This is a genomic window from Trinickia sp. Y13 (assembly GCF_029522115.1).
GTDB lineage: Bacteria > Pseudomonadota > Gammaproteobacteria > Burkholderiales > Burkholderiaceae > Trinickia.
In genome coordinates, this window is the sequence record NZ_JAKWFK010000002.1 from 227,814 (window position 1) to 285,484 (window position 57,671).

Here is a 57,671-nt window from a genome sequence, read left to right on the forward strand (position 1 = left end):
GGATCTGCTCGGCATGCACGATCGTCGAGAGCCGGTGTGCAATGACGAGCGTCGTGCGCCCGCGCGCAATTTGATCGAGCTCATGCTGGATCGCGCGCTCCGAGCGCGAATCGAGCGCGGAAGTGGCTTCGTCGAAGACGAGAATCGGCGGGCTCTTGAGCAAGGTGCGAGCAATTGCGACGCGCTGCTTCTCGCCGCCCGAAAGCTTGAGCCCACGTTCGCCCACGGGCGTTTCGTACCCCTTGGGCAAGCTTTCGATGAACTCGTGAATGTGCGCCGCGCGCGCCGCCGCGATCACTTCGTCGCGCGATGCCGTCGGGCGCCCGTAAGCGATGTTGTAGTAGATGGTGTCGTTGAACAGCACGGTGTCTTGCGGCACGATGCCGATCGACGCGCGCAGCGAATCTTGCGTCACGTCGCGCACATCCTGGCCGTCGATCGTAATCGCTCCGCCGCCCGCTCGGTCCAGGTCGTAGAAGCGAAACAGGAGCCGCGCCAGTGTCGATTTGCCGGATCCGCTCGGGCCGACGACGGCCGTCGTGGTCCCCGCCGGAATCGAGAACGTCACATCGTCGAGAATGATGCGCGTGCTCTCATAGCCGAAGCGCACGTGTTCGAACCGCACTTCGCCGCCGCGCACGACGAGCGGCGGCGCGCCGGGCGCATCGGGCACCTCGCGTGCCGCGCCAAGCAGCGAGAACATGCGGTCCATGTCCGTGAGGCTTTGCTTCAGCTCGCGGTAGACGACGCCCAGGAAATTGAGCGGGATATACAACTGCAGCATGAACGTGTTGATGAGCACGAGATCGCCCAGCGTGAGCTGTCCGGCCATGACGCCCTGCGTCGCGCGCCACAAGATGAAAACGAGCGCCGTGCCGATGATCGTTTGCTGGCCGAAGTTGAGCAGCGATAGCGAGTTTTGCGATTTGATCGCCGCGGCGCGGTAGCGCTGCAAGTTTTCGTCGTAGCGCCGCGTCTCCCATTCTTCATTGCCGAAGTATTTGACCGTCTCGTAGTTCAGGAGCGAATCGATCGCGCGCGAGTTGGCGCGCGAATCGAGCTCGTTCATCGTCCGGCGGAAATGCGTGCGCCATTCCGTGACTTTGACGGTGAACACGATATACACCGCCAACGCGATGAACGCGACGATCGCGTAGTACGCCTCGTATTTGACGATGAAAAAACCAAGCACGAGCCCAACTTCCACGAGCGTGGGCAAGATGCTGTAGAGCGAGTAGGAGATCAGTTGCGAAATGCCGCGCGTGCCGCGCTCGATATCGCGCGACATGCCGCCCGTCTGGCGCTCGAGATGGAAGCGCAGCGAGAGCGAATGCAAATGGCGGAAGACCTTGAGCGCCAATTGGCGTACGGCGCTTTCCGTCACCTTCGAAAAAAGGATCTCCCGAAGCTCGGTGAACAGCGACGTCGAGAGCCGCACGAGCGCATAGGCGACGACGAGCAGGCCGATGCCGCCGGCGAGCACGATCGCCGGTTCGTGCTGCGCGCGCCCCAGCGCGGTCAATTGGCGCATCGACGCGAGTCCATCGACGATGCGCTTCAACACGATCGGCACGCCGAGGTTCGCGACCTTCGCGCCGATCAGGCACGAAAGCGCGAACGCGACGCGCCACCTATACGCCGCGAGATACGGCAGCAGGGAACGGATCGTTTGCCAATCGCGGCGTTGGCTGCCCGCGGCGGGTGGCGGCGAAGGTTCGGACGAAGGGCTATGGCGATGCATGATGTGGACTGGAGCGAAGCCGCAAGGCGGCGGAACGAGCATCGGTCGATCGGCGGCCGAGGCAGCCAATGCGGGGCGCTGATGCCGCCGCCGCACTCTCTATGCGTTTTGCCCGTACAATTTCGCTGCTCGGGCTAGCGACCGTATTGTGGCAGGCTCGGCCCATTGTTGCAGAACCGGTACGCTCAATGACTATCTCGACCCCACTGCTTCCGCAAAAGACCTGCGCCTTGCGCGTCGTGCCTCAGCCCTCCGACGCCAACGTCCACGGCGACGTGTTCGGCGGCTGGATCATGGCGCAAGTCGACATCGCGGGCTCCATTCCCGCTAGCCGCCGCGCCAACGGCCGCGTCGCCACCGTCGCCGTCAATTCGTTCGTCTTCAAGCAACCCGTGTTCGTCGGCGATCTGCTCAGCTTCTACGCGGATATCGTCAAAACGGGCACGACCTCGATCACCATTTCGGTGGAAGTGTTCGCGCAGCGTATGAGCTTGGACGAGGAACTCGTCAAGGTCACCGAGGCCACGCTGACTTACGTCGCGACCGACGCCGATCGCCGCCCGCGCAAATTGCCCGAATTGAAGTAACCGCGCCGCAGCCCGCGACGCTCCGGCGGCGTGCGTCAGACCGCAATCGCGCGGCGTTCGGCGCGCGTGCGCTGCAGGAGCGCGGGGATTGCGTCGTGCGGCATCGGTCTCGCGAAGAAATAGCCTTGCATTTCATTGCAAGCGCGCTCTTTCAAGAAATCGAGCTGCGCGGCCGTCTCGACGCCTTCGGCGATCACCTGCAACTGTAGCGAATGCGCGAGCGCGATGATCGCCGACGTAATGGTTTCGTCGTCGCTCGATGCGCCGATATCCGACACGAACGAGCGGTCGATCTTCAACCGGTCGACGGGGAAGCGCTTCAAGTAGCTCAGGCTCGAATAGCCGGTGCCGAAGTCGTCGATGGCAAGGCCGATCCCCAACGCGTGCAGCTCGTTGAGCATCGTCACGGCCTCTTCGGCATTGTGCATGATCGTGCTTTCAGTTAATTCGAGTTCGAGGTACTGCGGCTCGAGGCCGGTTTCTTCGAGGATCGCCATGACGAGCTTGGCGATGTCGCCCTGCTGAAATTGCCGCGCCGACAAATTCACCGACACCCGGGCAGGCGGCAAACCGTCGTCCTGCCAGGCTCTGTTCTGCCGGCACGCCTCGCGCAGCACCCATTCGGACAACGGGCCGATGAGGCCGCTTTCTTCGGCCACGGGTATGAACGCCGAGGGCGGCACCAGCCCCACTTCGGGGTCGTGCCAGCGCACGAGCGCTTCCATGCCCACGATTTGCCCCGTTTCGATGTCGACTTGCGGCTGGTAGTGCAGCAAGAACTCGCCGTCGCGCAGCGCGCGCCGTAGCCGCCGCTCGAGATTGAGCCGCGCGCCCACGCTGGTGTTCATTTCCGGCTGGTAGAACTGGAACGTGTTGCGCCCCATGTCCTTCGCGCGGTACATCGCGAGATCGGATTTCTTCAACAGCGTTTCGACGTCTTCGCCATCCTGCGGGTACAGGCTCGCGCCCATGCTGCAGCCGACGTATAACTCCGTGCCGTCGAGCCAGACCGGCTCGGAGATCGTCGCGCGCACACGCTCCATCCATCCGATCAGCGTCTGCTCGGCGACGGCATCGGTCAGCACGATCACAAACTCGTCGCCGCCGTGGCGCGCAACCGTATCGCTCGGCCGCGCGCTGCGAGCGAGCCGCTCCGCAACGACGCCGAGCAGCCGGTCGCCGACGCTATGGCCAAGGCTGTCGTTGACGTTCTTGAAGCCGTCCAGATCGATGAAGACGACGGCGAGCGGTTTGCGGCGCGCGATGGCCTGATCGAGCCGCTCGCGCAGCAGATTGCGGTTCGGCAAGCGCGTGAGGTTATCGTAGTTCGCTTGGTATTCGAGCTGCTCCTGATAGCGGATGAGATCGGTGACGTCGTTGATCACGCCGATATGGTGCGTCGTGTTTCCGTCGGGGTTCGGCACCGGCGCGATGAACAGTTGATTCCAGAACAGCACACCGTCTTTACGATAGTTGCGCAGCACGGCGCTGACTTCCTTGTTCGCGGCCAGGCCTTCGCGAATGGCAACGAGCCCCTCCTGGTCGTGGTCGTCACGCTGCAGGAAACGGCAATCCTGCCCGATCACCTCCGCGGGATCGTAGCCGGTGATGCGCTTGAACGCCGGATTGGCATATTCGACGACATGGCCGCTTTCGGCGGCGGCCGTGATCAGAATCGCGTTGACGCTCGCATCGAGCGCGCGGCTTTGCAAGCGCAGTGCCAAGTCGGAGCGCTTGCGATCGGTCACGTCGGTATAGGAGCCGAGCACGCCGATGACCGTGCCGTCCCCATTGGTCAGCGGAAGCTTGCTCGTGATGCCCGCGCGATGCACGCCGTCGATGAGCACCTCGAACTCGTGGTTCATCTTGGGCACGCCGGTCGCGATGACTTCCTCATCGGCCTTGCGCAATGCATCGGCCAACTCGCCCCAAGGCATGTCACGGTCGGTTTTACCGATCACTTGCTCGGTGTATGCCAACCCGGCGTCGCGCGCGAACGCCATATTGCAGCCGAGGTAGCGCGAATCGCGGTCTTTCCAGAAGATGCGCTGAGGAATATTGTCGATGACCGTTTCGAGCATCTGGTTCGACCGCTGAGCCTCGGCCTCGGCCTTGATCTGCTCGGTAACGTCGTCGGCCAGCACGAACGTCGCGGGGCGGCCCATGAAGGTCAATGCGTGATTCGTGATGTCGGCGCTCAACTGCGTGCCGTCGTTGCGCCGATGCCGCCATACGCCTGCCGCCACCCGGCCACGCCGCGGCGACGCCTGCTCGCGCGCGAGGTGCGATTCGAGCCGCGCGAGTTCGTCGGGCGCGGACAACTGGCGAATCGTCATACCTAGAAATTCGCTTTCGCTGTAACCGTACTGCTCGACCGCCGCGGCGTTGACCGCGAGGAAGCCCAGCGTTTCGCGGTCGTACACCCACATCGGCACCGGATGCGCGTCAAACAGCTCCCGAAAGCGCTCGTCGCTGCGGCGCATGGCGCGCGCCACCCGAATCTTCGCGCGCGCGGCGCTTTCCCTGACGCCGAACGTGTAGATGAGCATGCCGCAACCGGCCGCCATCGTCACGATGAGCAGCAGCGTGGTAAGCCGCGTCGAATGGGCGGAAGCCGCGAGCGATGACTTGAGCGCCGCGTCTTGATGCCAGCGCAGCTTGGCGAGCGCCGCATCCACCAGATCGAGCGTCGCGCCGGCGCGCACGTAGGCGGGCGCCGCCCAAGCGCGCGCATCGGAGCCGTCGTCAGGGCTTTGGCGCGCGCCCACACTGTGCTGAGCCGCCCGCGCGAATGCCGCCCGGGTCTCGCGCTCCACGCCGTCCGCAAGGTCGAACAACACCCGCAGATCGCCGCGCACGGCCGTGTCGTCGGCCAGCGCCGCCCGCAATTGCGCCTCGTCGCGCTCGAGCGTCGCCTCGCGCTCTCGCTCGAGGGCATCGCCGATCGGCGCACCGGACTGCGCGAAACGGCCAAGCGCAGCCAGCCCGGCGCCAAGCGCCGTGCGATAGTCGTCGAGCTCGTGCTTGACGCTCATCGAGCGCATCGTGCGCAGTTCGGTAGCGCGCTCGCTGCGAATCTGCCCGTAGGCCACGAACACATTTGCGCCTATCGCAGCTGCGGCGACCGCGACGTTAATCAGCAGCCGTTTCGATACAAAGGAACTCATGGATTCCGAACGCCGGTCGTATCGAGCGCCGTGCCTTGATGCGAAATACCGGCGGGAAGCGCTCAGGGAGGGGCGGCGCGGCTGGGTAGCCTCCAAAACTGCGAACCTGCTCGGCCCTTCGATGTGGGACCGACGCGGGCCTTTGCGCGCCAACTTATGAATAACGGCAGGGTTGAGCGGCGGGTTGAGGGTCGTCGCAGAAAAAATTCGTTCGTAGCTTGCAAATCGCTTCGACGCCCGGCAGAGGTGGCGGCACGGCGTGCCGGGAGCTTACTCCATCAGCCCGAACTCGCGCATGGCCGGCACGAAATCATGGCTCGGTTCGCTTTTGCGGGTCAGTTTCGCCAGAACATACCGTTTAAAGGGGTCAAGACGCCCCCAGCGTTCGATGGTTGGGGCCGGAGCGCCGACGAGACGGCTGTGTTGCACGACACCATCGGGAATCGCGTCGGCCTTGCGCCAGACCGGCTCGGCGTCAGGCGTGAACCAATCGGGCTCGATGTTGGCGTGCGTGCGCATCATCTCGAACAGGGCATGATCGAAGTTCGGCTCGATCGCCGCGTCCTCTTCAACGGGAAAGCGGGCGAGCAAGGTGCGATCGGCATGCGGCAGCAGTTGCCATTGCGCGAGCGATATACGAAGACCGAAGCGGTCGAGGTTGAAGCGCACCGACATCGGCATATACGTGAGATCCTCCGACGATACGAGCTCGAAATCGAACAGCAGCGGCGTTTCATGCAATCCCATGGCAGAGTCCTTTGCGCGCTTGCGCCGGGTGAAGCGGGCACGCGGCGCCCGCTTCGGGTATTTTAGAAGGTCTGTACGAGACTGACCGAGGAACGACCTTGAACGACCCGTTGGAAAACGCCGAGGAGTGCGGCGCCATCGAGCAAGCAGTGCGCAGGCATCGTGACGGCCACGTCGAGGCGGCGCACGACCACGTCGGCCAGGAATGGCCCATAGCGCTCGTTTTCAACGGCATCTCGCACGCCGTGATGATGTGCACGCCGCGCGATCTGGAAGCATTCGCCGCCGGTTTTGCGGTTTCGGAAGGCATCGTCGAGCGCGCAAGCGATATTCGCGACATCGAGGTCACGTTCCATCGCGAAGGCGTAGCGACGCCGTATGCGCAAGTCGAATTGACGATTGCGCAGCAGGCGTTCGCCGCACTGAAAGCGCGCCGGCGGGCGCTGGCCGGCCGCACCGGCTGCGGGGTATGCGGCATCGAAAGCATCGAGCTGCTCGATCTGGCTCCCGAGCGCGTGCCCGATACCGGTTTCCTCGAGCGGCTCGCGCCCGGCGCGATTGCGCGCGCGGCGAACGAACTGCCGCTGCATCAAGCGCTCACGCGCATGACGGGCGGCCTGCATGCCGCCGCCTGGTGCGACGCCAGCGGTGCGATCGCTTTCGCGTTCGAGGATGTCGGGCGCCACAATGCGCTCGACAAGTTGATCGGCCGCCTCGTGCGCGATCGGCTCGACGCGACGAACGGCTTCGTCTTCCTATCGAGCCGCGCAAGCTACGAACTCGTGCGCAAGGCGGCGCGCGTCGGCATCCCGATGGTGGCGACGATATCGGCGCCGTCCTCGCTTGCGATCGCACTTGCGCGAGAAGCGGGAATTCGGCTCGTCAGCTTTTGCAGAGAGTCGAGCTACGTCGAGTACGACGCTTCGTAGGGCTGGCGCGGGCCTTTCGAAGAGCGGTCACGTCGATGCGGCGCGGCACGCCTAATCGAACTGCCGGAAATCCGGCTTGCGCTTTTGAAAGAACGCCATCATGGCTTCGCGCGCCTCGGGCGCCAGCAGCATCTTGCCGAAGTGCACGACTTCTTCCTTCATGCGCTCGGCGATCTCCTGCCCCTGTGCCCGCTTCATCAGCATCTTCGTCACACGCAGCGACGATGCCGGCAATGCAGCGAGCTTGACCGCTTGCGCGTGGGCGAACGCATCGACTTCGCGGGCCGGCAGCAAGCGATTGACGATGCCCATGCGATGCGCTTCCTGCGCATCGAACGCTTCACCGAGCAACAGCTTTTCCGCGGCCAGCGGGTAGCCGGCGATGCGCGGCAGAAGCAGGCTCGAGGCCGCTTCGGGGCACAACCCCAATTGCGAGAACGGTAACGAGAACGTCGCGGAATCGGCTGCATACACGAGATCGCAATGGAGCAGCAAGGTCGTGCCGATGCCCACCGCCACGCCGGCAACCGACGCGACGATCGGCTTCTCGGCGCCGCTGATGCGCCGCAAAAATTGCAGCACGGGCGCATCTTCGCTTCCGGGCGGCGATTTCATGAAGTCTTCGAGGTCATTGCCCGCACTGAACGCGCCCTCGCCCCCGCGAATCAAAATCGCCCGCACCGCCGCGTCTTCTTGCGCATCGGCCAGCGCGTCGGCCATGCTCTGGTACATGGCCGACGTGATCGCATTCTTCTTTTCCGGCCGGTTCAAAGCGACCGTCAGCACGCCTTCGGCACTGCGCTCAATCACGATGTCCATCGTCTCTCTCCATAAAAAACGGTTCGCGGCCCCGAAGCATCGACGCTCCGAAGCGCACGAACCGTCATGACCGGGTCGCGGTGTCGATCAGAGCCGCTCGATGATGCCCGCGGCGCCCATGCCGGTGCCGACGCACATCGTCACCATGCCGTACTTCAGGTTGCGGCGGCGCAGCCCGTGCACGACGGTCGCAGCGCGAATCGCACCCGTCGCGCCGAGCGGATGGCCTAGCGCAATTGCGCCGCCAAGCGGATTGACCTTCGCCGGGTCGAGTCCGAGCTCGCGAATCACCGCCAAAGACTGTGCGGCAAACGCTTCGTTGAGCTCGATCCAATCCAGGTCGTCCTGCGTGAGACCCGCGGCTTTCAACGCCGCCGGGATCGCTTCCTTCGGCCCAATGCCCATCACCTCGGGCGGCACGCCGCGCACGGCGAAACTCACGAAGCGCGCGAGCGGCGTCAGGTTGAATTGCTTCAGGATCTTTTCGGATACGACGATGAGCGCGCCCGCGCCGTCCGACGTTTGCGAGCTATTGCCCGCCGTGACCGATCCCTTGTTCGCGAACACCGCACGCAGCTTCGCCAACCCTTCGAGCGTGGTATCGGGACGCGGGCCTTCGTCGAGCGCGATCTCGCGCGTCTTCGTCTTCACTTCGCCCGTCGCCAAGTCGGGCACGCGCTCGACGATCGCGTACGGGGCAATCTCGTCCTTGAACTCGCCCGATTGCTGCCCGGCAATCGCCCTCTGATGCGATTCGAGCGAGAAGCGATCCTGATCTTCGCGGCTCACCTTCCAGCGCTCGGCCACGCGCTCGGCCGTCAGGCCCATGCCGTAGGCGATGCCGAAGTTCTCGTTCGTGTCGAAGATATGCGGCGACATCGACGGCGTATTGCCCATCATCGGCACCATGCTCATCGATTCGCAGCCGCCTGCGATCATCGCCTCGGCCTCGCCGACGCGAATGCGATCGGCCGCCATGGCAAGCGCCGTCACGCCCGAGGCGCAAAAGCGATTGACCGTGACGCCGCCGACCGACTGCGGCAAACCCGCGAGCAATGCGCCGATCCGCGCGACGTTGAGCCCTTGCTCGGCTTCCGGAATCGCACAGCCGACGATGGCGTCTTCGATCACCTTCGTATCGAGTCCGGGCACTTGGGCAACGGCCGACTTGATTGCGTGGACGAGCAGCTCGTCCGGCCGCGTGTTCTTGAACGCGCCGCGCGGCGCCTTGCCGATCGGAGTGCGGCTAGCGGCGACGATGTATGCGTCTTGCACTTGTTTGCTCATTTGCAGCTCCTGCCGAATTAGTTGCGCACCGGCTTGCCGGTCTGCAGCATGCCCATGATTCGCTCTTGCGTCTTTTGCGTGCCCAGCAGATCGACGAAGGCGCGACGCTCGAGCGCGAGCAGCCATTCTTCGTCGACGAGACTGCCTGCTTCGACGTCGCCGCCGCACACCGCTTCGGCGATACGCGAGGCGATCAAGAAGTCGTGCGCGCTGATGAAGTTGCCGTCACGCATGTTCACGAGTTGGGCTTTGATGGTCGATATTGCCGAACGCCCGGCCACGGGAATCTGCTTGGCCGGCAACGGCGGACGGTAGCCCGCCGCGGCAAGCGCGCGCGCTTCCTTCTTCGCCGTATCGAGCAATTCGAAGACGTTGAAGACGATAGTGTCCGACGGCTTCAGGTAGCCCATGGCGCGCGCTTCGAGCGCCGAGCCCGACACCTTGGCCATCGCCGCGTTCTCGAACGACTTCGAGAGGAACTTGAGCAATTCGCCGTTCGATGCGCCGACGCTCGCAGCCGCATCGGCGGCGCGCAGCGCGGCTTCCTTCAGCCCGCCGCCCGCCGGCACGAGACCGACGCCGACTTCGACGAGGCCGACATAGCTTTCGATATGCGCGACGCGCTTGGCGCTCTGGAGCATCAACTCGCAGCCGCCGCCGAGGGCGATGCCGGAGACCGCCGCAACGACGGGCACGTTCGCATACTTCACGCGCAGCATGCCTTGCTGGAATTTCTTGACGAACGGCTCGATGCCTTTGGCGCCGCCCATCATGAACGCGGGCATCGCCTCTTCCAAGTTCGCGCCGGCCGAGAACGGGCCGCCCGGCGTGCCGAGCTTGAGCGAGCTCGGCTGCCACACGACCACGCCCTTGTACGATTGCTCCGCGAGTTCGATCGCTTGCGCGAGGCCATCGAGCACGCCCGGGCCGATCGTGTTCATCTTCGTCTTGAACGAGACGATGACGACATCGTCTTCGCCGGCTCGGTCATCGACCCACGCGCGGACCGAATCGTTCTCGAACAGCGTCTTGCCGTAGCGCTTAGGATCGACGCCCGTCTCGCCCACGAGCGGCGCGCGAAATACTTGCTTACGATAGACGGGCAGCGTCGAACGCGGCTCGAATGTGTTCGATGCCGGCGACCACGAGCCTTCGTCGGTATGCACGCCGCCGCGTTCCGCGACCGCGCTCTCGAATACCCACCCGGGCAGCGGCGCATTGGCGAGCGCCTTGCCCGCCGCGATGTCCTCTTGCACCCACTGCGCCACTTGTTTCCAACCCGCGGCTTGCCAGCCTTCGAACGGACCTTCGTTCCAACCGAAGCCCCAGCGGATGGCGAGGTCGACGTCGCGCGCGTTATCGGCGATCGACGCCAAATGCACGGCGATGTAGTGGAACACGTCGCGGAAGATCGACCAGAGGAATTGCGCTTGCGGGTGCTCCGATTCGCGCAACAACTTCAGGCGCTCGGCGGAAGGACGCTTCAAGATGCGCCCGACCAATTCGTCGGCCTTCGCGCCGCCTTCGACGTACTCGCCCGTCTTCGCGTCGAGCACTTTGATGGTCTTGCCTTCTTTCTTGTAGAAACCCGCGCCGCTCTTCTGGCCGAGCGCGCCCTTGGCGACGAGCGCGGCCAGCACGGCCGGCGTCTCGTAGACGGGCAAGAAAGGATCGTCGGGCAGGTTGTCCTGCATCGTCTTGATGACGTGGGCCATCGTATCGAGGCCCACGACGTCGGCCGTACGGAACGTGGCCGACTTTGCGCGACCCAAGCGCGAACCCGTCAAGTCGTCGACTTCGTCGAAGCGCAAACCGAACTTGGCCGCTTCCGCGACGACCGCGAGAATCGAAAACACGCCGACGCGGTTGGCGATGAAATTGGGCGTGTCCTTGGCGCGCACGACGCCCTTGCCCACGACGCTCGTCAGGAACGATTCGAGATCGTCGAGGATCTGCGCCCGCGTGTGCGAAGTCGGGATCAGTTCGACCAGATGCATGTAGCGCGGCGGATTGAAGAAATGCACGCCGCAAAAGCGCGACTTCAATTCGTCGGAGAATCCATCGGACAGCTTGGTGATCGACAAGCCGGACGTGTTGCTCGCGAAGATCGCATGCGGCGCGAGATGCGGCGCGACCTTCTTGTACAGATCATGCTTCCAGTCCATGCGCTCGGCGATCGCTTCGATGACGAGATCGCACTCGGCGAGCTTGGCGATGTCGTCCTCGTAGTTCGCCGGCTCGACATAGCGGGCGTCGTCCTTGACGCCGAAAGGCGCGGGCGACAGCTTCTTCAGGTTCTCGATCGCCTTCAACGCGATCGCGTTCTTCGGGCCTTCCTTGGCCGGAAGATCGAACAGCAGCACCGGCACCTTGGCGTTGATCAGGTGCGCGGCGATCTGCGCGCCCATCACGCCGGCGCCGAGCACGGCCACCTTGCGAATGATCAGATTGCTCACGTCTATCCTCCTTCGGAGTCATGCATGTTCGCAGGCTCGGTGCGTACGTCGCACAGCGCCGAGCCGCGGTAAATCCGGTTGAGCGTGGCGCGCCGTCTCGTGCGCGCCGCGCGGCTTTGCATTGCGCAGACTTAGAACAGCGCTTCGTCGACTTCCATCAAAGTCTTGGAGCCTGCACGCGCCTCACGGATGGTCTTGGCCGTCTCGGGCAGCAGCTTGGCGAAGTAGAAACGCGCCGTGGCGAGCTTCGATTTGTAGAACGGATCGCCCGACGCTTCTTTGTCGAGCGCGATGCGCGCCATGCGCGCCCAGAAGTACGAGAACACGAGGTGGCCGACCGTGCGCAAGTACGGCACGGCCGCCGCGCCCACTTCGTCCTGGTTCTGCATCGCCTTCATGCCGATTTCCATCGTGAGTTTTTGCACCTTGTCGCCGATGTCGGCGAGCGGGTTGATGAACTCCTGCATCTCCGGCTTGACGCCTTCGGCTTCGACGAAATCGGTCACGAGCTTGCCGAACTTGCGCAGCTTGGCGCCCATATCGCCCAAGACCTTGCGGCCGAGCAAGTCGAGCGATTGCACCGCGTTCGTGCCTTCGTAGATCATGTTGATGCGGGCATCGCGCACATACTGCTCCATGCCCCATTCCTTGATGAAGCCATGACCGCCGAAGATCTGCATCGCGTGATTCGTGCATTCGAACGCGTTGTCCGACAGGAACGCCTTCAAGATCGGCGTGAGCAGCGCAACGAGATCGGCCGCTTCTTTGCGCACGGCTTCGTCACCGTGCGAGAGTTCCTTGTCGATCTGGACGGCGGACCAGTACGAGAACGCGCGCGCGCCCTCGGCATAGGCCTTTTGCGTGAGCAGCATGCGGCGCACGTCTGGATGCACGATGATCGGATCGGCGGGCTTGTCCGGCGCCTTCGGCCCCGTGAGCGAGCGCATCTGCAGACGCTCTTTCGCGTAGACCAACGAGTTTTGGTAGGCCACTTCCGTCAAGCCCAGGCTTTGCATGCCCACGCCCAAACGCGCCGCGTTCATCATCACGAACATCGCCTGCAGGCCACGGTTCGGTTCGCCGACGAGCCAGCCTTTCGCGTTGTCGAGGTTGATCACGCAGGTGGCGTTCGCATGAATGCCCATCTTATGCTCGATCGAGCCGCACTTCACGCCGTTGCGCTCGCCCGGCTCGCCCGCTTCGTTCGGCACGAACTTGGGGACGATGAACAGCGAGATGCCTTTCGTGCCGGGAGGCGCATCGGGCAGGCGTGCGAGCACGAGGTGGACGATGTTCTCGGCCAGGTCGTGTTCGCCGCTCGAGATGAAGATTTTGGTGCCGGTGATGAGGTAGGAACCATCACCGTTCGATTCTGCCTTCGTGCGCAAAATGCCGAGGTCGGTGCCGCAGTGCGGTTCGGTCAAGCACATCGTGCCGGTCCACTCGCCCGCCACGAGCTTGGGCAGATAGACTTTCTGCTGCTCGGGCGTGCCGTGCGCATGTAAGCACTCGTAGGCGCCGTGCGACAGGCCCGGATACATCGTCCACGCTTGGTTGGCCGAGTTCAGCATTTCGTAAAGCGCGTTGTTCACGAATGCGGGCAGCCCCTGGCCGCCGTATTCCGGATCGCAGCCGAGCGCAGGCCACCCCGCTTCGACGTATTGGCGGTAAGCCTCCTTGAAGCCCTTGGGCGTGGTCACCACACCGTCGCCCGCGTACGTGCAGCCTTCCTGGTCGCCGCTTTGATTGAGCGGGAACAGCACCTGCGCGCAGAACTTGCCGGCTTCTTCGAGCACCTGGTTGATCGTGTCGACATCCAGATCGGCATGCTTGGGCATGCCCTTCACTTCGTCTTCGACGTTCAGCAGTTCGTGCAGCACGAATTGCATGTCGCGCAGCGGCGCGGCGTACTGACCCATGACTTCCTCCAAAGGTTTCCAACGATGAGATCGAGCGGCCTGCCAGGTCGATGCGCCGAACATGACCTCGCAACTACCGGCGGCTCTCGCTCTGATACGAAACAATCGTTTTTTCCAACGCGGCCCACGTGAGGCGCTCGGCATCGGGCAGATGCAGAAAGCGCGCGTCGTGATGCAGGCCGAGCGTGAAGCTATACAGTTCGAACAACATCAAATCCGGATCGGTGTCCGAGCGCAAATGTGCTTCTTCGACAGCTTGCGAAATGGCGCGCAGCAACGCCGCCCGCCAAGTCGATACGCTCAGCACCAGTTGCTCGCGAACCGGGTTGTCGCCACGGTCGTCGTATTCGACCGCGCCGCTGATGTAGATGCACCCCGTCGTGACTTCCTGGATGCGCCGCTCCATCCAGCGGCCGAGCATCGCGCGCAAGCGCGGCAAGCCGCGCGGCTCGCGCAGGCTCGGGAAAAACACCTCCTCCTCGAAACGGCGGTGGTATTCCCGAACGACCTCCACCTGCAGATCCTCGCGCGAGCCGAAATGCGCGAAGACGCCGCTCTTGCTCATCTGCATCCGCTCGGCGAGCAAGCCGATCGTCAAGCCTTCGAGCCCGTCCCGGCTCGCTAAATCGAGCGCTGCGTCTAGAATTGCAGCTCGCGTTTGTTCACCTTTTCGCATAGCGTCTCTATACCGTTCTTATAGCTGTGCAACCAAAAAATCGAACGGCCGTACTATTATTGAGCGCGACCGTCCTTGAAACAAGGACTTTATTAGAAACCGGAATCTAACCTGACGGGGCGACAACCCACGTAGGGACGGATCGGCCTAGTCGTAACCGCCGACGGTCAACAGCTTCATCACCGCCCGATACAGCGCATAGGCGAACCAATTGGTCAGCCGCTCGGGCAACGTCCGAGCGGCGTAGCACACCGCATCGATCGGGCGCGCTTCGTCGAACGCCGTCAGTATCGCTTCGCGCAACTGCGCAATTTCCGGATGCTCGATCAGCACGACGTTCGCTTCATTGTTGAGCACGAGGCTCAGCGCGTCGAGGTTCGAGGATCCGACCGTCGCCCAGTCCGAATCGACGACGGCCACTTTGCCGTGCAACATCGTCTTCTCGTACTCGCCGATCTGCACGCCTGCTTTCAGAAGAACGCGGTAGAGATACGGCACGGCCCAGTCGAGCGCGGCGAATTCCTTGCGGCCCACGAGCAGGCGCACGGCTACGCCACGCCGCGCCGCACGCACGAGCGCGCGACGCAGCTTGCGGCCCGGCATGAAATACGGGTTCGCGAGCAGAACTTCATGCCGAGCTCGTCCAATGGCGACGAGATACGCCTTCTCGATTGCGCGCCGATTCACGAAGTTATCGCGCGCGACGAACGCCACGCTCGGCGCTTTCAGTGCGCGCCGGGCCGCGCGAGCAGCCGATTCCTTCCTCGCGTCGCTCTCGCGTGACATCGCCTTCGTCAACGGCACGAGCGCGCGCGACATCGATTCCGCGTAAGGGCGATGCCCGAGCGTCAAGCGCCGCCACTGCGCATCCAGCGCCGCGCGCACGTCTGCGACCACGGGCCCCGTCAACTCGACGGCGAAATCCCAGCGAGGATGCTCGAGACGGCCGCTCGTGGCCGCGAAGTCGTCCACGACGTTGATGCCGCCGCAGAACGCCACGCGCTCGTCGACGAGCGCGAGCTTGCGATGTGTGCGCGACAGGCCGAAGCGCCCAAACAGGCCCAGCAAACCGGGGTTGTAGATGCGATGCTCGACGCCGGCCGCGACCCACTCGTCGAATAGCGCGAGCCGGCCCGTGCCCAAGCCGTCGGTGATCACGCGCACCCGCACGCCGCGCAGCGCCGCGCGCACGAGCGCGTCGGACACCGGGCGGCCGGCCTCGTCATCGCAAAAGATATAGGTTTCGATCGAGACGCTGACGCGGGCGGCATCGACGTGCGCAATCAACGCGGCAAAGTAGTCGGCACCGCTTGCGAAGAGCCGCACCCCATTGCCGGCCGTGAAATGAAGCCGCGAGGCGCGGCGTCGCGATACGAGCGCCCGACCGATGCGCGCGAGGCGGCGCGCGCCCCGGTGGCTCATGCGCCTTCGGGCCGCTGCACAGCGCCCGCGAGCGACGCGCCCGCGTGGAGGCGCCGCGGCAGTTGCAAGATGGCGTCGCGGTTCGACGACGAGAAACAGCGCACCGCGGCTTGCTCGTACGGCAGCCAGAGGTGCGCCGTGTGCTCCCGCGGCGCGAGCGTGACTTCCAGCCGGTGCGGGACTTCGAGCCCGAACCAGTGTTCGACATTGCGCGTGACGCCTTCGGCATAGCGATGACGCCAGACCGGATAGATCTCGTATTCGATCTGCTCGCCCCAATCGACGAGCGCGTCGGCGCTCACGAGGGCGCTTCCCACGACGATGCCGGTTTCTTCCGCCACCTCGCGCGCAGCGGTTTCTTCGAGCGGTTCATCGATACGATCTTTCGAGCCCGTCACCGACTGCCAAAAGCCGGGCCGGTCGGCGCGCTCGATGATCAGCACGTCGAGCGCGGGCGTGTAGATGACGACGAGGACGGACTCCGGAATTTTCGGCGGCTTGAGCATGGTGTCGGATGGGTGCGCGTTTGCCCGTCAGCATAGCGCGTGAGACAGATGTATGCGATACACGCGGTGCGGCGACGCGTCGATGAGGCCCGCCGGGCGCGCAATGAGCAGAGCAATGCCGCCCTGCGTCGGTAAGCGATCACGGTAGACGCGGCCGCTCCCACACCCGGTAACGAAAACACCCCGTAAATCGGAGGCTATCCAATATACGGGGTGCTCACGTCGAAAACCGCCTTTCGGGCAGCGACCGGCAGGCGGTCGTCAGGCCTTCGGCTGCTCCGGCTGACGCAGGCGGATATGCAACTCGCGCAATTGACGCTCGTCCACCGCGCTCGGCGCCTGCGTGAGCAGACACTGCGCGCGCTGCGTCTTCGGGAAGGCGATGACGTCGCGAATCGAATCGGCGCCGGCCATCATCGTGACGATGCGATCGAGACCAAATGCGATGCCGCCATGCGGCGGCGCGCCGTATTGGAGCGCATCGAGCAGGAAGCCGAATTTGGCCCGCGCTTCCTCGGCGCTGATCTTCAGTGCGCGGAAGACCTTGCTCTGCACCTCTTCGCGGTGGATCCGCACCGAGCCGCCGCCGATTTCCCAGCCGTTGAGGACCATGTCGTAAGCCTTGGCGAGGCAGCGACCCGGATCCGATTCGAGGAATTCCAGGTGTTCGTCCTTCGGGCTCGTGAACGGATGGTGAGCCGCCACGTAGCGCGCCTCTTCCTCGTCGTACTCGAACATCGGGAAGTCGACGACCCAAAGCGGCTTCCAGCCGGCTTCCACGAGCCCATTCGCCTTGCCGAATTCGGAATGGCCGATCTTCAGGCGCAGCGCACCGAGACTGTCGTTGACCACCTTCGCGCGATCGGCCGCGAAGAAAATGATGTCGCCGTCTTGCGCGCCCGTGCGCTCGAGGATGGCCGCGATCGCCGCGTCATGCAGGTTTTTCACGATCGGGCTTTGCAAGCCGTCGCGGCCCTTCGCCACCTCGTTGACCTTGATCCACGCCAGGCCCTTCGCACCGTAGATGCGCACGAATTCGGTGTAGCCGTCGATATCGCCGCGCGAGAGCTCGCCGCCCTTGGGCACCCGCAGCCCCGCCACACGGCCGTCCTTCGTGTTGGCCGGCGCGCTGAACACCTTGAAGTCGACATCCTTCATCGCATCGGTGAGCTCGGTGAACTCGAGCTTCACGCGCAGGTCGGGTTTGTCCGAGCCGAAACGCGCCATCGCTTCGGAGTACTGCATGACCGGGAACGGCGCGTCGAGCGCGATGCCGATCGTCTCCGAAAAGACGTGGCGAATCATCTGCTCGAACAGATCGCGAATCTCCTGCTCGCCGAGGAACGAAGTTTCGCAGTCGATCTGGGTGAATTCGGGCTGACGATCGGCGCGCAGATCTTCGTCGCGAAAGCACTTCACGATCTGGTAGTAACGATCGAAGTTCGCGACCATCAAGAGCTGTTTGAACAACTGCGGCGATTGCGGCAACGCGAAGAATTGCCCGGCGTTCACACGCGAGGGCACGAGATAATCGCGTGCGCCTTCGGGTGTGCTCTTCGTGAGCATCGGCGTTTCGATGTCGATGAAGCCTTGCGCGTCCAGATATTTGCGCACTTCCATCGCGACGCGATAGCGCAAACGCAGGTTGTTCTGCATTTGCGGACGGCGCAGGTCGAGCACGCGGTGCGTGAGGCGCGTCGTTTCCGAGAGGTTGTCGTCGTCGAGTTGGAACGGCGGCGTGATCGATGCGTTGAGCACCGTCAACTCATGGCAAAGCACTTCGATCTTGCCGCTCTTCAACCCGGCATTGGTCGTGCCTTCCGGACGGTTGCGCACGACGCCCGCCACGCGCACGCAAAACTCGTTGCGCACGCCTTCGGCCGCCTTGAACATCTCGGCACGGTCCGGGTCGCAGACGACTTGAACCAAGCCTTCGCGATCGCGCAAGTCGATGAAGATGACGCCGCCATGGTCGCGCCGGCGATGCACCCACCCGCACAGCGAAACGGTTTGGCCCAGCAGGTGTTCGGTCACCAGACCGCAGTATTCAGATCTCATCGACATGGTATTCGTCTTTCGTTTGGCATAAAGGGGCAACGCGCGGCGAACTCGCTCGCGGCGCGGCGCCTAGGGTCTAAAGGGGCGGCTCGACCGGACGGCGGGCCGGCACGCTCGCCGGACCTTGCGGGGCGACGACGCCCATCGAGACGATGTACTTGAGCGCGGCATCGACAGTCATATCGAGCTCGACGACTTCCGCTTTGGGCACCATCAGGAAAAAGCCCGACGTCGGGTTCGGCGTCGTCGGCACATACACGCTGACATGCTCGGCTTGCAGGTGATTGACGACATCGCCGCCCGGCGTGCCCGTGAGGAACGCGATGGTATACGAGCCGCGCCGCGGGTATTCGATCAGGAGCGCTTTGCGGAACGCATTCCCGCTGCTCGAAAGCAACGTGTCCGACACCTGCTTCACGCTCGTGTACAGCGGGCCGACGATTGGAATGTGCCGCACGATCGCATCCCACCACGTGACGAGCTTCTGGCCGACGAAGTTCTGCGTGAACAAGCCTACGATGAAGATGAACGCGAGCGTGAGCAACGCCCCGACGCCTGGCAGGTGAAAGCCGAACAATTTCTCGGGTTGCCACGCCGAGGGCAGCAGCAACAGCGTCTGGTCCATCGTGCCGATGATGAGCCCCAGCACCCAAAGCGTGATCGCCAAGGGCACGAGAACCAGCAAGCCGGTCAAAAACACGGATTTCAGCGTCGTCTTCTTCATGTCTACCGCCAGGGAACCGCTTCTAAAGGAATCGGCGCGCGTCCTAGCGCCGGCGCACATCGAGAGCCGATGCGCGAACGGGCGCGAGGGCGCGTGCAGCGACCGGCGCGCAGATGCGGGCGGCGGCGCGTGCTAGCGATGCGGCGCTTACGCGTCGGTCGCGGCCGACGCGCTGCTAGCGGCCGGTTGCGCGGCCGCGCTGTCCGACTTCGTTTCCGACTTCGTTTCGGCCTTCGCTTCAGGCTTGGCCTCGGCATTGGCTGCTCCGGCGCTCGAGGCGGCCCCTTTCGAGCCGTTCGAGCCGCCGCGGAAATCGGTGACATACCAGCCGGAACCCTTGAGCTGGAAACCGGCGGCCGTTACCTGTTTGCGGAACGAGTCCTTCTCGCAATGCGGACACTGCGTTAGCGGCGCGTCGCTCATCTTTTGGAGCACATCCTTCTCGAAGCCGCACGATTCGCAACGGTAGGCGTAGATCGGCATGATTCTGTTCCCGACTATTTCCGACAAAAAAACGGTTGAGCGCTTGCAAAGCGTTGAATTATAGCCGCAATTGGCCGCACCCCGTGATCCGGGCGCAGCCCTGCGCGGTTTGCGAGATGGGGGCGTGGTCGCAAAAAATCAACCCCGGGGGGCCGGGCGATCAACGCCTACGCCAGGTCATCCAGCGCTCTCGCCCCGCGAACACCGGGATCGAATCGCTGACCGCTTCGTCCTCGACCAGCTCGAACGAGTCACCCAGCAATGCGTCGAGGTCGGCACGCGATATGCCGAACGGCGGGCCTTTCGGCGATTCGTCGAAAAAGAAGAACCCGGCCAGCACGGCTCCGGGCCGAAGCAGTTCCGCCATCCGAGCCGCATAGTCGGCGCGGCGCTTGGGCGGCAACGCGCATAGAAACGCGCGCTCGTAAATCCACTCGGGCGCGAATGGCGGACGATAGGTGAAGAAATCGGCTTGCTCGACGAGCGCGGCGCGGGCCCCGAGCTGCTTGCGCGCCACGGCGACGGCATCCGCCGAAAAATCGATCGCGCGCACAGTCCAACCGGCTTGCGCCAGCGCAGCGGCCTCGTGCGCGCTACCGCACCCGGGGATCAACACGGTCCGCGGCGCGCTTCGCGCGACGAAGTCGGCGAACGCCGAAGGCACGCCGGCCTGGTCCCACGGCGTGTAGCCCTCGCGAAATCGTTCGTCCCAAAACTCCGCGGTGTTTGGATCCCGCGTCGAGAAAACCGGGCTTGCGCCGCCGGCGCTCGTGTGGGCGGCGGCGCGCGGACCGGGCGCGGAGGATTTGGCCATGGCGTTACGCTCCGTAAGCGAGGGCGAGCCATGCTCGGGCCAGCACGGCGCCCGCGCCCGCGGCCACGCCGAACAACAACAGCGCTTGGAGCAGACGGTTCGTGCGCTTTTGCTCGAGCAACAGCAGTTTGATGGCGGTATCTTGCGTGTGGCGCCCGCCGTCTTGCCGCTCAGCGAGGATGTGGTGCACGAGCCGCGGCAACTGCGGCAGCGTTTTGCTCCACTGCGGCGCCTCGACCTTGAGCCGCTCGTACCAGCCGCGCCAGCCGATCTGCTCGTTCATCCACCGCTCGAGATAGGGTTTGGCCGTCTTCCACAAATCGAGCTCGGGATCGAGCGAGCGGCCGAGGCCCTCGACGTTGAGCATCGTCTTTTGCAGCAGCACGAGCTGCGGCTGAATCTCGACGTTGAAGCGGCGCGAGGTGGAGAAAAGACGCAACAACACCTGCCCGAGCGAGATGTCCTTCAACGCCCGGTCGAAATACGGCTCGCACACCGCGCGAATCGCGCTCTCGAGTTCTTCGACCCGCGTCGAGGGCGGCACCCATCCCGATTCCAAATGCAGCGTCGCCACGCGGTGATAGTCGCGCTTGAAGAACGCAAGGAAGTTTTGCGCCAGGTAATTCTTGTCGAAGTCGGACAGCGCGCCGATGATGCCGAAATCGAGCGCGATATAGCGCCCGAAGTGCGCCGGGTCGAGGCTGACCTGAATGTTGCCGGGGTGCATATCGGCATGAAAGAAGCCATCGCGAAACACCTGCGTGAAAAAAATCTCGACGCCTTCGCGCGCAAGCTTCGGGATGTCGACGCCCGCCGCCCGCAGCGTCTCCACCTGGCTGATCGGCACGCCAACCATGCGCTCCATCACGAGCACGTTCTGGGTGCAAAACTCCCAGTACATTTCGGGGACGAGCAGCAAATCGAGGCCCGCGAAATTGCGCCGCAATTGGCTGCCGTTGGCCGCCTCGCGCATGAGGTCGAGTTCGTCGTGCAGGTACTTGTCGAACTCGGCGACCACCTCTCTCGGCTTGAGCCGCTTGCCGTCGGCCCAGATCCGCTCGGCCCAGGTCGCCAGATCGCGCAACAGTGCGAGATCCGAATCGATGACGGGCAGCATGTTCGGCCGCAGCACCTTGATCGCGACGTCCTTGCCTGCATGTTGGCCCGACTTCACCTTCGCGAAATGCACCTGCGCTATCGACGCGCTCGCCACGGGCACGCGCTCGAACTCGTCGAACAATACGTCCACGCGCGCGCCGAGCGATCTTTCGATGATTTCGATCGCGACGTCGGAGTCGAACGGCGGCACCTGATCTTGCAACTTGGCCAGTTCGACGGCGACTTCGGCCGATAGCAGGTCTCGGCGTGTGGAGAGCACCTGCCCGAACTTGACGAAGATCGGGCCCAAGCTTTCGAGCGCGAGCCGCAGCCGCACGGCCGGCGGCGCCTTGAACCGGCGGCCGACCGTCGTGATGCGCAGCAAAAAACGCACGCGGCGATCGCTGATGCGATTGAGCATCATTTCGTCGAGCCCGAAGCGCACGACGGTGTACACGATCTTGAAAAAACGCAGTAGACGCATGGCTGGCCCGCGGACTAACGTACGCGGCGCAACGCGCCTGCCTGGCGCGCAAGCGCCTGCTGATCGAGACGCTCGATCCGTTTTTCGACGCGCGCCAGTGCATCGCGGGTACGCGCCAGTTCGGCGTTGAACGCGTCGAGCGCACGGCGGCGCACGAGCTGCGGCTTCTCGTCGAGCAGATATTCGGCAATCGAATCGCGCAGGCTGCGACCCGCACGCAAGGCCTGATCTCCCGCCGCCCGCACGAGGCCAGCGGCGCGGTGGGCTGGTGCGTCGCCGATCAATTTCGCTAAATCCTCCTCGGGCTCCCAGCGCAAGTGCTCGGCCAGCTTCGCGAGCTGCGTGGCCAATTCGGCGTCGCCTTCGATCTTCACGTGCTTCATCACCGCCGCCTGACCGCCTTGCATGAAGGCCGGGAGGGCATCGGGACCGATCGCCAGCGAAACGTCGACGGCTCTCGCATCGCTTGCATCGACGGCCGCAAGGTAGCCGTCCGACTCGATGGCGAAGGTCAAAACGATCGAGGAAAACGCGAGACGGGCCGTCTTGCCGGCGTAAGGCGCGAGGCGCTCGCGCGCCCAGGCTTCGCGAGCGAGCAAGTGGTTGACGGCGGCGGCAAAGGGCTTGGCGGCAAGAGTCATCGGGTAGGAATAAAAAGCCCGCGCCGGCGGCAGCCGATGCGGGCCTCTATTGTAGCGCCCGACGCCCGGGCGCTACCGCCGGCCAAACGACTCGGCACGAATGCCCCGAGCCGAACGGACGGCGCCGCTCAATGCACGGCAGCCTGCTCGATACCGGCGAGCACCCATCCTGCGCCGGCCTGCTTGGGCTTGCTCAACTGCCAGATTTCGGCGAACGGCTGCGCCGCCTGGCCGGAAACCTCGCGGATCAGGCCGCTGTAACGCACGCTCGCGCGATATTCGAGGGGATCTTCCGCGAGATCGATCAGTTCGGCATTGAGCTGCACGACATCGGTCTGGTTGCGCTCGCCGGCCTGGGCGGCATGCTCGAGCTTGAGTTCGGCGAAGACTTCGGGCGTGGAGAACGTGCCGATATCGGCGAGATTGCCCGCATCCCATGCGGCCTGGAGACGCACGAAATTCACCTTCGCGTGATGCAAGAAAGCCGCTTCGTCGAAATCGTCCGGACGCGCGAAGGCCGCGTGCCCCGCATCGGCCACGGCGGACGAGCCCGAGGCGCTCATGGCTTGTGACTTGGCCGTCAGATCCGTGAAGACGTCGTGGCGCACCGACGAGGCGCCGCCGGCCCCCGCCAGCGCGGGCGTGATTGCGCCGCGGCGGCGCAGGGAAAGCAGTTTGCGCACGAGCCAAATCCCGACCATCGCCATCAGCGCGATCACGATGACGTTTGCCATCGCGCTCGCGAATGCCCCGCCTAGACCGAAGTGCGACAGCAACGCGGCGATGCCCAGGCCCGCCGCCAACCCGGCGATCGGCCCAAGCCAGCGCGAGCGCGCCGGGGTGGCCTGCGCGGGCTGTGGATTTTGCGTGCGCTGCGCTTGCGCGCCGGCAGGCGTTTGCGCGCCCGAAGACGCCGTGCGGGTCGATTGCTGGGCGGGCGGCGTGACGTCGCGCTGCATCGTGGCCTGCGATTGCCGGCCGAAGCTACGGCTGCCGCCCATGCGTTTGGCCTCGGCATCGAGCGTCGCAAGCGTACCGGCGGCTAGCATCGTCGCCACTGCAAAGAGCCTGATTCGCTTCGTCAAATGCCATGAAAGCTGTTTGGAAGAATGAGAAAGCGAATCGGCCATTGCAGTATTCCTTATAAAAACAATGAGTTAGAGGTTCTAATACTTCACCCCCACGTGCAAGGCTACCACGCCAGCTGACAAATTGTAATATTTCACGCTGTCGAGACCGGCCTGCTCCATCATCGTCTTCAAGGTGTCTTGATCTGGATGCATGCGGATCGACTCCGCAAGATATCGGTAACTGTCGGCATCTTTCGCGAATTTGGCGCCTAACCAAGGCAAAACCTTGAAGGAATAGACGTCATACGCCTTCTTCAGCGGCTCCCACACCTTCGAGAATTCCAGCACGAGCAAACGGCCGCCCGGCTTGAGCACGCGCCGCATCTCAGAAAGGGCGACTTCCTTGCGCGTCATGTTGCGCAGGCCGAAGGCGACCGTCGCCACGTCGAAGTAATTGTCGGGAAACGGAATTTTCTCGGCGTCGCAGAGCAGCGCGGGGGTGACGAGGCCACGGTCGAGCAGGCGGTCGCGCCCCACGCGCAGCATCGATTCGTTGATGTCGGTCAGCCAGACCTCGCCGGTCGGTCCCGCCTGTTTGGCGAACGCGCGAGACAAATCGCCCGTGCCGCCCGCGATGTCGAGCACCTTGAAGCCGGGGCGCACGTGCGCCTGCGCGATCGTGAACTGCTTCCAAACGCGGTGCAGCCCGCCCGACATCAAGTCGTTCATCAAGTCGTAATTGGTCGCGACCGAGTGGAATACGCCCGCCACCTTCTTCGCTTTTTCCTGCTCGTCGACGGTTTCGAAGCCGAAGTGGGTCTTGCTCATCGCGTTATCCTCCGCGTTTTTCAAATAGGTGCGCGATCGTATCAGCGCACGCCGCGCCGTTCCAGCGAGCGCCGTTTGCAGGCAAGGACAAATGGCCGCGAACGACTCGCGAAGCGGCCCCTGCTAGTGCGGTCAGTGGCAGTGGCCGCGCGCGGCGGCGGGCGCGGCCATCGGCGCGTCGCGATCGACGCCGGCGGCTGCAAGCCTATCGAAGTAGCTGCGCCACAGCTCGTCCTGGCGCGTCGCCAGTTCGTGGAGCAAATCCCACGAATAGATGCCCGTCGAATGGCCATCGGAGAAGGTAGGCTGCAGCGCATAGTTGCCGACCGGCTCGAGCGAGACGATCGACACCTCGCGCTTGCCCGTTTGCAGGGTTTCCTGTCCCGGCCCGTGTCCGCGCACTTCGGCCGACGGCGAATACACCCGCATCAGTTCGAAAGGAATCCGGTAGCTCGCGCCGTCCCCATACTGCAGCTCCAGCGTGCGCGATTTTGCATGAACGACGATGCCCGTGGGCACCGGCGTGCGCGAAGTCATTCCGCTCATTGCTTGCCTCTCGTTCGATTCAGCGATCGGATTGCGCGCCCTCCTGCGGCGGCGCGTCGCATCCCACGGCAGCCGGGCTTCACATGCCCGCCTGCGTCATTTCCTGGCGCAGCGCGTCGGCGATCAGCGTGGCTTGTGCGCGCCGCTGCGACAGCAATGCCTCGGAGACGGACCGCTGCCGCGGCGCCCAGATCGGCAGCGGAAAATGCGCATCGTTCGAAAACCGCGGAATCACGTGCCAATGCACGTGCGGCACCTGGTTGCCCAGACTCGCGAGATTCACCTTGGTAGGGGCCAGCACGCGCCGTACCGCGCGCTCGGTCGCATACACGGCCAGCATCACGCGTTGACGCTCCTGGGATGCCAAATCCGAAAACTCGGCCACGTGGGCGTTCCAAACCACGCGGCACAAGCCCGGATAGTCGTGCTCGTCGGCCAATACGACGCGCAATGCATCGTCCTGCCAGAGCACGACGCCGCCTTCCTCACGGCAAAATACGCAATCCATGATCGCCCCTTCGCGTTCGACCCACGACGGCGAGCGCGGTTACACGCGTGCGCAGTTGCACGCGTGCGCTATTACACCAGCACCCGCTCGATCCCGCCATCGTTCGCGCGTTGAACGTAATCGGCCATCCAGTCCTCGCCCAGAAGGAGGCGCGCCATCTCGACGACGATGTAGTCGGCTTCGATATCGGCATCCTCGTTGTAGCGCGAGAGTCCTTGCAAGCACGACGGGCAGCTCGTCAGTATCTTGACGTCGGCCGAACCGTTGGCCGCCGCGCCGCCGTCGGCCGCGCCCGAATTCGGGTTCGCCGAGGCGACCGGAATCTCGCGCAGCTTGGCCGCGCCCTTGCGGATTTCTTCTTCCTTACGGAAGCGCACCTGCGTCGAAATGTCGGGGCGGGCCACCGCGAAAGTGCCCGACTCGCCGCAACAGCGCTCGTTCTTCTCGATCTTGTAGCCGTCGTTGCTCGAACCCATCAACTCATTGACGAGCTTGACCGAATCCATCGTCTTGATCGGCGTATGGCACGGGTCGTGGTACATGTAGCGCGTGCCTTTGACGCCGTCGAGCTTGATCCCCTTTTCCAGCAGGAACTCGTGGATGTCGATGATGCGGCAGCCCGGGAAGATCTTCTCGAATTCGTAGCCGGCCAGCTGATCGTAGCAGGTGCCGCACGAGACGACCACGGTCTTGATGTCGAGATAGTTCAGCGTGTTGGCCACTCGGTGGAACAGCACCCGGTTGTCCGTGACGATCTTTTCCGCTTTGTCGTACTGTCCCGAGCCGCGCTGCGGATAGCCGCAGCACAGATAGCCAGGCGGCAGCACAGTCTGCACGCCCGCTTCCCACAGCATCGCCTGCGTCGCCAGACCCACCTGCGAGAACAGCCGCTCGGAGCCGCAGCCCGGGAAGTAGAACACCGCCTCCGAATCGACGGTCGTCGTCTTCGGATTGCGGATGATCGGCACGATCTTGTTGTCCTCGATATCGAGCAACGCGCGCGCCGTCTTCTTCGGCAAATTGCCGGGCATCTTCTTGTTGACGAAGTGGATCACCTGCTCGACCACCGGCGGTTTGCCCGTGGTCGCGGGCGGATGCGCCGTTTGCTTCTTGGCGAACTTCTTCAAGATGTCGTTGCCGAGCCGCTGAGCCTTGTAGCCGACGCCCATCATCGCCGTGCGGGCGAGATTGATCGTCTGCGGATTGGTCGCGTTCAGGAAGAACATGCCCGCAGCCGAACCGGGGTTGAACTTCTTCTTGCCCATCTTGCGCAACAAGTTGCGCATGTTCATCGAGACATCGCCGAAGTCGATCTTGACCGGGCACGGCGTCACGCACTTATGGCACACCGTGCAGTGATCGGCCACGTCGTTGAATTCGTCCCAGTGCTTGATCGACACGCCGCGGCGCGTCTGTTCTTCGTACAAGAACGCCTCGATCAGCAGCGAAGTGGCCAAGATCTTGTTGCGCGGGCTGTAGAGCAAGTTCGCGCGCGGCACGTGCGTCGCGCACACGGGCTTGCATTTGCCGCAACGCAGGCAGTCCTTCACCGAATCGGCGATCGCGCCGATATCGGACTGCTGCATGATCAGCGATTCGTAGCCCATGAGGCCAAAGCTCGGCGTGTACGCGTTGCGCAAGTCGGCGCCCGGCAGCAGCTTGCCTTTGTTGAAGCGGCCCTGCGGGTCGATGCGCTCCTTGTATGCACGGAAATCGGCGATCTCGTCTTCTGTGAGGAATTCGAGCTTCGTGATGCCGATGCCATGCTCGCCCGAGATCACGCCGTCGAGCGAGCGCGCCAGCTTCATGATGCGCTCGACCGCTTTGTGCGCGTCTTGCAGCATCTCGTAGTTGTCGGAGTTGACGGGGATGTTCGTATGAACGTTGCCGTCGCCGGCGTGCATGTGCAGCGCGACGAACACGCGAGCGCGCAGCACGCGCTTGTGGATCGCCTGCGCTTCGTCGAGGATCGGCTTGAACTCCCCTCCGTTGAAAATCTGGCGCAGCTCCGCGCGGATTTCCTGCTTCCAAGAGGCGCGAATCGTCCGGTCTTGCGTCACGTGGAAAACCGTCACGCCCGGCTGATCGTCCACGCGATCGGCGAATTTTTCGGCAAGCGCCTCGTAGCCCAGTTGCACGAGGTAGTGCTGCGCCTCGCGCAGCGGCAAGTCGAGCTTGTCGCGCAAGAAGGTCCAGCGCGCGCGCACGCGCTGCAGCAGTTGCTGCGCTTGCTGCACCCGGTCTTCGAGCAATTCGGCGCTGGGGATCTCGTTGGCGTCGTCGGTCTTGCCGAGCGGCAAATTGCCGCCCTTGAAGAACGCTTCGAGTGCGTCGACGAGCTCCAGCTTGTTCTTGATCGACAGCTCGATGTTGATGCGCTCGATGCCGTCGGTGTACTCGCCCATCCGGTTCAGCGGGATGACCACGTCTTCGTTGATCTTGAAGGCGTTCGTATGCTTGGCGATCGCGGCCGTGCGGCTGCGGTCGAGCCAGAACCGCTTGCGCGCTTCCGCGCTGACGGCGACGAACCCCTCGCCGCTCTTGCCGTTGGCCATGCGCACGACTTCCGAGGTGGCCGCGGCCACCGCATCGGCGTCGTCGCCGACGATGTCGCCGATCAGGACCATCTTCGGAAACGCGTTGCGCTTCGATTTCGTCGCGTAGCCGACCGCGCGCAGGTAGCGCTCGTCCAAGTGCTCGAGCCCGGCGAGAATCGCGCCGCCGCGCTTGGACGTCTCGAACAGGTAATCCTTGATTTCGACGATGCTCGGGATCGCTTCGCGCGCCTGGCCGAAAAATTCGAGGCACACCGTGCGCGTGTGGGCCGGCATCTTGTGCAACACCCAGCGCGCCGACGTGATCAAGCCGTCGCAGCCTTCCTTCTGCACGCCCGGCAGGCCGGCGAGGAATTTGTCGGTCACGTCCTTGCCGAGACCTTCCTTGCGAAAGCGCCGACCTTCGATCGAGAGCGTCTCGGTGCGCAGCAAGCGCTCGCCCGGGCCGAACTCGCCATCGAACCACTTCAGCTCGAAGCGCGCGACATCGACGTCGTGGATCTTGCCGCGATTGTGCTCGAGCCGCGTGACTTCGAGCCAGTTACCCTCCGGATCGACCATCCGCCACCAGGCCAGATTATCGAGCGCCGTTCCCCACAGCACGGCCTTCTTGCCGCCCGCGTTCATGGCCACGTTGCCGCCGATGCAGGAGGCGTCGAGCGAAGTCGGATCGACGGCGAACACATAGCCCGCGGCCTCGGCGGCTTCGGTCACGCGGCGCGTGACGACCCCCGCGCCCGAGAAGATCGTCGGGGTTTTGGTGGGCACGCCCGGCAGCTCGGTCAGTTCGACCGCGCCTAGCTGCTCCAGCTTTTCCGTGTTGATGACGGCCGCAAACGGCGTGAGCGGCACCGCGCCGCCGGTGTAGCCCGTGCCGCCTCCGCGCGGGATCACCGTCAGTCCGAGCTCGAAGCACGCTTTGACCAGACGCGCCATCTCGGCTTCCGTATCGGGCGTCAACACGACGAACGGATACTCGACGCGCCAATCGGTCGCATCGGTCACATGCGACACCCGCGAGAGGCCGTCGAAGCGAATATTGTCCTTCTGCGTGCACCGGCCCAGCGCCTTGGTGGCCCGGCGGCGCAGATCGGCCATCGCGCCGAACTCCGCCGCAAACGATTCGACGGCGCGCCGGGCTGCGGCGACGAGCATCTCGACGCGCGCGGCGCGCTCGAGTCCCGCCTCGTCGGCATGCTCCGTCAAATCGGCGCGGCGGCGCTTTTCGATTTCGTTCAATCGGTGGTTCAGCGCCTCGATCAGCAACGCGCGCCGCTTCGGATTGTCGAGCAGGTCGTCTTGCAGATACGGGTTGCGGCGCACCACCCAGATATCGCCGAGCACTTCGTACAACATGCGCGCCGACCGGCCCGTGCGGCGCTCGGCGCGCAGCTCGTCGAGCACTTTCCACGGTTCGTCGCCGAGCAGGCGGATCACGATCTCGCGATCGGAGAACGACGTGTAGTTGTACGGAATCTCGCGCAAGCGCGGTTCGGCGTCGGCGGCGACAGTGGCCGCGGCGCCATGCGGGTCGAAGACTTGAGGTGCGTTCATGGTCGGACGGATCGATAGGCCGGACAAAGCGTCGATCGACGACTGCGGCCGGCAATGCGCGACACGCGCAATGATTTTTGGAAACTGGGCGTCGAGAGCGAGCGGTCGTGGCGCCCGTAGGCGCAAGCGCGGCCGACTCTAATCAGAAGCACGATCGTGCGTGACGGGCATGCCGCTGCGCCGCGGGACGCGCTTCCCGCGGGGCTGGGGTGAGTGAGGCGGTCCGTGGCTGCCAGCGCATTATCCGGTCCTGGTCTTAAAACAGAATTCTACCGCATCATCCGGATATGCGTGGACCGTCGATTTCGCGACCGGGACGCCCGCGGCGGCGCGCCCGAAACACCGATATAGCGGCCCGCGCGCGCCCGACCGACCGTCCATCCGGTCAATGCGGATTTGCTCGCAAACGCCCGGCATTGCCGCTCCAACGAGGAAAAGCGTAGGCCGTTGGCGCTATCATTGACGTTTTCGCACCCGACCTACGCCGAGCGCCGCGCGCGCAACTCCCATGTCCTCATCCCACGATTACCTGAAGAAAATCCTGACCGCCCGCGTGTACGACGTGGCCCGAGAAACGGAACTCGAACCGGCGCGCAATTTGTCGACTCGCCTGTCCAATCGTGTCTTTCTGAAGCGCGAGGACAACCAGCCCGTGTTCTCGTTCAAGTTGCGCGGCGCGTACAACAAGATGGTTCACATCGACGCCGACGCGCTGGGGCGCGGGGTCATCACCGCTTCGGCCGGCAATCACGCGCAAGGCGTCGCCTATTCGGCAGCGCGCCTGGGCGTCAAAGCCGTCATCGTCGTGCCGGTCACGACGCCGCAAGTGAAAGTGGACGCCGTGCGCGCGCATGGCGGGCCGACGGTCGAAGTCGTGCAAGCCGGCGAATCGTACAGCGACGCCTACGCGCACGCGATCGAACTGCAAAAGGCGCGGGGCCTGACCTTCGTGCACCCGTTCGACGATCCCTACGTGATCGCGGGCCAAGGCACCGTCGCGATGGAAATCCTCAGCCAACACCAGGCGCCCATTCACGCCATCTTCGTGCCGATCGGCGGCGGCGGCCTGGCCGCGGGAATCGCCGCGTACGTCAAAGCCGTCCGCCCGGACATCTTGGTCATCGGCGTGCAAACGGAGGACTCGTGCGCGATGGCGCAGTCGGTGCGCGCGGGCGAACGCGTGACGCTGCAGGAGGTCGGGCTCTTCTCGGACGGCACGGCCGTCAAGCTCGTCGGAGAGGAGACTTTCCTCCTGTGCCGCGAGCTGTTGGACGACATTCTCACGGTCGATTCCGATGCCCTGTGCGCCGCCATCAAGGATGTCTTCCAAGACACGCGCAGCGTGCTGGAGCCGGCCGGCGCATTGTCGGTGGCCGGGGCCAAGCAATATGCCGAGCGCACGGGTGTGACCGGAAAGACGCTGGTGGCCGTCACCTCCGGCGCGAACATGAACTTCGATCGCATGCGCTTCGTCGCCGAACGCGCCGAGGTGGGCGAGGCGCGCGAAGCCGTCTTCGCCGTGACGATTCCCGAGGAGCGCGGCAGCTTCAAGCGCTTTTGCGAACTCGTGGGCGGGGAGCGCAGCGTGACCGAATTTAACTATCGGATCGCCGATGCGAGCGCGGCGCATATCTTCGTCGGCGTGCAAATCAAGAGCCGCGGCGAATCGGCCGCCATTGCGAGCACGTTCGAAGCGCACGGCTTTCCCACCGTCGACCTCACGGGCGACGAGCTTTCCAAGCAGCACATCCGCTACATGGTGGGCGGGCGCTCGCCACTCGCGCACGACGAGCGTCTGTTCCGCTTCGAATTTCCGGAGCGCCCGGGCGCGCTGATCAAGTTCCTCTCGTCGATGGCGCCCGATTGGAACATCAGCCTGTTCCATTACCGCAACCAAGGCGCGGATTACAGCTCGATCCTCGTCGGCATCCAGGTCCCGCAAGCCGATAACGCGGCGTTCGCGGCGTTCTTGTCGACGCTCGGCTATCCGTATTGGGACGAAAGCAGCAATCCCGTTTACCGGCTGTTTCTTGCATGAGACCAGCCAGCCGCGCGTGCTGACGCCGGCGCCCGAACATCACCGAACCCGATGACTCCCGAACACTCCCCGCTCGGCAAGAGCACCACCTACACCGAGCAGTACGATCCGGCACTGCTGTTTCCGATCGCGCGCAGCCAAGGCCGCGAAGCGATCGGGATCGGCGCGGCGCTGCCGTTCTTCGGCACCGACATCTGGAACGCTTACGAGCTGTCCTGGCTCAATGCGCGCGGCAAGCCGCAGATCGCGATCGCGACGTTCTTCGTGCCGGCCGAATCGCCGAACATCGTCGAATCGAAATCGTTCAAGCTTTATCTCGGCTCGTTCGCGCAAACGCGGGTCGAGTCGATCGACGCGCTGCGCGACACGCTCAAGCGCGACGTATCCGCGGCGTGCGGCGCGACGGTCTCGGTGCGACTCACCGCGCCCGTCGATTTCGCCAAGCTGGAATTCGACGAGTTCGAAGGCCTCTCGCTCGATCGGCTCGATCTCGATGCGAGCGTGTACGAGCCCGATCCAACACTGCTTACGGCCGCGTTCGACGAAGCGCCCGTGGAAGAAACCCTGTACTCCAATCTGTTGAAATCCAATTGCCCAGTGACGGGGCAGCCCGATTGGGGCAGCGTGCAGATTCACTATGTCGGCCCGCAAATCGATCACGCAGGGTTGCTGCGCTACATCATCTCGTACCGGTTGCACACGGGCTTTCATGAGCAATGCGTGGAGCGCATCTTCATCGACATCCTGCGCAAGTGCCACCCGCTGAAACTGGCCGTCTACGCGCGCTATACGCGGCGCGGCGGGCTCGACATCAATCCGTTCCGCACCAACTACAACCTGCCGATGCCCGACAACGCGCGCACCGCACGGCAATAGCGCAAGGCGATATCGCGCGGCGCGGCGACGGCGCGAACACGCCGATATGCCGTGGCCGCGAGGCTCAAAACGGTTCGGATGCAGGCGCCGCGGCGTCACCGGCGGCCGCTGCCCCGCGCGGCACGAAGCGGCCCGCGCGCTGCCCCGAAGCCGCACGGTCGCGATACGACAGCACACCGTTGACCCAGACGGCCTCGATCCCGTCGGCCACTTGGCGCGGGTTGTCGAACGTCGCGGCATCGCGCACGCGAGCACGATCGAACAGGACGAGATCGGCGTGGTAGCCGACATGAATTTCGCCGCGACGCTCGAGGCCGAAGCGACGCGCCGACAACCCCGTCATCTTGCGCACGGCCTCCTCCAACGGTATCAGTTGCACGTCGCGCGCGTAATGACCGAGCACGCGCGGGAACGTGCCCCATAGCCGGGGATGGGGCAGCGGATCGTTGGGCAGGCCGTCGGAGCCGACCATCGTCGCCGGATGCGCAAGGATGCGCCGAACGTCCTCCTCCGACATGTTGTGATAAACGGCCCCGGCCGGTTGCAGACGCTGCGCCGCTTCCTGCTGCGTCACGCCCCACTCGTTCGCGATCGCCGACAGCAATTTGCCCGAGGCTTCGGGATGAGGCGTCGACCAGGTCACGGTGATGTCGATGTCGCCCGTGACCTGCTTCAGGTCGAGCGTCGTCGAACTACGGTCGTAGGGATAACAGTCGCAGCCGATGCGCTGCGCGTCCCGCGCCCGTTCGAGCGCGGCCAGCACCTCGATGCTGCGTCCCCAGTTGCGCGGCCCCGCACATTTCAAGTGCGACACGATCACCGGCACGCGCGCATGACGGCCGATGCGGCAGGCTTCGTCGAACGCGTCCAAGATGGCTTCGAATTCGCTGCGCATATGCGTTGCATAAAGCGCCCCCGCTTGTGCGAGCGGTTCGGCGAGCGCCATCACTTCCTCGGTAGGCGCGCTGAACGCCGACGCATAAGCGAGCCCCGAGCTCAATCCGAGCGCCCCATGCTCGAGCGCCTCGACGAGCTGCGCCCGCATCGCGTCGATTTCAGCTGGCGTGGCGGCGCGATCGAGCCGGTCCATATGATTGCTGCGCAATGCGGTATGGCCGACCAACGCCGCCACGTTGACAGCCGGGTGCGCCGCGTTGACGGCGTCGACATACGCGGCGAACGTAGGGTAGCGAAAGGCGTCGCGCTCGCCGAGCAGGTTCATCGGATCGGGCGGTTGCGCGCGCAGCGTGACGGGCGAGGCGCTAATGCCGCAGTTGCCGACGACCACCGTCGTGACGCCCTGCGAGAGCTTGGGCAACATTTCCGGTTCGCGAATGACGTGCGTATCGTCGTGCGTGTGGACGTCGATGAAACCTGGCGCAAGTGCGCGACCGTCCGCTTCGACGATCTCTTCCGCGATCCAATTCGACAGGTTGCCGACGGCGGCGATTTTATCGCCGCGAATGGCGACATCGCGCACGACCGGCGGCTTGCCGGTGCCATCGTAGAGCGTTGCGCCGTAGATGAGCGTATCGGCGGCTTCGGGATGAGAATGCATAGGCGTCTCCGAATGCGAATTGGGGGTGCAAATGCGGGTGCGATTGGCGATTGGCGATTGCTGGGGCGGCCGCGGATCGGGTGCGGGTTGGCTGAGGCTTCGGGTGCGGCGAAAGCCGGCGGCAAGTCCAACGGCACAGCGCGACGTCGACGATTCGGGCAATCCTACTCGCACTTTCGGTACCATGGGGGCCCAAACGTCGGCTATGTCGCCGGCGCACGTTTTTGCGAGGACGATTCCGATGACATTGACGATGACGAGCTACTCGTCCGCTTCTATCGATCCGCTCGGCAAGGGGCTCGGCACGGTCCCGAGCGCGAGCGTGCCCCTCGCGCAAGCCGCGAATCTCGAATGGAACTTGCTGGACGAGGACGTGAGCTTGCCCGCCGCCGTTCTGTATGAGGACCGGATCGAGCACAACCTCAAATGGATGCAGGCGTTCGTCTCCGAATACGGCGTGCAGCTCGCGCCACATGGCAAAACGACGATGGCGCCGCAGCTCTTTCGACGGCAGATCGAAACGGGCGCCTGGGGCATCACCCTCGCGACCGCGCATCAAACGCGGGCGGCCTATCACGGCGGCATCGAACGCGTGTTGATGGCGAACCAGCTCGTGGGCAAGCACAACATGGCGATGATCGCCGAATTGCTCAGCGATCCGGACTTCGAATTCTTCTGTCTCGTCGATTCGGTCGATGGCGTCGACCAGCTCGGCGCGTTCTTCAAGGCGGCGGGCCGCCGCCTGCAGGTGTTGATCGAGCTCGGCGTGGCGGGCGGGCGCACCGGCGTGCGCGACGATGCCCAGCTCGACGCGGTGCTGTCGGCCATCGCTCGCCACGAGGGAACGCTGCTGCTCGCGGGCATCGAATTGTACGAGGGCATCATTTCCGACGAGCAAGCGGTGCGCGCGTTCTTGCGCCGCGCCGTGCAGACGACCGAACGGCTGGCCGCGGATGGCCGCTTCCAACGCACGCCGGCCCTGCTCTCCGGCGCGGGTTCGGCCTGGTACGACGTGGTGGCGGAAGAGTTCGCCGCCGAGTCCAAAGCAGGTGCGATCGAAGTCGTCCTGCGCCCGGGCTGCTATCTGACTCATGACGTCGGCGTCTACAAGAAAGCGCAAAGCGAGATCCTCGCGCGCAATCCGATCGCCAAGAAGATGGGCGAGGCGCTCTTGCCGGCGCTGCAGTTGTGGGCTTATGTGCAGTCGATTCCCGAGCCCGATCGAGCGATCGTCGGATTCGGCAAGCGCGACGCCGCGTTCGACGCGGGAATGCCGGTTGCCGCGCGCCATTACCGGCCCGGCGCCGGCGCCGGCGCCGGCGCCGCGCACCCGCGCACGGTTGCGCCGAAAGAAGGCTGGGAAGTCACTGGGATGATGGATCAGCATGCGTATCTGCGCATCCCCGCAGGCGCCGATCTGAAAGTCGGCGATATGCTGGCGTTCGACATCTCCCACCCTTGCCTGACGTTCGACAAGTGGCGTCAGTTGCTGGTCGTCGATTCGAGCTACCGCGTCAAGGAAGTGGTCGAGACGTTCTTCTGAGTCGCGGGACGGCATGGGGGCGCTGGGAGCAAGGCGCCGCCGTGCCGAGCGGCTTCAGCGGGTTGGGGCTGCCGACGATGAGCCCGCGCCGCGAGAGGCGTCGGCTGTATCGGGTGCATCTAGGTCATCGGCCGCATCTGGCGCACCTGCGGTATCTGCCTCATCGGCCGTCTCCGGCGCATCGCGACCGATGGGGGCTCGATCTCCTGCGTCGCCCGGCAGCGGCACGCATTGTCCGAGCCCGGCGATGCGCGCCTCGAGCTTGGTCAAAGCATCGGATAGGGCGGCCAGGGCTTCGTCTGGCAATGCACCCATCGTTTCACGCAGGAACACGTTGCGCTGCGGCAAGCTCGCCTCCACGGCGCGCCGCCCTTCGCTCGTCAAGCGCACGTTCGTAATGCGGTTGTCGCGCGTGTCGCTGCTGCGCTCGACCCACCCGATCGCCTCCAGGGCCTTCAATTGACGCGTGAGCGCGCCCGGATCGATGCGCAACCGCTCGACGAGCCGCTTTTGCGACCACGCTGCGTCCGGCTCCGTCAACGCGAGCAAGATACGCCAGCGCGGCATGGCATGTCCGACCTGCGACTCGAAAGCCGACAGGAACGCCCGGTAGGTCCGGCCGAACTGCTGAACGATGGCGACGTAATCTTCCATGGTGTAACCCTTGTTGCTCGGCTATTCCGCCGCGGGCGCGGACTGCGCGCGACGCGTGATGCTGACATGAGGCACGCGCCTGCACTGCCATAACGCCACGAGCGCAACCACGGCGGCCGCGGCGATCCCGGCATGAATGGCTGTCACTAGCGCCTCGCGCGCCAGTTCGAGCAACGCCGCACCATCGCCGCGGCCGGCGTGAGCCAATGCATCGAGCAAACTGTGCTGGGCGTCGCGATTGACGAGGATTTGCGGGTCGCGCATGGTGGGCCACCACTGCATCGCATTGCTTGCGGTCAGTGCGTCGCGCACGCCGCGCGCATAAAGATGCGTGATCAACGTACCGGTAACGGCCGTTCCGAACATGCCTCCGATCATGCGCAGCGATTGCAGCAGCGCCGTCGCGATGCCCAGGTGCTCGCGCCCCGCCGTTTCCTGAGCGAAGACGGTGAGATTGGGGAGCACGAAGCCGAGCCCCACGCCGCCAAGCATCATCAAACCCATCAACAGCGCATGCGGCATGACGCGCGTGGCGAGCGCAGTGCCCGCACAAGCGCACGCGAGCAACGCACAGCCGACATAGAGCATCGCGTTCGGGCGCGGGATGCGCGTCACGATGCGGCCATTGACGATGCTGCCGATCGTGATGAACACGACGAGCGGCGTCACGACCAACCCGGCATCCTTCGGCGATAGCCCGAATCCGCCTTGCAACAACAGCGGCGCATAGAAGATCAGCGAGAACATGGAAAAACCGCCGAGCAGCGAGAGCGCGAAGAGCGCTGCGAGGCTGCGGTTGGCGAACATATCGAGCGGGAGGATCGGCTGCTCGGCACGCCCTTCCCACTTCCATAACCCTAGCGCCGCCACGGCGGCGAGCACCGCGAGGGCCGCCACGCCCGTCGAAAAACCATGCTGCGACAGCGATTCGACGAGCAATTGCAGCGCGCCGAGCGCAACCGCGATCAATAGCGAACCGGGCCAATCCAACCGAATCTTGCCGCGTGTCTGGATATGCCGCAGGTGCGGCAGATAGCGCCACACGAAAATGAGCGACAGCAGTCCGACGGGCAAATTGACATAGAAGGCGGAGCGCCAGCCGTAGTACTGCGTCAGAAAACCGCCGAGCGACGGCCCGATCGCATTGGCGATGCCGAATGCCGAACTCATGAGCACCTGCCAGCGCAGACGTACGACCGAATCCGGAAACAGATCTGGAATGCAGGCGAAGGCGGTGCCGACGAGCATGCCGCCGCCGATGCCCTGCAAGGCGCGCGCGAGCACGAGAAACAGCATGCTGTTGGCGGCGCCGCACAGCACCGACGCGCCCGTGAACACGACGATCGAAGCGATCACGAACGGTTTGCGCCCGAAGTAATCGCCCAGCCGCCCAAAAATCGGGACAGTGATGACCGATGTCAGCAAGTAAGACGTGGCCACCCACGCGTACAGCTCGAAACCGCGCAGTTCCGCGACGATAGTCGGCAACGCCGTGCCGACCACGGTCTGATCGAACGCGACGAGCATCGTGACGAACGAGATGCCGAGCATCGCCAGCAGCGACTCTCGAAACGGCAGTAGTTGCCCCCGCGAATGTTGGGGTGCGGTGTGGACGGCCATTTTTTGCAACCGCAATCGTTGACGAGTCAAAGAATGCGAAATGATAGCATGTGTGACTCCGATTGGCTGGCGGCAAATGCCGGCATAGACTTCGTGAACCCACTCAACTTCGGCGTTCGTTCGCCAACTTACCGCATGGAACCGATCCCCATCGTCGACGCGCGTCTGTCCGCCGAAGACCTGGCTACGCTGGCGAAAGCCAAGCGGGCGCTGGAGACGCAGCCCTTGGCGATGAAGCTGGCCGACGCCGTGGGCACGCCGCTCGAGCGGCTGATGGCGCGCTTGCCGGCTTCGGCGCACGCGACGATCGCCGACGCAACGCGGCGTTCGCTCGAGAAAGCCCTTCAAGCGGCCGTGGCGACACTCGGCGCGCCCGCTTTGGCCGCCGATGAAAATGCATCCACGCGAAGCGGCGCGATTGCGAAACCGCGCGACTGGCTGCACAAGGCGGCGGTGGCGACGACCGGCGCCGCCGGTGGCGCATTCGGCTTGTTCGCGCTACCGGCCGAGTTGCCGGTCACGACAACGCTCATGTTCCGCTCCATCTGCGATATAGCCCGTAGCGAAGGAGAAGACTTGCGTAGCTTCGAGGCAAGGCTTCAGTGCCTGGCCGTGTTCGGCATGGGTCGCAGCGTGCAGGCCGAAGAAGCCGATTTCGGCTACTTCATCGCGCGCGGCGCGCTCGCGCAGGCCGTCTCGAAGGCGTCGTCGGAATTGGCCAGCAAAGGGGTCGCCGCGCATGGCGCGCCGGCGCTCGTGCGGCTCATGAACGCGATTGCCGCGCGCTTCTCGGCGCAGGTCAGCGAGCAAGTGGCCGCCAAATCGATCCCCGCAATCGGCGCCGTGCTCGGCGCGCTCGTCAATACGGTCTTCATCGATCACTTTCAGCAAACGGCGCACGGACATTTCGCGGTGCGCCGTCTCGAGCGGCATTACGGCAGCGAGATCGTGCAAGCCGCTTATCGCGACGTCGCGCCCGGCTCCGTTTGACCGGCGCGCTCACACGCATGAAGCCGCACGAACTGCGCAGCGCGGTCCAGCGCGCGCTTCGCTTCCGGCACGAACGGCGTCCATAGATGCCAGACATGCGGCAGCTCGGGCCAAACCTCGAGCTCGACACGCACCCCTGCGGCACTTGCGCGATCGGCGACACGACGAGCATCGTCGAGCAACACCTCGGTGCTGCTCGCTTGAATCAAGAGCGGCGGCAATCCGGAGAAATCGGCGTACAGCGGCGAGAGATAGGGATTGGTCGGGTCCGCGTCGCCCACATAGAACTTTGCAGCCCGGCCGATCGCGGCCCCGCAGAACATCGGATCGCGGCCATCGTTCGATTCGATCGTGCGTCCCGTGGCGGCGAGATCGGTCCACGGCGAAAACAGCACAGCGGCGGCCGGCAGCGGATCGCCGGCGTCGCGCAAGGCGACGAGCGCGGCCAACGCAAGGCCCCCGCCGGCCGAATCTCCGGCGACGACGAGCGATTCGGGCGGTGTGCCGTCGGCGAGCAAGCGCCTGTATGCCGCCAGCGCATCGTCGAGCGCGGCCGGGAACGGATGCTCGGGCGCCAGGCGGTAATCGAGCGAAAACGTGCGCGTGCGGGCGCGCGCGGCAAGACCGAAGACGAGGGGACGATGCGACGCCGGCGAGCAAAAGTAGTAGCCGCCGCCGTGGCAATACAGCATCGTGCGTGCAACCGAGCCGCAGGCTTCGGGTTCCAGCCACTCCCCGCGTAGCGGTGCATCGCCCGCTCCGTCGCGCACGGCTAACCGCCAGCCCGATGGAACCGATACTCTTCGAATGCGCGTGGACGCATGCGCACGCGCGCGCTCGACGCTCACATGCGGTTTGAGCGTTTCAGGACGAAAGTGGCGCTTCAGCAGCCAACAGGCGATCGCGCTTTGCCAGCTCATCGCGACGCACCCCGCGAACGACGAACGAGCCTTACGTCAAACGCACCAGCGCGCGCGGGCGCCCATGTACCGGCGCAACCTGACTGACTCGCACACGCGGGCAACTATCGCTGCCTCACCTGGCCGCGAATCTCACCGCTCGGATTCGCTTTGGTGTGGACGTTGAAGTACCACTTTCCGGCCATCAGGTCGTTAGCATCAGTCTCAGTCAGCGTTTTGGAGCCGGTAATGGGGCTCGCAAGCTTGTCTTTCGGGATGGGTATGACGGGCGGCGCATTGCTGCCCACGGCCGCCGGGCCATGGAAATGCGCCGCCGTAGCCGGTCCTGTGAGCCCTTGGTAGGAGATGTTCCACTTCAGAACCTTGCTCGACGTGTCGAATTCGGCGTCGAGCTTGCCGCTGCCCGGGGACGTCGTCGGCGGCACCTCACTCGACGGCTCCAGATTCGCAGTGAGCTTGACCGTGTCGGCAAAAGCGGCGCCCGAGGCGAGCGCCCACAACAGAACCGCGACATTCAACTTTCGCATTGCATGCATGTTGTTCTCCTGTCGGTAGACCCCGCCGGTGCGCCAACACCCGCATCCCGGCGGCGTCCCACATACTAGAGCAACTGGAGAAAAAGCGTGCGGACGAGCCGTCGCGCGCGGCGCGATTGCCGCTAGCACACCTTGCGGAACATCGTGTCGACAACGGTGCCCGGACTCACGGCCACCCAGGGCGCATCGGGCGAACGCACGGCGCCCGCGGGTGCACCGTCTGCGCGCAAATAATGCGTATCGAGCGTGCGCCACTGCTTACCGGCGCAATCGATTTGATAACGCGAGACCGATACGGCAACGGGCGCGCTCGCGCCCGGCATCATCGCAGGCGCCTTCCACGTGGTTTTGGCGGTGTATTCGATGTAGCCGTCGGAATCGGTTGCAACGCTATCGGTATCGACGGCATAAGCCAGGTCGCTAGCGCTCTTCAGTGCGGTCCACTGCGTAGCGTCCGCGTAGGCTGTCGAGCCGAGCGCAACCGTGAAGACGATAAGTGGGCGGAGCCAATTCATATTCTTTTCCCTGACGTTCGAATTTGGCCCTGCTTGCGAATTCGTTAATTATTTTGGAGTCCTGCATATTTGCCGCACGATGGGTCAGATTCTAGCAGAGCATGCGAGCGGCGCGACAGGCAGCATGTCCTGATTCACGCAGTGCTGGCGCAAAGTGCAGGATCGGGTGAGCTCGATGCGCTCACCGAGCGGCATCCACTACGCGAATGCGGCGGGCGCTCGCCGCCGCACTGTCACTGCGGCGATTGCGCAGCGGGCACTCCGGCATCGCTTGCCCCGTCGACCGTCTGGAAATCCTTCGCCCGCAAACTGACTTTTTGCGCATAGGCCGAAGAACCGCCGTAGCTTTTGAGCGCGGCGCTCACGTCCCCCCGAGCCGATTCGAGATAGCCGTGCAAGATTGCCGATCCCGCCTCGATGTTCGCCGCCGGCTCGGTAAGGTCGAGGTTCTTGACCAGGCGCTTATGTGCGGCCGGCACGACCTGCATGAGTCCCGTCGCGCCGTGTGCGCCGCGAGCGCGTTCCTGGAACCGCGATTCGATCGAGATGATCGCCAGCACGAGCGCCGGGGGGAGCGAATATTTGGAGGCGGACGCCATGACCGCTGCCGAAATCTGTTCCGCTTTCGCACGGGCGAGCCCGAACTTGTGCGTGAGCAAGTCGCGGATACGGTGCAGTTCCGCGCCCATGGCTCCGCTCGCCGCGGCCGGCGGCTCGGCAGCGGGCGCCGAGGCGTCGGACGGCTGCGCGATCGCGGGCGCGGCCAGCCCAAGGCAGAGGAGCAAAGCGCAAATAAACCGGGGCATGAAGGCTAGCGGTGTGACGATGCGCCGCATTATAGCGGCTCGAATCCGGCGCTTCAGGGGCCCGATCGACTTCATCTGCCGATTGCCTCTAGCCCCGCCCTGCAAGGGTTCGAGCGAATCGGGGTAAGCGGTGGCGGCCAGCGGCAGTCAATTGCCGCCGGCCGTGGAGTGCGGCAATGGCACGCGAGGCGCGCGGCGTCATCGTAAGTACGCTCCGTACGACACGCATTGGCTACACGAGCTGGCGGCGACCCGGGACTGAGGGAAAAGCCCGCACGCGGGCGTCGCCAAAAAAATCGACGCCCTCCACGACCACTGCGCATCGGACATTATCAACCGCCTGGCAGCGCATGTCCGAAAAACCCCTACTGCAACGCGAAGCTTTAAACGCCGGTTGCGCACGCCGTCGCACGTTTCTTCTAACTTATCCGCATTACCTCATACCAAGGCATAACGGCGAGCATATAAGTAACAAGACTAAACAAATTTCTATTTCTGTAAGCAAAGATTGCTTCGCAACAGACCCGCGAAGAACTACGTCATAAAACGCCAAACGTTCCCGACTTCCGGCTCGGCTTATTGCTTGGCCAAATTCCCAATGGTTCTATTTGTGTGCAACCAAGCAACCCCAAAGCAGACGCATCGAAGGGAAGGGAAACACATGCCGACCGTAGCCGAACCCGATTCGCAGCCGCCGGCCTCGATCGAGCGACCCGGCTGCGAGAGCGCCGCGCTCTTATTGTCGGGTGCGGCGCTCCCAGCATGCGGCGCGCGCGCCGAATCGGCGTCCCTGCACCTCCCTTTTGCGCAGAGCGTCCCAACGCGGGCCCGTTCGGCGCTCGAGGCAGGCCTGCGCGGCGCATGGCATGGGGCCAAGCGTTTTATCCCCGATGCGCTGTTCCTCTGCTTGTCGCACTGGCGCCGCGTCCGCCGCTGGCCCAACCTCGTCAAGCCGCAAACCTTCAACGAATTCATTCTTCGACGCTGCCTGCACCCCGACCCCCAATGGAGCGTGCTCGCCGACAAGCTCGCCGTGCGCCAGTTCGTGAAGGAGCGGATCGGCGAGGCGCATCTCGTCCCGCTCATCGCCATCCCCGACGTGTTCGATCGAGCGCTGTTCGACTCCCTGCCGAACGCCTTCGTCATGAAGACCAATCACGGCTGCGGTTACGTCAAGATCGTCCACGACAAACGCCAAACGTCCTTCGACGAATTGAGCCGCCTCGCGCAAAAATGGCTGGCCGACGATTTTTCTCGCGCGTCTCGCGAGCGGCATTACCGCGCCATCGAGCCGCGGCTTTACTTCGAGCAATTGCTGCTCGATCAAAGCGGCCACGTGCCCGCCGATCTAAAACTCAATATGTTCGGCCGCGATGCGAATGGCGATCCGATCATTTACGCCGGCATCGTATCGGACCGTTTCGGCACACCGCACGGCGACGTATTCGACGTGCGATGGAATCGCGTCGACATTGCCGTCGGCCATTATCCCCAAAGCGCGATTGCACCGCCGGCGCCCCCGCATTGGGATGAAATCGTGCGTCTCGCCACGCGTTTGGCGGACGGTCTCGGCTACGTCCGTGTGGATTTGTACGTTCCCGACGGCAAAATTCTCTTCGGAGAACTGACATTTACCCCTGGTGCTGGCGTGTTCCCCTTCCATCCGGATCGAATCGATTACGAATGGGGACGCCTGTTCGAAGCCATGCTCGACAACGAGAAGCGCAGCGGTCACAAGCACTTCAAACAAGGAAGCACCGTATGAACGAGCAGAGCCTTATCAGGCCGGCAGCGGAACCGGTTTCGCACGCCCTTGCGCAGATCGAGCGATCGCTGTGCGTGTCGACCGAGATCGACGGGCAACCCCACGGGCCATTGCGCAGCACGTATGCAACGGGCCTCGCATGGATCCGGCGCTTCATCATGCAGCCGCACCCGAACCTTGGGCGCAAAGGCGCCGTCTGCCCTTTCGCGAAGCCCGCGCACGAAGAACAGGCCTTGCTCTTTTGCGCCTTCGACGCGGCGGATATGCCGTTCGCTACGTATATCGACACCTTGATGCGATTGCCGAGCATATTCGATCGGCTCGCCAAGCAACGCCGCGAGCCGTCCGATCTCCTCTCGCTCGCCATTTTTCCGCTCGGCTTGCGTGCGGATGCGAATTACAAGTTCATCGACTGCACGCATGGGATCTTGAAGCCGTTCTACATGGAGTGCGGATTGATGCTCGGAGAATTCCATCCCGACAGCACAGTGCGCGGTGCGCACTCACCGACGTTCCGCCCGATGCGAGCCGACGTGCCGATGTTCGTGATTCGCGCGATGGCCCTGCATGACATTCTGTTCATCGACGGCGAATCGACGCCGCTCGGCATGCGCGTGCACGAGCTCGAGTGCTACCTGCGTTGGAACGCGCACCGGCTACCCGCGAGCGAGGGCGAGTTCATCCGCTCGCGGCTCGCGCAACGCAAAGCGCAGTTGGCCAGCGATGAAGTCGCTGCCGTTTGAAGCGTCGACACTTTTAAAGGAGGATCTGTAACGATGGACGAATTGTCGTGGGAAGAATGGCAATCGCTTTGTGAAATGATGAACGGCTACATCAAGACTCAGGTGCTTTCCAGCGCCTGCGATCTTGGCGTATTCGACGTGATCGAGCGAGGCGCGACGCTTGCCTCTTTGCCACGGCAACTCGAAATCGACGAGCATGGCTGCCGCGTGTTGCTGCTTGGGCTCAAACACCTGAAGCTGATCAATGTCGGCGAAACGGGCAAGATCGAGAACGCGCCGCTCACGCGACGCTGCCTGCTGCGAGGGTCCGCGCAATCGATGGTTCCGTTCGTGCATCTGAACGACAAGATCCAGCATCGCGCCTGTCTGCATTTCACGCAGGCCTTGCGCGAAGGACGCAACGCGGGCCTGGACGAATTTCCCGGCGACACGCCCACGCTCTATGGACGCATGGCGGCCAATCCGGCATTGGAGCGGCTCTTTCATGAAGGCATGGGCGCGTACACGCGGCTGTCGCCGCGCATGATGGCCATCGAGGAATTCAGCGACGTGTCGCGCTTGCTCGACGTCGGCGGCGGCGACGGCACCAATGCGATTCGTTTGTGCGAGCGTTATCCGTCAGTGCGCGTCACGTTGATCGACTTGCCCTCCGTCATCGAAAAAGCCCGAGCGAACATCGCCGCGCGCGGCCTCGAAGAGCGCGTGACGTGCGAGGCGGTCGACATGTTCACGGACCCCTGGCCGCAAGGCTGCGACGGCGTGATCTTCTCGCACGTGCTCGAGATCTTTTCGCCGGAAAAGATCCAGTTTCTCTACCGGAAAACGCGCGCGTATCTCGCCGACGGCGGTCATTTGTTCGTCTGGTCGCTGATGTGCGATCCGGATGAAGCGGGCGGCTTGCAATCGGTGAAGTCGTCGCTGTACTTCGTCACGGTCGCGAGCGGACAAGGCATGGCCTATCCGGTGCGGGACCATACGACGTGGTTGCGCGACGCAGGTTTCGACGTCGTGTCCGAGTACGACGCGCGCACGATCGATCACTGTGCGCTGGTCGCGCGCTGAGGGCGAACGAGGCGCCTCCTTCGTGACATGAGGGCGGCGTTGCAACGCGTCATGGGATAGGGTGAACGAGCCGAGCACCGCACGATTGCGTCGATTCAGCGCTCGAAGCGAAGCACGACCCTGCGATTGCACCGCCCCTTTTTCTCGATCTTCTCGCAAACGACCCGCCCGATCTCCGTCGTTTTCGCCACGTGCGTCCCACCGCAGGGCTGAACGTCGATGCCTTGCACGTCGATGATCTTTATCGCGTCGCTAGTTTCCGGCGGCAACGCATAGCGATTTCTCACCAGGCCGAGAAGCTCCGCGCGTTTTTGAGGCGCAACCAATGACGTCGCGACCTCGATCCCCGCCTCGACCAGATCGTTCAGCCGGCGCGTGATGACGTCCTTGGTCAATTCCATTTCCGGCAGATCGAAATCGAGCCGCCCTTTGCCGCCGCCCATGCCGCAGCCGGTAACCGGCGCACTGATCAACGAGCAAAGCAGATGCAGGCAGGTGTGCATCCGCATGTTCTCGTAGCGCGTTTCCCAGTCGATGGCGCCGTCCACGGCGCCTCCAACGTCCCCCGCTTGGCCCGGCGTCGCCACGCGATGCCAAATGACGGCGCGGTTGGCATCGTCGCGAAAGGTCTCCACCACGCGCGCAGTGCCCGACTTCAGTTGCAAGAACCCTGAGTCTCCCGGCTGCCCGCCCCCCGCTGGGTAGAACAACGTTCGATCGAGCGCGATCAGGTCGTCCCTCACATCAAGCACCGTCGCGCTGAAGCTGCGCGCATAGGCGTCGTGGTCGAACAATGCAATCGTGGCGAAGTTGGGCATGGAATCGTCGAATCGATCAACCATGGTTAGCTTTTTCAAGGAACGCATCGGCTAGGCCGACGCACAGAGGGAGCTTTTCGCTAATGCTTCGGCTTTCCGGCCACACGAAAACCATGCGTATGCCGTGCCGCACGACTTTCGACGAAAGACTCACGAGCGCTTCGCCGGGGTCGAGCAAGACGTGCCGGCACAACTGCCAGTCCAATAGATCGGCCAAGCGCTGTGCCCCGGCTGGCCGATCCCCCATGATGCCGACGCGATCTCCGGGCCTGATGCCGTAGGCTTTCATGAGAGCGTCGAGATTGCTTTTCACTGCTGGTCTCCTCACGCACCGTGAGTGCTTTTCTTGCCGCTTCTGCTCGCAAGGCGAGAAACGGTGGAGAATGGATTGACGCCGCTCGCGTAGGCTGCCGCGGAGGCCACGATCAGCACGCCGCCGCCCAATTGCGCCGGCGTCAATATCCGCCCGAACGCGAAGAAATCGACCGTCACGGCCACGAGCGGATACACGAAACTGAGCACCGCGATACTGCTCGTTGCGGCCTTTTTGAAGGCGCCATAAAGCAGTATGTACATGAACGTCGTGTGAACGAGCCCTAGCGCTGCGATTGCGGTCACTTGCGACGGCGAAGCCGGCAAATCGTGGAAATTGGCCAACGGGATGAAAACCACGGTTCCGATCACCATGTGCCCCACCGCGATCAGTTCCGGTCGAAGCGATCGCGAGAGCGACCGTGTAAACAACGTCGTGGCCGCATAGAGCGTGGCCGCCGCCAGCGCGCATGCGATGCCGAGGCCATACGCACGATCGTCGTGCTGAACGCCGGGCTGCGCGAGCACGACGAGCCCGGTGAAGGAGAGGACGAGCCACACAATGGCCGCGCGCGACGGACGCTCGCGCCGCACGAGAAAGCCTGCGATCAACAGCAGAAACGGCTGCACGTTATACACGACCGTGGTGATGCCGACGGACGTCAACCGGTACGCCGTGAATAAAAAACACCAGTTGGCGATGAGCGTCAACGCCCCGAAGAACAAGTTGACGCATTCCTTCCTGTCGAGCCGCAGCGAGCGCAAGTACCCACGAAAGAAGCAATACGTTGCAAGACCCACGGAGCCGATGGCGCAACGGAACCAGACGACATTGAAGGGGCTTTGCTGCGACATCAGCACGAAGAACCCAATGGTCCCGGAGATGACCATCGCAATCGCCATATAGAGCTGGCCCAACCGCTCGTCGGATATCTGAGGGCCTCGGCCTTGTGCGGGTCCGTCCAATCGACCGCTCATTTCTGCTGAACCTCCGCCTCGAGGTTGACGAGCATCACGTCGCGGTACGCGGTGCCTTGCGTCGCCCCCAGAGGCGTCACCGCGTGCTTCTTCGCCCGATCGACGATCAACGTATCGAACGGATTCGACAGCCGCAGAACGTTCGTGGGTTTGCTGTCCATTTCCGAAATCACGCTGTCCGCCCCAATCGCATTTCGCGTCAGCTCGATCAAATGAATGAAAACCAACGGCTCGTCATCGAGATGCAGCCAGACGGGCGAGCTGTACGACGCCCCGCCGCAGTTTGCTTTGTATCGAATGAAATGCACGCTGATGTTGACGATCTCCTGCCGCACCCGATCGCAATACTCGTCGATGTAAGTGCTGTCGCACTGGAAAAGATGGCGAAAGACCCGGTTCTCGAGAATCGATTCATCGATCGCCGGAAACACCCTGACGCGCCCGCCATCGCTATCGTTGGCGCCGTACGATTGAAAGTACGACTGATTCGGGTTCAGGCGTATCTGCGCCGTCTTTCTGTCGTAGACGATCTTGATCATCGCCCGATCGCGCACCGCGGCGTAAGGATCGGGCTTCACCTGCGCATCGTAAAAGCGCTTGAACGATCGGTACGCTTCGTCACCTAGGCCTTCGAGGTACGCGCTGCCGGGCACGAACTTGAAGCCATTCACGATATTGATGAGTTCTCTTTTCATTTTTCGTCTCTCTACTAGCGCCGGCCCATCAAGCCCGTCAATTCAGCCGGTAGCGCAACCCTTCCACCGGCGCGGCAGCCGGCGCCGCACTGATTCGTCGCATGACCTCGTCGATGACATGGTGAATACCCCATATGTCCGTGTACGAGTACATGCCTCGCGCAAACTCGTTTTGCAGATCCGCTTCGCGCCGTTGGATCGCGTTCGGCCAACCGCGATCCGCTCCGGCTCTATGATGCCAATCGTGAACGATGAGCGATCCTTGCACGATCAGTAGGCGCGCAGGGAGATGGATGAGTAAATGCTCGGCCCACCATCCGCTCCAAGCGCGCAGCCACCGGATCCCGGAGAGTCCGTAGGCAGGCAGCATCCGCCCGCAAAAACGGCCGTGGCTGTTCTTCACGTGCGAGTCTCGAACTTTCTCGCCGCTCGTTCGCAGCACCCAAGCGTGCTCGGTCACCAAATGAAGCAACGAGCAGATTTGATAGATCACGGTGAGCGGAAGCGCGATCGAAATCAAAAACACCTGCAAGCCCAGCCCGTGGGCCACGCCCGCCAGCGCGGAAAACCACGCGAGCGTCATCGCGACCCTGTAGGCGGGCGCATCGATCAAATTGCTTTTGATTCGCCCCCACGCGTACTGCAGATGGAACAGTGGATTGACGCATTGCCAGAGCAGGATCCATCGCATCCGTTCAACGGGAACGCCAGGCTGTAATCCCAACATATAGATCGCTGCCAGATCTTGATCTTCCATCGTCGAAAAATCGCGGCCGTGGTGCTCGTACACATGAAACCGTCGGTACGCATGGAACGGCTGCACGACGGTAAGCGTCGACAATAATTCGCACAAAATCAGGTTCGCCCGTTCCGAGCGGAAGACCGCGTGATGGACCCCATGATGAATAACGGTGGCGACGATATAGCGCGCTCCCGAAACGGTGAGCGTCACGGAAAGCAAAAGCCAAAAGGCGCTGGCGGCAGACAGCAATACCGCCACGGATGCCGCCATCCCGCCAAGGAAAAGCGCAATGGCCCAAGCGGTGGATTCGAGCGGGCTGATCGGCCTCGATACCCTGCCGTGCAACTCCTTGCCCGTCAACCATGTCCAAAAACCCTGAAATGGAAGACGCGTATAAGACTGGCGGATTGCCGCAGATCGTTCTAATTTTTCTCGCAATGTCATTCCGTCACCCTAAGCAATTTCGGCGACAATGCTATCAGCCGCTCGCGCCGTCGTATCACCGTTCAATTTCTTTGGTTGAGCGAGAATGTTTCTAAACGACGATGCTTGAAATCGATTTTTCCCGACAACGCGCCTTGAATAAGGCGCGCTAGAACGATGCGGGCCGCGTGATACTATCGCCGGCGGTTTCCTGCCAATTTTGATCGCAAGTTTTCAACGTCCAACCAATATTCCGAGACCGGAGCGGCCATGCTTGACAGAAGCCAATTGGAAGCTTTTGCGGCGATCGTCGAACATCAAAGCTTCGAGCGTGCCGCAAATGCGCTGAACATCACGCGCGGCGCGATTTCGCTGCGCATCAAAGCGCTCGAGGAAGCGCTCTCGGCGGTGCTGCTGGTTCGAAATCGCCCGGTGCTGCCCACCGTCGCCGGCGAAGTCCTGCTTCGGCACGTCAACGCGGTGCGCCTGCTCGAACAAGACGTTTATCGGCAACTCGTGCCCGAAGGCGGGCGGCATCAACGCGCAAGGCTGGCCGTCGCCGTGAATGCCGATTCGCTTGCGTCGTGGTTCGGCGCATGCACACAGGCGTTGCTCGAAGCGCTGCCCGTTGCGCTCGAGGTGCTCGTGGAAGATCAGGACCATACAGGGCCCATGCTGATTCGGGGAGAGGTCGTCGGGTGTGTGTGCAGCGAGTCGAAGCCCGCTCAAGGGTTCGAAGCGATCCGCCTCGGCTCGATGGAATATCGCTGCGTCGCCGCGCCCGCCTTCGCGCAGCGCCATTTCCCCAATGGCCTGACCGTGCACGAGCTCTGCTCGGCGCCGGCGATCTTATTCAATCGCAAGGATTCCCTCCACGACGATTTTTTGAAGATGCTGTTCGGCGTGGAGCCGCGACAGTATCCGCGCCACTACTTCCCCTCCCCCGTAGCGTTGCTCGGCGCCATTCAAAGCGGCAATGGTTACGGCCTCGTTCCGATGCAACAAGCGCAAAGGCCGCTAGCAAGCGGGGAGCTCGTCGATCTCTGCCCGAAGCTCGGACTTTCCATCCCCTTGTTTTGGCATCACTGGCAGCAGGAGCCGCCCCTCGCTCGCCAAGTCACCGATTTCATCGTGCGCTTTGCGCGCGCCGCGCTTGCCTTCAGCGAACCGCCGGACGTATCGCTCCAAGAGACGGAAAGCGCCGCTAGGCCGCGCGCGCGAATCGGCGCCGGCTGACTTCGAGCGCGAGGACCGATGTGAGCATGCCCGCCCCCAGGAACATCAGCTCGACGTTTCCCGTGACGAGACCGAACCATTTGGTCGCGTAAAGGGCGATCGACGAAAGACAGCCCGCCACGAGCGCACGTTGCGCGGCAACCGGCGGCACGCCAATGTTCAACAGCAGCAGCGCGAACAGCGGGCCGATGCTTGCGATGTACACGATGTTCAGGTCGATCATCGTTTCGATGATCGCCTGCCCGCGGCTCGCGACGATGGTGCCCAACAGCACCACGACCGCCGACGCCGGAGCCTTCGCGTCCTCTCGCGTCGTTTCGGGCATCGCCAGCACCGCAGTCGACATGGCACGGACGACGGCCGCGCCCGAGCCGAGCGCCGCGGCGATCAGGGTGAGCAGCATGACCGTCCCCGCCCCGCTTCCGAGGCGGTCCGACATGTGGGCGAGGACCAACGGGATCGCTTGCTTCGCCTCGTCGGTGTGCGCGAGCCAGCCCGCGCCGCTAGCCGCGAGCACCGCCGATGCCGGTAGGGCACCCACGACGATCAGCACGACGGCGGCGAGCGCGCAGCCTGCCACGGCGGCGGCTGGGCTGCGGGCCGCGATGATGAATTGCTGATAGTCGGCGCCGGTTACGACGAGAAAGACGACCGCGATCGTCATTGTCGCCACTTCCGAGCCGCCCACCCGATGAAGATCGCTCGCAAAGCGCGGGATGGCATGCAAATAAATGTCGAGTCCGCCGAGATCGAGAACCGCTAGCAGCAGAACGATGCTGCCGGCCAATAAGCACAGCGCGAAAATCTTTGAAGCCACCCCTAGGCGAAGCTGCGCGGCAACGAAGATCGCGAGCGACACGATCGGCAGCGACAACGCGCCGGGAACGCCTACCATCGATAGCGTCGTGCCCGCCCCTTGGATTTGCGCAGCGAGCACGCCCGTCATCCAGATGACCGAGAGCACGGCGACATAGCGCTTCACGACGGTGCCATATCGGTTCCCGAATAGATCCCACACGGGCATGCCGATGCGCCATAGGCGAGCCGACAGAAACGCAAGAAGCAGCATGCCGGCGCCAGTCAGCCACGGATACAGGCAGCCAGCCATGCCGTGCGACATGGCGAGTTCGCCTGAGCCGAAGAGAAATCCAATGCCGTAGCTTGCGGAAACGAGCAACGCCGCAACCTGCATCGCCCCCAACCGATCGCCGCTCATCGGGCGGGCGCCATGCTTTGACGGCAGCGCACGGCGGCGGCGCTACCCCATAGATACGACGTGCATACGACGCCGCGTGCGCAGTAGCTAGGCAAGCACGAAAGCGTGCGCCAGACTTCGGGCAGGCGATAGTACGGCACCGCGGGCACCAAGTGATGCGTGAGATGGTATCCGTTGTTATGCGGGTGAACGATCCAGCGCCAGCGGCGCGCGACGGCCACATCCCGAGTAAACGAATAAATTCCGCCAGCGGTCATTCCATAGTGATCGCACATTTCACGCCACGTCGTAATTGCATGGAAACCGGTTGCTTTCGCAACGTACCAAGAGATGACGAACACGGCGGCAAATCCGGGTCCCGCACTCAGTGCCAACAAAGCCGAGAGAGCGACCCACCAGCCGACGAGCATCCACCGCCGCCCCGCGCCGACGTTCGAATCGATCAGGTGGCCGGCCACCGATGCGAGCCAGCCTCTCGCAGAAAGAAGGAGCTTGCGATAGGTGCGCCACCAATCCGGGAACGAACCCGTCGCAGGCGCGATGTAGTCGGGATCGTGCTGGCTCATGCCCAACATCGCATGGTGACGGGCGTGGGTGGACCGGTAACGCGCGAGATCCGCGAGAAGTGCGGGCGCCAAGAACACGCCCGCCATCATATCGTTGAGCCGAGGCGTTCGATAAAGATTTCGATGACCGGCTTCATGCAAGAGATTGCCGAGCGCGCGTTGCCGATTGGCGATGAGAAATAGCGCCGGCACGGCCGCGGCAATGCCGAAACGGCAAAGGCACGAGACCGCCACCATAATGAGCGCCCAATCGAAAGCGATGTCGAACGCTGGGCGCACTTGGCTGATTCCCCGCAGGTCTATCGCACTCATCCCGCGTTCGGCGAGTTCTCTATGAACCTGATCCGCATCCGCCCATACGGAACCCGGGCCTGCATTTTGTCGATTCATCGCAATGCCGTCGAATAGGAAAATCGGAACGGAGGCGACTGGCCAGAGCGCTGCCATGACCTGCCGCGCCGAATTCTATCCAGCGAGCATCAATCGGTATCGCGGTTTAAAAATTATTGCCGAGCGCTAGTGCGGCTTACGCCATCGATGGAGCGGCGAGCGGCACGATCACGCACATCGACGGCGCTAAAGCCCTTCTCGGGGCGCCGTACCGGTCGTGATCGAATAAAGCACGGCCATTGCCCGCGCGGCATGCTGGACCGGGACGAACAGATGATCATGGTAAAAGGCCGAAACGGCGTTGCAGGCAATGCCGGCCTCGGCTAGGGCGGTGGACACCGACGACAAGAAACCGACTGCGGCGAGGTCGGAGTGGACCTCGAGCGTGATCAAGCGCGACTCGAAGGAATACGGCAAGCACCGCGATTCGGCGACCTCTTTCTCGACGATGGCCGTAAGCCCTTCGGCTTCGCGGAAGAGGCAAATCGGATCGAGCCCATCGGGCAGGCGGTGATCGGCAAAGCTGCAGAACACATAGTGCGGCGACGCCAACCGCGGCGCCATCTCGCGCAGCAGGACTGCCAGATCGCTCTGTTGGCTCACACGGAATTTCCTCGCTTCGAATTTGCCGGCCGCGAAATACTATCACGCAGGCACATGGCGGCATTGCTTGCCCGCGCTGCCGACTCCCTATCTAGCACCGGCCATCGAAGTTCGCGACTACGGGGATTGGGAAACCACGCGGCCGGGTGGTTACGGACTTCATCTTTTCTTATGCGACCATATGACGCTTTAGCAAAATGAGATGAGACTGTTCGTCGTCAAACCAGCCTCCTCATTCTTTCACCACCGCTTTACGGGCGGCACTGGCAATGCCGTCTAACACGCCAGCGTCTCGTTGGCGTGGCACGCATCGCTTGGAATGCTCGCATCGCATTTATTATGAATGTCCTATGCGACAATATCGGCCGACTACATTCGGGGATCGATAATTCAATGAAACGCTTTCTTTTGATTGCCTTGTGCCTGGCGTCCACCTCGGTCTTCGCAGGCGAGCGCAGACAGGTTCTACTCGAAACGCCCGTCACCTACGCCGCGGGCGCAGGCGTCGTCGAGCGAGTCAAGGACGAGTGCCACATCGACGATATGTTGACGCGCCACGTCGGAGAGGCGCTTCGCCGGCTCAATCGAACTGGCGAAGGGACGATCGAAGCGAACGGCGCAGCGGGCGATGCCGAGATCCTAAAGCTGCAGATCACCTACGTGATGGGCGTGGGCGGCGGCGCATGGACGGGGCCCAAAGCCATCTCGCTGTCCGCCGATCTCATCGACAACGGCCAGGTCGTGCGGCACACGAAGTTCAAACGCTGGTCTGTCGGCGGAATGTGGGGCGCCTTCAAAGGCACGTGCTCGATTCTCGACCGCACGGCTGTGGTCATAAGTAAAGACTTGAGTCGCTGGGTCCATAATCCGCGCTATGTCATCAAGGATGAAGATGCGCCCGATCAAGCCTCGGCGCCGGAGGCGGCTTCCGCGACGGGCGCTGCCACGGCCGCGCAGGATAGCGGTGAAAAAGTGAATTGATCGAGGAGCGATGGTTGAACCGCCCCGGGAATCGTCGGGGCGGGTTCGTTCAAGTTGAGGCCGGCACGGCAGCTGCATCGCAGAGTCGCCGGTAATCGTTTGTTTCAGCTTCAACGGGTGGGATATAGCCGAGCGGTTCCAAGAGCAGATGGCGGTGAACCCAGGCGACCCATTCGAGCGTTGCCGACTCCCTGGATTGAACGAAATCTAAAATGCAACTTGGCCGACACGGCAAAACGCTACTGCAAAACCTACGCAAGCTCTTCGGTGGCAACCACGTAGACGCGAGCGACATACGGCCGACCAGCGAGTCGAGCGAGAAGTACACGGCAACGGCCTACGTCGCCTGGCAATTCGAGCACGACCTGACGACGTCGACGTTGAAAGGCAACGCCTCGGTTGCAAATGGCCATTTTGGCTATCGGGCCGCCGACTATCAAAACCATCTTCAACGGCTGTGTCAGCAGGCGGTGCACAGTCGAGACATTCGCGGCGCCTTCATGCAGCGTATCGATGCTGCTGGGGCCGGGGCGCTCGAATTGTCTTCGGCAGTCCAGCCGGTACATGATTTCGGCTCGTACTCACTGTTCCGTCAGTGCGGAGCCTGCACCGGAAGCGGGAGAATCGCGTGCGGCGCTTGCATCGGCAGAGGCAAAAGAAGTTGCGGCGGATGCGGTGGCGCCGGTTGGCACAACGAGACGATCACGCACACGCGCTGGAACGGTCACCGCCACGAAAGCTACTCGCAGGTAGTTCAGCGTACGTGTTCTTCGTGCGGCGGTGGCGGACGCGTCGTTTGCACGAGCTGCGGCGGCTCAGGTAAGCAAACGTGCAATGCATGCGCTGGACACGGCTTCTTCACGGATGTCTGCCACGTGAGGGCAATCGCCCGACCGACATGGCACGTACCAAAACATACTGGCCTGGCTGCGGACGCGTTGGTGCGTGCAATGGAGTCGAGGGGACCGCGCACGGTACGCGAACTGGTGCCGCTCGACCTTGCCGGCAGCGAATACAGCGAAAGCGACCACTGGGTCGTGCGCTACACGGGCACGGCAGACGTCGTCGAACTAGGCATCGCCGTCGCTAGAGTCGACTACACGGTTGCCGCTGCGGGCACACATGTCATTCCGATCAAAACGCCGCCGGTGTTCGATCAGCTGTTGGCGCGCGAACTCGAGGACATCGCATCGCTAGCAAGCGGGGCCAAACGCGGTCGTACGGGCATTCGTCGGCAGGCCAAACGCCTCTTCGCAGTGTTTCGCGGGGTCCCCATACTCGACAACGCGTTGCAAAGCGTCGCGAAGCTAGGAAAGGATGCCCGCTCGAATCCTGCGCCTGCGGTAATTCGAGTCGCTGAGGGATTTATCTCGAGAGAGGCAGCGAGCGCAATTGCTACTGCGTTCCTGCATACTTTGGACAAGGTATCGCCGGCCAATTCACGTGCTGCCTGGGCATTGGTGGCACTCGTCCCGTCCATCGCAAGCTTTGTCTACGCGGCGAACGCCTTCACGGCGTTCTCGCCGGCCAATCCGCTGCATGCGGTCTTACCGCTATGTGTCGCCGTGGCGGGCGCGGCTGTGGCGATGCTCGTCGTGTCGCCGGCAGGCTGGATATTGAGCGCTGCGGTCAGTTCTCTCTTCAGGCTCAAGGTACCGCCCGAGTACCGGCAGCGCGGTCGCAACTGGGCGCCTTTCAAGGGCGCTTGCCTTTTCGCCATGTCGGCATCGTTCGTCGGCGCCCTCTACGGAGCGGCGGCAGCCATGCAATGGGTGCCGAATATCCGGACCGTGACGACACCCGTTCTTGATTACGCGATTGCACATACGTCGCCGGGGAGCGGCGCGCACCGATTGTTCGCCGGGTTGGCCAACTCGACGCCGGCAACAGCGTCGGCCAGCACTGAACAGCCAGCCGACACTCGCCGCGCAGTACAACGTTTCCTGATCGCTCATGGCTATCTTCATGGGCAAGCCGACGGCAATTTCGGCCTGCTCACGACTGCGGCGATTGCCCGCTATGAGCGGCAGGAAACGCTCGATCCCTCGACTCCGCTTCCGCAGTTGCTAGCACACATGCGGACGGCCACTCACCCCGCCCCTACCCCTCGCGGCGCCAAGCCAATCGTGCAACCGCCCGCGGAAAATCCGAGCCGAATGCCGATACAGCCTGAAGCGGTGGCACGGTCAACGAGTCCCTCGCTGCGCAACCGAGTGGTAGCAGCGAATACGGTAGATAGTGCCCCTGTCGTTGCTTGCAAAGACGACGGAACGTTCTTCGGCAAGAAGGTATGCCAGAACCCCGCGTTGGCCGAAAGCTACCGACGCGAGCTCATGGAATACGAGGCGGCGCAACGGCGGCTGGGCGGCGTCGACAACGGAATTCGGATCGAGCAGGAACGTTGGCTGGAGTCGGTTGTTCATGATTGCGTGAACACGCAATGCCTGACTTCCGCCTTCGATAAGCGGGCGGCGGACTTGAGCGCGCGATATCGCGGCGGCTAGGGGACAGGCGCGGCTTTTTCGGCAAGCGGCCTCGTGCCAATGTACACGCTCAACGACAGATCGATTGACGCCTAGGCATAAGGACCGGCTACGACGTATCTGCAGCCCTTCCGGCGCGTCACGATATCCAATAGGCTTGTTTCTACGCGGATCACCACGGCGATGCGCTCGCGAACGAGATGGATACTGGCCAACATTGCTTCCCGTATCGTAGCAGTTTGAGCAACATTTGTTGTGCGATCAACAACGCGCGTGAGCGTCTCGCCGGGAGTCAAAGGCATGAATGAGACGATATAGCGCTGACGGCAAAGCAAGTCAGCCACTCGGCGAACCGCGGACCAAAAGAAAAAGGCCGGAAAAGCCGCACGCAATCCTTTGATCGCGCTTGGTTTTTCCGGCCCGGGTTCAGCAGCCGATGGACGGCTTCCGCTTAGAACGGAATATCGTCATCCATATCATCGAGCCCGCCGCCCGCTGCGGGCTGGCTCGGCCGGCTAGCACCACCGCCGCCACCGCCACTCCCCCCGCTACGACCACCGCCGCCCATCGCGCGACCACCGCCACGCTGCTCGGCCGGCTCGCGGCTATAGCCGCCATCGTCCCCACCGCCCATGCCGCCGCCAGCACCGCCGCGGCCGCCAAGCATTTGCATTTGATCGGCGACGATCTCGGTCGAATACCGATCCTGCCCATCCTGCCCTTGCCACTTGCGCGTACGCAACCGGCCTTCGATATACACGGCCGAACCCTTCTTCAAATACTCGCCGACGATCTCGGCAAGGCGCCCGAAGAATGCAACGCGGTGCCACTCCGTCGCTTCCTTCATTTCGCCCGATGCCTTGTCCTTGTAGCGATCCGTCGTAGCCAGCCGGATATTGGCGATGGCGTCCCCGCTCGGCAGGTAACGAATTTCAGGATCGGCCCCGAGGTTGCCGACGAGGATGACCTTATTTACGGATGCC

General features: G+C 63.4%; 49 protein-coding genes and 2 pseudogenes (2 of these 51 cut by a window edge). 12 read left to right on the plus strand and 39 right to left on the minus strand.

What is annotated here, in order from left to right; translation table 11 throughout:
- Positions 1-1,741, minus strand: the 5' portion of a protein-coding gene (locus MMB74_RS04110; protein WP_277427328.1) for an ABC transporter ATP-binding protein/permease. 149 nt of this gene lie to the left of the window's left edge; the window shows 1,741 of its 1,890 coding nt (coding positions 1-1,741); it begins with the start codon at positions 1,739-1,741; its stop codon lies off the left edge, out of view.
- A 188-nt stretch (positions 1,742-1,929) separates the two neighbouring features.
- Between MMB74_RS04110 and MMB74_RS04115 the strand changes: the two genes are divergently transcribed.
- The gene (locus tag MMB74_RS04115) at positions 1,930-2,328 is read left to right on the plus strand and encodes an acyl-CoA thioesterase (RefSeq protein ID WP_277427329.1); all 399 of its coding nucleotides are present in this window, start codon (positions 1,930-1,932) and stop codon (positions 2,326-2,328) included.
- A gap of 35 nt (positions 2,329-2,363) precedes the next feature.
- On the opposite strand, the gene MMB74_RS04120 is transcribed toward MMB74_RS04115, so the two are convergent.
- Both MMB74_RS04120 and MMB74_RS04125 read right to left on the minus strand, forming a co-directional pair.
- Positions 2,364-5,495, minus strand: a complete 3,132-nt coding sequence (locus MMB74_RS04120; RefSeq protein WP_277427330.1) for an EAL domain-containing protein — start codon at positions 5,493-5,495, stop codon at positions 2,364-2,366.
- A gap of 270 nt (positions 5,496-5,765) precedes the next feature.
- Positions 5,766-6,242, minus strand: a complete 477-nt coding sequence (locus tag MMB74_RS04125; RefSeq protein WP_277427331.1) for a nitrate reductase associated protein — start codon at positions 6,240-6,242, stop codon at positions 5,766-5,768.
- 98 nt (positions 6,243-6,340) lie between these two features.
- On the opposite strand from MMB74_RS04125, the gene fdhD reads away from it, so the two are divergent.
- The gene (gene fdhD, locus MMB74_RS04130; RefSeq protein WP_277427332.1) at positions 6,341-7,171 is read left to right on the plus strand and encodes a formate dehydrogenase accessory sulfurtransferase FdhD; all 831 of its coding nucleotides are present in this window, start codon (positions 6,341-6,343) and stop codon (positions 7,169-7,171) included.
- 51 nt (positions 7,172-7,222) lie between these two features.
- Here the strand turns inward: fdhD and MMB74_RS04135 are convergent, their stop codons facing one another.
- The 18 genes from MMB74_RS04135 to MMB74_RS04220 all read right to left on the minus strand — a co-directional run bounded on the left by MMB74_RS04135 (position 7,223) and on the right by MMB74_RS04220 (position 29,619).
- Entirely contained in the window at positions 7,223-7,990 is a 768-nt protein-coding gene (locus tag MMB74_RS04135) for an enoyl-CoA hydratase (protein WP_277427333.1), read from the minus strand.
- Between the two features lie 87 nt (positions 7,991-8,077).
- Positions 8,078-9,277 (minus strand): acetyl-CoA C-acyltransferase, encoded by a 1,200-nt coding sequence (locus MMB74_RS04140; RefSeq protein ID WP_277427334.1) that lies wholly within the window; start codon positions 9,275-9,277, stop codon positions 8,078-8,080.
- 17 nt (positions 9,278-9,294) lie between these two features.
- Positions 9,295-11,733, minus strand: coding sequence for a 3-hydroxyacyl-CoA dehydrogenase/enoyl-CoA hydratase family protein (locus MMB74_RS04145; RefSeq protein ID WP_277427335.1), 2,439 nt, complete (start codon positions 11,731-11,733; stop codon positions 9,295-9,297).
- A gap of 131 nt (positions 11,734-11,864) precedes the next feature.
- A complete protein-coding gene (locus MMB74_RS04150; RefSeq protein ID WP_277427336.1) occupies positions 11,865-13,652 on the minus strand; it encodes an acyl-CoA dehydrogenase C-terminal domain-containing protein in 1,788 nt (595 codons plus the stop codon).
- Positions 13,653-13,725: 73 nt separating this feature from the next.
- Complete coding sequence (locus MMB74_RS04155) at positions 13,726-14,328, minus strand: TetR/AcrR family transcriptional regulator (RefSeq protein ID WP_277427337.1); 603 nt, start codon at positions 14,326-14,328, stop codon at positions 13,726-13,728.
- Positions 14,329-14,475: 147 nt separating this feature from the next.
- Entirely contained in the window at positions 14,476-15,750 is a 1,275-nt protein-coding gene (gene clsB, locus MMB74_RS04160; RefSeq protein ID WP_277427338.1) for a cardiolipin synthase ClsB, read from the minus strand.
- Positions 15,747-16,256 (minus strand): dihydroneopterin triphosphate diphosphatase, encoded by a 510-nt coding sequence (nudB, locus tag MMB74_RS04165; RefSeq protein WP_277427339.1) that lies wholly within the window; start codon positions 16,254-16,256, stop codon positions 15,747-15,749. The genes clsB and nudB overlap by 4 nt, the downstream gene beginning before the upstream one ends.
- A gap of 261 nt (positions 16,257-16,517) precedes the next feature.
- Positions 16,518-18,320 (minus strand): aspartate--tRNA ligase, encoded by a 1,803-nt coding sequence (aspS, locus tag MMB74_RS04170; RefSeq protein ID WP_277427340.1) that lies wholly within the window; start codon positions 18,318-18,320, stop codon positions 16,518-16,520.
- 70 nt (positions 18,321-18,390) lie between these two features.
- Complete coding sequence (locus tag MMB74_RS04175) at positions 18,391-19,038, minus strand: DUF502 domain-containing protein (RefSeq protein WP_277427341.1); 648 nt, start codon at positions 19,036-19,038, stop codon at positions 18,391-18,393.
- Between the two features lie 147 nt (positions 19,039-19,185).
- On the minus strand, positions 19,186-19,521 hold the full coding sequence (locus MMB74_RS04180; RefSeq protein WP_277427342.1) for an FmdB family zinc ribbon protein: 336 nt from the start codon (positions 19,519-19,521) through the stop codon (positions 19,186-19,188).
- A gap of 160 nt (positions 19,522-19,681) precedes the next feature.
- The gene (locus MMB74_RS04185) at positions 19,682-20,335 is read right to left on the minus strand and encodes a methyltransferase domain-containing protein (protein WP_277427343.1); all 654 of its coding nucleotides are present in this window, start codon (positions 20,333-20,335) and stop codon (positions 19,682-19,684) included.
- A 4-nt stretch (positions 20,336-20,339) separates the two neighbouring features.
- Entirely contained in the window at positions 20,340-21,917 is a 1,578-nt protein-coding gene (ubiB, locus tag MMB74_RS04190) for a ubiquinone biosynthesis regulatory protein kinase UbiB (RefSeq protein WP_277427344.1), read from the minus strand.
- A gap of 14 nt (positions 21,918-21,931) precedes the next feature.
- Positions 21,932-22,558, minus strand: a complete 627-nt coding sequence (locus MMB74_RS04195) for an SCP2 sterol-binding domain-containing protein (protein ID WP_277427345.1) — start codon at positions 22,556-22,558, stop codon at positions 21,932-21,934.
- A gap of 128 nt (positions 22,559-22,686) precedes the next feature.
- A complete protein-coding gene (locus tag MMB74_RS04200; RefSeq protein WP_277427346.1) occupies positions 22,687-23,688 on the minus strand; it encodes a TIM44-like domain-containing protein in 1,002 nt (333 codons plus the stop codon).
- 36 nt (positions 23,689-23,724) lie between these two features.
- Positions 23,725-24,456 carry a bifunctional demethylmenaquinone methyltransferase/2-methoxy-6-polyprenyl-1,4-benzoquinol methylase UbiE gene (gene ubiE / locus MMB74_RS04205; RefSeq protein WP_277427347.1) on the minus strand — a complete coding sequence of 244 codons (732 nt, stop codon included), beginning with the start codon at positions 24,454-24,456 and terminating at the stop codon, positions 23,725-23,727.
- 132 nt (positions 24,457-24,588) lie between these two features.
- Complete coding sequence (locus MMB74_RS04210; protein ID WP_277427348.1) at positions 24,589-25,002, minus strand: DUF971 domain-containing protein; 414 nt, start codon at positions 25,000-25,002, stop codon at positions 24,589-24,591.
- Between the two features lie 79 nt (positions 25,003-25,081).
- Positions 25,082-25,510, minus strand: a complete 429-nt coding sequence (locus MMB74_RS04215) for an HIT family protein (RefSeq protein WP_277427349.1) — start codon at positions 25,508-25,510, stop codon at positions 25,082-25,084.
- Positions 25,511-25,581: 71 nt separating this feature from the next.
- Positions 25,582-29,619 carry a DUF3683 domain-containing protein gene (locus tag MMB74_RS04220; RefSeq protein WP_277427350.1) on the minus strand — a complete coding sequence of 1,346 codons (4,038 nt, stop codon included), beginning with the start codon at positions 29,617-29,619 and terminating at the stop codon, positions 25,582-25,584.
- A gap of 508 nt (positions 29,620-30,127) precedes the next feature.
- Between MMB74_RS04220 and ilvA the strand changes: the two genes are divergently transcribed.
- Both ilvA and queF read left to right on the plus strand, forming a co-directional pair.
- Positions 30,128-31,657, plus strand: a complete 1,530-nt coding sequence (ilvA, locus tag MMB74_RS04225) for a threonine ammonia-lyase, biosynthetic (protein WP_277427351.1) — start codon at positions 30,128-30,130, stop codon at positions 31,655-31,657.
- Between the two features lie 51 nt (positions 31,658-31,708).
- Positions 31,709-32,533, plus strand: a complete 825-nt coding sequence (gene queF, locus MMB74_RS04230; RefSeq protein ID WP_277427352.1) for an NADPH-dependent 7-cyano-7-deazaguanine reductase QueF — start codon at positions 31,709-31,711, stop codon at positions 32,531-32,533.
- A 64-nt stretch (positions 32,534-32,597) separates the two neighbouring features.
- On the opposite strand, the gene MMB74_RS04235 is transcribed toward queF, so the two are convergent.
- Positions 32,598-34,091: a D-aminoacylase gene (locus MMB74_RS04235; protein WP_277427353.1), complete on the minus strand. Its 1,494-nt coding sequence runs from the start codon at positions 34,089-34,091 to the stop codon at positions 32,598-32,600.
- 247 nt (positions 34,092-34,338) lie between these two features.
- Here MMB74_RS04235 and MMB74_RS04240 point away from each other — a divergent pair, with 247 nt between their 5' ends.
- Entirely contained in the window at positions 34,339-35,634 is a 1,296-nt protein-coding gene (locus MMB74_RS04240; RefSeq protein WP_277427719.1) for an amino acid deaminase, read from the plus strand.
- 246 nt (positions 35,635-35,880) lie between these two features.
- Here MMB74_RS04240 and MMB74_RS04245 read toward each other — a convergent pair.
- Together MMB74_RS04245 and MMB74_RS04250 are read right to left on the minus strand one after the other, a co-directional pair.
- A pseudogene (locus MMB74_RS04245) lies at positions 35,881-36,288 on the minus strand (MarR family transcriptional regulator); the annotation flags it as partial.
- Between the two features lie 21 nt (positions 36,289-36,309).
- Positions 36,310-37,908, minus strand: a complete 1,599-nt coding sequence (locus MMB74_RS04250) for an MFS transporter (RefSeq protein ID WP_277427354.1) — start codon at positions 37,906-37,908, stop codon at positions 36,310-36,312.
- Between the two features lie 135 nt (positions 37,909-38,043).
- Here MMB74_RS04250 and MMB74_RS04255 point away from each other — a divergent pair, with 135 nt between their 5' ends.
- Positions 38,044-38,898: an EcsC family protein gene (locus MMB74_RS04255; protein ID WP_277427355.1), complete on the plus strand. Its 855-nt coding sequence runs from the start codon at positions 38,044-38,046 to the stop codon at positions 38,896-38,898.
- On the opposite strand, the gene MMB74_RS04260 is transcribed toward MMB74_RS04255, so the two are convergent.
- From MMB74_RS04260 to MMB74_RS04275, 4 genes are all read right to left on the minus strand, one after another.
- Positions 38,868-39,818, minus strand: coding sequence for an alpha/beta hydrolase (locus MMB74_RS04260; protein ID WP_277427356.1), 951 nt, complete (start codon positions 39,816-39,818; stop codon positions 38,868-38,870). The genes MMB74_RS04255 and MMB74_RS04260 overlap by 31 nt on opposite strands.
- Before the next feature lie 104 nt (positions 39,819-39,922).
- A complete protein-coding gene (locus MMB74_RS04265; RefSeq protein ID WP_277427357.1) occupies positions 39,923-40,354 on the minus strand; it encodes a CHRD domain-containing protein in 432 nt (143 codons plus the stop codon).
- Positions 40,355-40,476: 122 nt separating this feature from the next.
- Positions 40,477-40,869 (minus strand): surface-adhesin E family protein, encoded by a 393-nt coding sequence (locus MMB74_RS04270; protein WP_277427358.1) that lies wholly within the window; start codon positions 40,867-40,869, stop codon positions 40,477-40,479.
- A gap of 233 nt (positions 40,870-41,102) precedes the next feature.
- Positions 41,103-41,675, minus strand: a complete 573-nt coding sequence (locus tag MMB74_RS04275) for a transglycosylase SLT domain-containing protein (protein WP_277427359.1) — start codon at positions 41,673-41,675, stop codon at positions 41,103-41,105.
- A 661-nt stretch (positions 41,676-42,336) separates the two neighbouring features.
- Here MMB74_RS04275 and MMB74_RS04280 point away from each other — a divergent pair.
- The 3 genes from MMB74_RS04280 to MMB74_RS04290 are packed head-to-tail and all read left to right on the plus strand — an operon-like array spanning position 42,337 to position 45,245.
- Positions 42,337-43,440 (plus strand): ATP-grasp fold amidoligase family protein, encoded by a 1,104-nt coding sequence (locus MMB74_RS04280; protein WP_277427360.1) that lies wholly within the window; start codon positions 42,337-42,339, stop codon positions 43,438-43,440.
- Positions 43,437-44,183, plus strand: coding sequence for a DUF6875 domain-containing protein (locus MMB74_RS04285; protein WP_277427361.1), 747 nt, complete (start codon positions 43,437-43,439; stop codon positions 44,181-44,183). The genes MMB74_RS04280 and MMB74_RS04285 overlap by 4 nt, the downstream gene beginning before the upstream one ends.
- Positions 44,184-44,216: 33 nt before the next feature.
- Complete coding sequence (locus MMB74_RS04290; RefSeq protein ID WP_277427362.1) at positions 44,217-45,245, plus strand: methyltransferase; 1,029 nt, start codon at positions 44,217-44,219, stop codon at positions 45,243-45,245.
- Between the two features lie 95 nt (positions 45,246-45,340).
- Here MMB74_RS04290 and MMB74_RS04295 read toward each other — a convergent pair whose 3' ends face one another.
- From MMB74_RS04295 to MMB74_RS04315, 5 genes are read right to left on the minus strand one after another with little or no spacing between them, the layout of a single operon-like run.
- Entirely contained in the window at positions 45,341-46,087 is a 747-nt protein-coding gene (locus MMB74_RS04295) for an alanyl-tRNA editing protein (RefSeq protein WP_277427363.1), read from the minus strand.
- Positions 46,080-46,376 carry a hypothetical protein gene (locus MMB74_RS04300; RefSeq protein WP_277427364.1) on the minus strand — a complete coding sequence of 99 codons (297 nt, stop codon included), beginning with the start codon at positions 46,374-46,376 and terminating at the stop codon, positions 46,080-46,082. Before MMB74_RS04300 ends, MMB74_RS04295 begins: the two co-directional genes overlap by 8 nt.
- 11 nt (positions 46,377-46,387) lie before the next feature.
- A complete protein-coding gene (locus MMB74_RS04305) occupies positions 46,388-47,353 on the minus strand; it encodes a DMT family transporter (RefSeq protein ID WP_277427365.1) in 966 nt (321 codons plus the stop codon).
- The gene (locus MMB74_RS04310; RefSeq protein WP_277427366.1) at positions 47,350-48,048 is read right to left on the minus strand and encodes a 2OG-Fe dioxygenase family protein; all 699 of its coding nucleotides are present in this window, start codon (positions 48,046-48,048) and stop codon (positions 47,350-47,352) included. Before MMB74_RS04310 ends, MMB74_RS04305 begins: the two co-directional genes overlap by 4 nt.
- Before the next feature lie 37 nt (positions 48,049-48,085).
- On the minus strand, positions 48,086-49,234 hold the full coding sequence (locus tag MMB74_RS04315) for a fatty acid desaturase (RefSeq protein WP_277427367.1): 1,149 nt from the start codon (positions 49,232-49,234) through the stop codon (positions 48,086-48,088).
- 249 nt (positions 49,235-49,483) lie between these two features.
- On the opposite strand from MMB74_RS04315, the gene argP reads away from it, so the two are divergent.
- Positions 49,484-50,449 (plus strand): HTH-type transcriptional regulator ArgP, encoded by a 966-nt coding sequence (gene argP / locus MMB74_RS04320; protein WP_277427368.1) that lies wholly within the window; start codon positions 49,484-49,486, stop codon positions 50,447-50,449.
- Here argP and MMB74_RS04325 read toward each other — a convergent pair.
- The 3 genes from MMB74_RS04325 to MMB74_RS04335 form a co-directional block, all read right to left on the minus strand.
- Positions 50,418-51,665, minus strand: a complete 1,248-nt coding sequence (locus MMB74_RS04325) for a hypothetical protein (RefSeq protein ID WP_277427369.1) — start codon at positions 51,663-51,665, stop codon at positions 50,418-50,420. The two genes, argP and MMB74_RS04325, sit on opposite strands and share 32 nt — an antisense overlap.
- Positions 51,662-52,543: a fatty acid desaturase gene (locus MMB74_RS04330; protein WP_277427370.1), complete on the minus strand. Its 882-nt coding sequence runs from the start codon at positions 52,541-52,543 to the stop codon at positions 51,662-51,664. The genes MMB74_RS04325 and MMB74_RS04330 overlap by 4 nt, the downstream gene beginning before the upstream one ends.
- 264 nt (positions 52,544-52,807) lie before the next feature.
- Positions 52,808-53,224, minus strand: a complete 417-nt coding sequence (locus tag MMB74_RS04335; RefSeq protein WP_277427371.1) for an ACT domain-containing protein — start codon at positions 53,222-53,224, stop codon at positions 52,808-52,810.
- 393 nt (positions 53,225-53,617) lie between these two features.
- On the opposite strand from MMB74_RS04335, the gene MMB74_RS04340 reads away from it, so the two are divergent.
- Positions 53,618-54,205, plus strand: a complete 588-nt coding sequence (locus MMB74_RS04340; RefSeq protein WP_277427372.1) for a hypothetical protein — start codon at positions 53,618-53,620, stop codon at positions 54,203-54,205.
- A gap of 49 nt (positions 54,206-54,254) precedes the next feature.
- On the opposite strand, the pseudogene MMB74_RS04345 reads toward MMB74_RS04340, so the two are convergent.
- Both MMB74_RS04345 and MMB74_RS04350 read right to left on the minus strand, forming a co-directional pair.
- Positions 54,255-54,404: pseudogene (locus MMB74_RS04345) on the minus strand (IS3 family transposase); the annotation flags it as partial.
- Between the two features lie 52 nt (positions 54,405-54,456).
- Positions 54,457-54,771, minus strand: a complete 315-nt coding sequence (locus MMB74_RS04350; RefSeq protein ID WP_277427742.1) for a hypothetical protein — start codon at positions 54,769-54,771, stop codon at positions 54,457-54,459.
- Positions 54,772-55,155: 384 nt separating this feature from the next.
- Here MMB74_RS04350 and MMB74_RS04355 point away from each other — a divergent pair, with 384 nt between their 5' ends.
- Positions 55,156-56,709: a peptidoglycan-binding domain-containing protein gene (locus MMB74_RS04355; RefSeq protein ID WP_277427373.1), complete on the plus strand. Its 1,554-nt coding sequence runs from the start codon at positions 55,156-55,158 to the stop codon at positions 56,707-56,709.
- A 430-nt stretch (positions 56,710-57,139) separates the two neighbouring features.
- Here MMB74_RS04355 and MMB74_RS04360 read toward each other — a convergent pair whose 3' ends face one another.
- Positions 57,140-57,671, minus strand: partial view of a single-stranded DNA-binding protein gene (locus MMB74_RS04360; RefSeq protein ID WP_277427374.1) — the 3' portion only. It continues 2 nt past the right edge of the window; only the last 532 of its 534 coding nucleotides appear in the window; only part of the start codon is in view: it crosses the right edge, with 1 base visible at position 57,671; its stop codon occupies positions 57,140-57,142.

Coding starts and splice junctions, on each gene's coding strand:
- MMB74_RS04115 (WP_277427329.1), top strand. CDS start 1,930: ATGACTATCTCGACCCCACTGCTTCCGCAAAAGACCTGCGCCTTGCGC.
- MMB74_RS04120 (WP_277427330.1), bottom strand. CDS start 5,495: ATGAGTTCCTTTGTATCGAAACGGCTGCTGATTAACGTCGCGGTCGCC.
- MMB74_RS04125 (WP_277427331.1), bottom strand. CDS start 6,242: ATGGGATTGCATGAAACGCCGCTGCTGTTCGATTTCGAGCTCGTATCG.
- MMB74_RS04135 (WP_277427333.1), bottom strand. CDS start 7,990: ATGGACATCGTGATTGAGCGCAGTGCCGAAGGCGTGCTGACGGTCGCT.
- MMB74_RS04140 (WP_277427334.1), bottom strand. CDS start 9,277: ATGAGCAAACAAGTGCAAGACGCATACATCGTCGCCGCTAGCCGCACT.
- MMB74_RS04150 (WP_277427336.1), bottom strand. CDS start 13,652: ATGGGTCAGTACGCCGCGCCGCTGCGCGACATGCAATTCGTGCTGCAC.
- MMB74_RS04155 (WP_277427337.1), bottom strand. CDS start 14,328: ATGCGAAAAGGTGAACAAACGCGAGCTGCAATTCTAGACGCAGCGCTC.
- clsB (WP_277427338.1), bottom strand. CDS start 15,750: ATGAGCCACCGGGGCGCGCGCCGCCTCGCGCGCATCGGTCGGGCGCTC.
- nudB (WP_277427339.1), bottom strand. CDS start 16,256: ATGCTCAAGCCGCCGAAAATTCCGGAGTCCGTCCTCGTCGTCATCTAC.
- aspS (WP_277427340.1), bottom strand. CDS start 18,320: ATGTCGATGAGATCTGAATACTGCGGTCTGGTGACCGAACACCTGCTG.
- MMB74_RS04175 (WP_277427341.1), bottom strand. CDS start 19,038: ATGAAGAAGACGACGCTGAAATCCGTGTTTTTGACCGGCTTGCTGGTT.
- MMB74_RS04180 (WP_277427342.1), bottom strand. CDS start 19,521: ATGCCGATCTACGCCTACCGTTGCGAATCGTGCGGCTTCGAGAAGGAT.
- MMB74_RS04185 (WP_277427343.1), bottom strand. CDS start 20,335: ATGGCCAAATCCTCCGCGCCCGGTCCGCGCGCCGCCGCCCACACGAGC.
- ubiB (WP_277427344.1), bottom strand. CDS start 21,917: ATGCGTCTACTGCGTTTTTTCAAGATCGTGTACACCGTCGTGCGCTTC.
- MMB74_RS04195 (WP_277427345.1), bottom strand. CDS start 22,558: ATGACTCTTGCCGCCAAGCCCTTTGCCGCCGCCGTCAACCACTTGCTC.
- MMB74_RS04200 (WP_277427346.1), bottom strand. CDS start 23,688: ATGGCCGATTCGCTTTCTCATTCTTCCAAACAGCTTTCATGGCATTTG.
- ubiE (WP_277427347.1), bottom strand. CDS start 24,456: ATGAGCAAGACCCACTTCGGCTTCGAAACCGTCGACGAGCAGGAAAAA.
- MMB74_RS04210 (WP_277427348.1), bottom strand. CDS start 25,002: ATGAGCGGAATGACTTCGCGCACGCCGGTGCCCACGGGCATCGTCGTT.
- MMB74_RS04215 (WP_277427349.1), bottom strand. CDS start 25,510: ATGGATTGCGTATTTTGCCGTGAGGAAGGCGGCGTCGTGCTCTGGCAG.
- MMB74_RS04220 (WP_277427350.1), bottom strand. CDS start 29,619: ATGAACGCACCTCAAGTCTTCGACCCGCATGGCGCCGCGGCCACTGTC.
- ilvA (WP_277427351.1), top strand. CDS start 30,128: ATGTCCTCATCCCACGATTACCTGAAGAAAATCCTGACCGCCCGCGTG.
- queF (WP_277427352.1), top strand. CDS start 31,709: ATGACTCCCGAACACTCCCCGCTCGGCAAGAGCACCACCTACACCGAG.
- MMB74_RS04235 (WP_277427353.1), bottom strand. CDS start 34,091: ATGCATTCTCATCCCGAAGCCGCCGATACGCTCATCTACGGCGCAACG.
- MMB74_RS04250 (WP_277427354.1), bottom strand. CDS start 37,908: ATGGCCGTCCACACCGCACCCCAACATTCGCGGGGGCAACTACTGCCG.
- MMB74_RS04255 (WP_277427355.1), top strand. CDS start 38,044: ATGGAACCGATCCCCATCGTCGACGCGCGTCTGTCCGCCGAAGACCTG.
- MMB74_RS04260 (WP_277427356.1), bottom strand. CDS start 39,818: ATGAGCTGGCAAAGCGCGATCGCCTGTTGGCTGCTGAAGCGCCACTTT.
- MMB74_RS04265 (WP_277427357.1), bottom strand. CDS start 40,354: ATGCATGCAATGCGAAAGTTGAATGTCGCGGTTCTGTTGTGGGCGCTC.
- MMB74_RS04270 (WP_277427358.1), bottom strand. CDS start 40,869: ATGAATTGGCTCCGCCCACTTATCGTCTTCACGGTTGCGCTCGGCTCG.
- MMB74_RS04275 (WP_277427359.1), bottom strand. CDS start 41,675: ATGCCCCGGTTTATTTGCGCTTTGCTCCTCTGCCTTGGGCTGGCCGCG.
- MMB74_RS04280 (WP_277427360.1), top strand. CDS start 42,337: ATGCCGACCGTAGCCGAACCCGATTCGCAGCCGCCGGCCTCGATCGAG.
- MMB74_RS04285 (WP_277427361.1), top strand. CDS start 43,437: ATGAACGAGCAGAGCCTTATCAGGCCGGCAGCGGAACCGGTTTCGCAC.
- MMB74_RS04290 (WP_277427362.1), top strand. CDS start 44,217: ATGGACGAATTGTCGTGGGAAGAATGGCAATCGCTTTGTGAAATGATG.
- MMB74_RS04295 (WP_277427363.1), bottom strand. CDS start 46,087: ATGGTTGATCGATTCGACGATTCCATGCCCAACTTCGCCACGATTGCA.
- MMB74_RS04305 (WP_277427365.1), bottom strand. CDS start 47,353: ATGAGCGGTCGATTGGACGGACCCGCACAAGGCCGAGGCCCTCAGATA.
- MMB74_RS04310 (WP_277427366.1), bottom strand. CDS start 48,048: ATGAAAAGAGAACTCATCAATATCGTGAATGGCTTCAAGTTCGTGCCC.
- MMB74_RS04315 (WP_277427367.1), bottom strand. CDS start 49,234: ATGACATTGCGAGAAAAATTAGAACGATCTGCGGCAATCCGCCAGTCT.
- argP (WP_277427368.1), top strand. CDS start 49,484: ATGCTTGACAGAAGCCAATTGGAAGCTTTTGCGGCGATCGTCGAACAT.
- MMB74_RS04325 (WP_277427369.1), bottom strand. CDS start 51,665: ATGAGCGGCGATCGGTTGGGGGCGATGCAGGTTGCGGCGTTGCTCGTT.
- MMB74_RS04330 (WP_277427370.1), bottom strand. CDS start 52,543: ATGAGTGCGATAGACCTGCGGGGAATCAGCCAAGTGCGCCCAGCGTTC.
- MMB74_RS04340 (WP_277427372.1), top strand. CDS start 53,618: ATGAAACGCTTTCTTTTGATTGCCTTGTGCCTGGCGTCCACCTCGGTC.
- MMB74_RS04350 (WP_277427742.1), bottom strand. CDS start 54,771: ATGTACCGGCTGGACTGCCGAAGACAATTCGAGCGCCCCGGCCCCAGC.
- MMB74_RS04355 (WP_277427373.1), top strand. CDS start 55,156: ATGGAGTCGAGGGGACCGCGCACGGTACGCGAACTGGTGCCGCTCGAC.